The organism is Enterobacter sp. JS8-1 (assembly GCF_049187015.1).
GTDB lineage: Bacteria > Pseudomonadota > Gammaproteobacteria > Enterobacterales > Enterobacteriaceae > Enterobacter > Enterobacter mori.
Window position 1 is genome coordinate 456,134 of sequence record NZ_CP185805.1, and the last position, 57,671, is coordinate 513,804.

The window sequence follows — 57,671 nt, forward strand, 5'->3', positions numbered from 1 at the left end:
TCTCAAGACTGATGTGTTCCATCAGGTCGTCGATCATCTCGTTAATGCCGTTGTACATCGCTTTCCAGGTCGTGCACGCTTCTGGCGGCGGCGTGACGTTGTGGGTGGTGTGCTTGATCACGTCCAGCAGTTCGCCCGCGTCATCATGCTCGCTTTCCATCACGCTGATAGGCCCTATCGCCTGGCTCCCCATGCCCTGTTTAATCATCGGGAAGAGGATCTGCTCTTCTTTCATCATGTGGCTGGACAGCTCTTCGTGCAGCATGGTCAGGTATTTTGCCAGACCGCGCGGTACGGAGGGTTTGTCGGCGTGAACGCGCTCAACTTTCGTTGCCTGCAGGATCAGCTCCGGCAGCTGTTCACGGTGACGGTCATGGTAACGCACGATGATGTGGTCGATGATTTCCGCGAGCGGTGCGGTGCGCCAGTCTTTATCGATGGGCTGCTCGGCCAGCTGTGCCAGCTCGGCTTCAATCACTTCGACATCCAGCTCTTTACGCGACGCGGCGCGCGCCAGGGTTTGCTTACCGCCGCAGCAGTAATCCATATCGTATTTACGAAACAGCGCAGAAGCGCGAGGGATGGAGAGCGCCAGCTCGCCCAGGGGTTGGTCGCGGAAGGCCATAGCAGTTACCTCGTCATGAATAATATAAGATGCATATTAGATGCATCTTTAAGGCGAGGCTATAACCCTTTAGAGGGAAGGGAGAGAATGAGATGTGGATCACAAAAAAATGTCTCTTTTAACTCCCTGAATGAACATAAGAAAGTGCTTTAGAAAGTTTTTAAAGGTGTAGAAACAGTAAACAACGCGCCGAGCCTGCCGATAGATACACGTCAGACAATACCTGCATATAAAAAAGGCAACGCATGTTTAAACGTATAAAAGTCATTACCCTTCTGATTTCGGTGCTGCTTGTGCTCGGCATCATGCAGCTGATCTCTGCCGGCATTTTCATCAATGCGCTGAATAACGATAAAGAGAACTTCACCGTTTCTCAGCTTTCCAGCCAGAACGTGGCGGAATTTACCGACGCCTGGATCAGCCTGAACCAGGCGCGCGTGACGCTGAATCGCGGCATGCTGCGCCTGCAAAGCAGCATGGCGTCGCAGATTAACGGCGGTCAGCTGAACGAACTGGTGAACACCGCGAAAAATCTGCTGGCCGATGCCCAGGCGCATTACGATAAATACTACGCGCTGCCGGAAACCCCGGGTCTGGATGAGAAACTGGCCGATCGGCTGGAGGAGCAGTACCGCATATATTCCGCTACGCTGACGCAAATGAACGTTCTGCTGGGCCAGGGCAATCTGGAAGATATGTTTAAACAGAACGCCGAGCAGAAGCAGACGGCGATGCAAAAGGTCTACCGCGAGTGGCGTGAAGCGCAGGCCGCGCTCACTGATAAAGGCATTCAGGATAACGAAAGCGACTATAAGCGCATCCTTTGGATCCTCTCTGCCGTCATGATTCTCGTCATTGCGGTGATTATCTCCAGCTGGATTGCGATGCGTCGCGTGCTGCTGCTGCCTCTGGAGGACGTCATCAACCATATCCGCGCCATTGCTGCAGGGGATTTGACCCAGCCGATTCAGGCAGAGGGTAAAAACGAAATGGCGATCCTGGCCCGCAACGTACAGGAGATGCAAACGTCGCTGGCGAACACCGTGGGCGTGGTGCGTGAAGGCGCAGACACCATTTACACCGGCGCGGGCGAAATCTCTGCGGGCAGCAACGATCTCTCTTCCCGTACCGAGCAGCAGGCCGCGTCTCTGGAAGAGACCGCTGCCAGCATGGAACAGCTGACCGCCACCGTGAAGCAGAACGCCGATAACGCGCGTCAGGCTTCCCGGCTGGCGCTGGATGCCTCCTCAACCGCGAAGAAGGGCGGCAACGTGGTGGAAGGCGTGGTACGTACGATGGACGAGATCGCCACCAGCTCAAGCAAAATTGCGCAAATTACTAACGTGATCGACGGTATTGCCTTCCAGACCAACATTCTGGCGTTGAACGCGGCGGTGGAAGCGGCGCGCGCGGGCGAGCAGGGCCGTGGCTTTGCGGTCGTCGCGGGCGAAGTGCGTACCCTTGCCCAGCGCAGCGCCCAGGCGGCGAAAGAGATTAAGGCGCTGATTGATGATTCCGGCGAGCGCGTGAATGCGGGGTCTCAGTTGGTGAACGAAGCGGGCGCGACGATGGCAGAGATCGTCAATGCGGTCACCCGCGTCACCGACATCATGGGTGAAATTGCCTCAGCCTCTGACGAGCAGAGCCGCGGTATCGATCAGGTCGGTCAGGCGGTGGCGGAGATGGACCGCGTCACCCAACAGAACGCCTCGCTGGTGGAGGAGTCTGCGGCGGCCGCGGCGGCGCTGGAAGATCAGGCTGCACGCCTGAACGAAGCGGTGGCGGTGTTTAAAATTACCCGCAACCAGGCTGTCAAAGCCGCGCCGGTGAAGAGCTATGTACCAAAAGCGCAGCCGGTAGCGACCGCGTCTGAAGCGAACTGGGAAACGTTCTGACATTGTGCCGGGTGGCGCTGACGCTTACCCGGCCTACGTTCCAGGACAATGTAGGCCGGGTAAGGCGCAGCCGCCACCCGGCAAAAATCACATCTCCGACGCCGGAACGACCCTCGGTTTTTCCGGTTTCGCTCTTACCGCAATCACCACCCCAGCCACCAGCAATAAAATTCCACAGGCCGTTAACAGCGGCGGTACGCTTTGGCGCATCAGGAAGGTGTACAGCAGCCCGGCCAGGGTTTCGAAGACAATCAGCGGCCCTAAAATCACCGTCGGCAATTTCTGGCTGGCAATATTCCAGCACAGCGCGCCAACCCACGAGCACAGCACCGCAATCGCCACCATCAAGCCTACAAACAGCCACGGTCTTGGACCGAAGGGCTGGGCAAATTCCGGCTGTTGATGACCTAACCAGATACACGCGCCGACATACCCCACGAGCGAGACGGGCAACGTCACCAGCGCCTGCGCTGTCGCCCACATCATCGGGTGCTTGTCCGGGTTCTCCCGCAGCCAGCGCGCGTTGCGCAGGGCATACCACGCCCAACACACCACGGAAATAAAGGCCAGCATGATGCCGGAACCGTAACGCCACAGGTCGACGTCATCCAGCCCGTGGCTCAGCTCGGCAACGTTCACACATACCAGCCCTACGGCGATGCATACCAGTGCAGGGGCCATCTTTGACCAGGCCAGCTTGCCATCGCGGTGGCTGTAGAGCAGATTCGCGAACACAGGAATAACGACCGGCAGCGTGCCGATGATCATGGTCGACACCGGTGCACCGGTGCGCTGTATCGCGCTTGCCAGGCAAACGTAATAGATGAGATTGCCCATCATGGTCAGCGCCAGCGCGGTCAGCCAGTCCTGGCGGCTAAGCTGGCGCAAGCGCGCCCGCCCCAGCCAGGCCAGAGGAAGGGCAATCAGCCCCAGCGCCAGATAACGTCCCGTGGACTGCAGTATCGCCGGGTATTCTGGCACTATCAGCGGGCCGACAAAAATCAGCCCCCACATCAAACCTGCAAGCAGGGCATACAACACGCCGCTAATCATTTTTCCATCCACATTGATTTACTTTGCACTCAGTGTAGGAGGGCGAAATAGGTGCGTATTGTATGAGATTGCGCATTAGCGCTGCGCAACCTGCTTTTGATAGCGCACCGGCGTAATGCCGTAGCGGCGGGTAAAGGCGCGGGTCAGATGCGACTGGTCGGTCAGCCCGGTTGCGGCAGCCACTTCGGCGGCGGGCATGCCGTGAGTGAGAAACGCTTTGGCGCGCCAAAGGCGGATCGCCATCAGCATTTGATGCGGCGTGATGTGAAAATGGGCTTTGAACTGGCGCTGGAAATGGTACGGGCTGAGCGAGACAACGTTTGCCAGCTCGTCCAGCGTCAGAGGGTGCATATAGTTATCGTGCAGATACTCGCGAACACGTTCGAACCGGTGTGCGCCTTCCTGAATCACCGGCGCGTGATGGGCTAACGGTCGGAACGTCTCAATCAGATCCAGCAGCATTCCTTTTTGTGCCAGCGGGTCGTTCGTATGCCACAGGCCGTAAATCAGCTGGCCGATTTGCAGCGAGCGCTGCGGGTCGTAGCGGGTGACGTCGCTAAACCACCAGTGACGCAGGCCGGTCACCTCTTCCAGCAGGTCGGGTTCGATATAGACCATCCGGTAGCGCCAGCCGTCTTCAGTGGCGGATTCCCCGGTGTGGATCTCGTCTGGGTTCATGGTGACAACGGATTTCTCGGAGGCGAGGTGCTGGGTACCGCGATAGCGGAAGCGTTCGGCGCCGGTTTCAATGGTGCCAATGCCGAAGGCTTCGTGTGTGTGAGGCTCAAAGGCGTAATCAGAGATATGTGCGTGATAGAGTTCCAGGCCAGGCAGTTGCGCCAGATGGCGAAAGCGCGCGCTGTCTCTCTCATCAATGAACTGTTCCGGTACGCCTTGCACGGTGAGCCTCCTCGTGGGTTATCGCTTCATTATCAGAGATGACCCGAGGGGATGCCACAAAAAATAACCAATCCGTAACATTTACAGGATGGATTTGACGCTCTCCGCCAGCGTCGTCGTTGGGCGACCGATAAGCTTGCTCAGGGTACGGCTGTCGTCGAACAGGCCGCCTTTGGATGCGCCGGTGTCTGAATCCGCCAGCATATCCGCCAGCCCGGCAGGCAGGCCAACGCCCTTCAGCGCGGCGGCAAAATCGGCTTCGCTCAGGTTCTGATACGCCACTGGCTTACCGCTCTGCTTGCTCAGTTCAGCCGCCAGTTCGCTCAGCGTCCACGCGCTGTCGCCCGCCAGTTCATACACGTTACCTGCGTGACCGTCCTCAGAAACGACTTTGGCTGCAGCCGCCGCGTAATCTGCACGGGTCGCAGAGGCGATTTTGCCTTCGCCTGCAGCACCAATAAACACGCCATGCTCCAGCGCCGGCGGTGCGCTCGCCAGATAGTTTTCGGTGTACCAGCCGTTGCGCAGCAGGGTATATGGTACGCCAGACTCTGCCAGCGCTTTTTCGGTTTCGACGTGTTCAACGTGAAGGCCGAGCGGCGATGTGTCCGCATGCAGCAGGCTGGTGTAGGCGATAAACTTCACGCCTGCCGCTTTGGCGGCGTTAATGACGTTCTGGTGCTGCGTGGCGCGCTGGCCCACTTCGCTGGAGGAGATCAGCAGCAGTATATCCACGCCGTTCAGCGCAGTCGTGAACGCCGCCTGGTCGGTGTAATCCCCCTGACGAACCACAATACCCTGGTTGCTCAACGCTTCAGCTTTCGCGGGGTTACGCACAATAGCCACGATCTGGCTGGCTGGAACGGTTTTCAGCAGTTCTTCAATAACGAGCTGGCCAAGCTGGCCGGTAGCGCCGGTAATCGCGATCATGATGAATCTCCTTCGTGTTTGTCTGGTGTTGTGGCACACTAACATTGAAGCTAACTTTTAGTAAGTACGTACAAAAAGGTAAGTATGAAAAAGACCATTCCGACACTCAGCGAGCAAATGCGCGATGGCAATCTCTTCGCGGAACAGTGCCCTTCAAGAGACGTGCTTAAGCACGTCACCAGCCGCTGGGGCGTGCTGATCCTGGTGGCGTTACGCGAGGGTACGCATCGCTTTAGCGACCTGCGCCGCAAGATGGGCGGCGTGAGCGAGAAGATGCTGGCCCAGTCGCTTCAGGCGCTGGAGCAGGACGGATTTGTCGATCGCGTGTCATATCCGGTTGTGCCGCCGCACGTAGAGTATAGTCTGACGCCGCTGGGCGTTGAGGTGAGCGAGAAAGTGGCCGCGCTGGCGGACTGGATTGAACTGAATACGCCGCAGGTGTTGGCGAACCGGGACGAGCGTGCGGCGTAAAAGCCGGGTAAGCGAAGCGCCACCCGGCACAATCACCGCTACTTGCTCAAATCCACCTGATAAATCGCGAACCCGATATCATCCGTTGCGACCTTCTTCATCGGATACTGCGCCTTGTCCTTAATGAACGCGGCAGCTTTATCGGACGGCGAGGTTTCAAAGCGGATATCCAGTTTCGTATCGCTGTGGATCGGCGCCAGACGCCAGTTGTTATCCACTGCAGGATGAATTTCGCCCGCCTTCTTCGATTCCGCACTGATCCACGCCGCCAGCACCGAGCGGTTCTCGTCCGGTGAAGCAAAAGCGATGTGGCTGTCACCCGTTCCGGCAAACTTACCGCCGTAGGCGCGGTAGTTATTGGTCACCACCAGGAAGGTGGCATTCGGGTCGATTGCTTTGCCGTTGAAGGTCAGGTTTTTGATACGTTCAGCCTGCGGATTAAGGGTCTGGCACTCGCCGTCGTATCTGGCTGGCTGAGTAACATCAATCTGATACTCCACGCCGTCGATCACGTCGAAGTTGTAGGTGCGGAACCCGTCCCAGTTAATCAGCGACTGCGGCTTGCTACTGTTCGGGTCAATCTGGTTAAACTGCCCGGCGGAGCATTCCAGCCACTCTTTCACCTCTTTCCCCGTCGCTTTGACGACGACCAGCGTATTCGGATAAAGATAGAGATCGGCGGCGTTACGGAACGTCAGTTGGCCTTTTTCGACTTCCACGTAGCTTGCCGGATCGTTCTTGCGTCCGCCCACCTTGAACGGTGCAGCGGCTGAAAGCACCGGCAGTTTTGCCAGATCCGGATCGCCCTGAACAAAGTGTTCGGCATAGGCTTTTTGCGCCATATTGACCACCTGAACGGTTGGGTCATCCTGCACCAGCGCCAGGAAGCTGTACATGTTGTCGGCGGATTTCCCAATCGGCTTGCCGACGAATTCACGGGTCGCATCGTGGTCATGCTTCAGCACGTCGACCAGCTTTTTATCTTCACCTGCCAGCGATTTTTTAGCCGCAGCGTCGTAAATCGGGCGCGCTTCGGCTTTTGATTGCGTCACCTTCCAACTGCCGCCGTCGTTATTTAGCACCAGATCCACCACGCCGAGATGATCGCCCCACATCCCCGGCATCACCGACGGCACGCCGTTGAGCGTCCCTTTCTCGATATCCGCGCCTTTGATGCTGGCGAAATCTTTGCCCGGGAAGACCGCGTGAGCGTGGCCGAACAGGATCGCGTCAACGCCTGGCACTTCACTCAGGTAGTAAACGGAGTTCTCCGCCATTGCCTGATACGGGTCAGCGGAGAGACCCGAGTGGGCGACAACCACCACCAGGTCAGCGCCTTTCTCGCGCATTTCCGGCACATACTTGCGCGCAGTTTCGGTGATGTCGTTAACGGTCACTTTCCCGTCGAGGTTGGCTTTATCCCACGTCATGATCTGCGGTGGCACAAAGCCGATGTAGCCAATCTTCAGCGTCTGCTTATGACCTTCGCTGTCGACAACCTCGGTATCTTTAATCAGGTAAGGAGTGAACAGCGGCTTTTGGGTCTTAACGTCGATGATATTGGCGTTAACGTACGGGAATTTCGCACCGGCCAGCGCATCGTGCAGGTATGTCAGACCGTAGTTAAATTCGTGGTTACCGAGGTTGCCGACGGTATAGTCCAGGGTATTCATCGCTTTATAAACCGGATGGATTTCGCCCTTTTTCAGCCCTTTCGCGGCCATGTAATCGCCCAATGGGCTACCCTGAATTAAATCCCCGTTATCGACCAGCACGCTGTTTTTCACTTCACCGCGGGCGGCGTTAATCAAACTTGCTGTGCGTACCAGTCCGAATTTTTCGGTAGGCGTATCTTTGTAGTAATCGAAGTCCATCATGTTACTGTGAAGATCGGTCGTTTCCAGAATACGAAGATCCACCGTTGCCGCCTGAACGCTGGCGGCCACCAACGTCGCCAGGAGCGTTGCGCTAAACTTAATCATCAGAAGAGTCCTTTTTTCGATCCAAGCCACAAAAGATTATGTATGTATATCGCGTTGCTTACAGAAGTGTGAATCCTGCCAGAAATAAGGGTAGTGAAACCGGAATTGCTTCACAGATAGCAGAATTGTTCACATTACGATATAAATAAAACAACGAGTTATGACCACTGCGTTAACGAAGAGGTGGAGAATGTTAGAGAAAATTTGTCAGCTCGCACGGGATGCGGGTGATGCCATTATGCAAGTGTACGACGGCGAGAAGCCGATGAACGTTGTCAGCAAAGCGGATGACTCCCCGGTCACGGCGGCGGATATCGCGGCGCATGGCGTTATCCTGAAAGGTTTGCAGGCGTTAACGCCGGATATTCCCGTCTTGTCAGAAGAAGCGCCGCAGGGCTGGGACGAGCGCCAGCACTGGCAGCGTTACTGGCTGGTGGATCCGCTGGACGGAACGAAAGAGTTCATCAAGCGCAACGGTGAGTTTACCGTCAACATCGCCCTGATTGAGAAGGGAAAAGCGGTGCTCGGCGTGGTCTACGCGCCGGTAATGAAAGTCATGTACAGCGCTGCGGAAGGTAAAGCCTGGAAGGAAGAGTGCGGCGTGCGTAAGCAGATTCAGGTGCGTGATGCGCGTCCACCGCTGGTGGTGATCAGCCGTTCCCACAGCGACAGCGAACTGCAGGAGTATTTGCAGCAGCTGGGTGAACACCAGACGACGTCGATTGGTTCATCGCTCAAGTTCTGCCTGGTGGCGGAAGGACACGCGCAGCTCTACCCGCGATTTGGGCCAACCAACGTCTGGGACACGGCGGCAGGGCACGCGGTAGCGGCGGCGGCCGGTGCGCATGTTCATGACTGGCAGGGTAAGCCGCTGGACTATACCCCGCGAGAATCATTCCTCAACCCTGGCTTCCGGGTTTCAATTTACTGAGCCAGCAGCTTGTGCAGCAGAGCAACCACCTGCTGCACTTCGTCTTGTGTTAATCCGCCGTCCTTCACCCACTGCACGCGTCCCTCTTTATCGAGCACCACAATCGCAGAGCTCTCTTCGTCAAGCTGCCACGCCTTACGCGTCACGCCATTGCTGTCGACGATAAATTGCGACCACGGGTAGAGTTTTTTGTTGCTCTCCAGGCTCGAGCGCACGAACATGCCGGAGCCGGGGATGGCATCGTCGGTGTTCACAATGGTGGTGGTCTGGTAGCGATCGTGCGGGAATTTTGCGGCCTTGATCGCTTCCACCAGGGTAGCGTTTTTCTCTTTCGCGGATGTACGACCGGCAATATGTTGTACAACTCTCACTTTGCCCGCAAGCTGCGCGCTATTCCAGGCTTTGTAGCTAAACTTATCATTGTCGAGAATCAATTCTCCCCGGTCAGCAATGCCGACTGGCGGTACGCGTTGTCCTTTTTCAATCGTGTGAGCGCAAGCCCACAGGGGCAGCAGCAGGCAGGCTGCTGCAAGGATATTACGTAGGGTCATGGTGTTTCCTTTTTTGTTAGCAGGTGATCCGACCACTTGGTCTTACGCTTTTAATCATAAGTGCGATCAATGGGGTTTTCCCGCAATCCCGATGCCAGTTTGCGGGTGAACGCACATATCCATGAAAAAACGACGGCTTATACTGCCCTGAGTCACGGTTTGCAAAGATTATTCTGAATAATTGTAATCAAACGGTAAATAAACTTATGCACACTGGGTAACAACGTAGTTCTGGTCTATAGTCATTGGGCAATAAAATTTGCGCTCAGGACAGTCGGGCCGATTGTGGCACCGCAAGAGCGTATGATTCGCAGGAGATACAAGAATGAAAATTTTCCAACGCTACAACCCGCTTCAGGTGGCGAAGTACGTGAAGATCCTGTTCCGTGGACGGTTGTATATCAAGGATGTTGGCGCTTTTGAATTTGATAAGGGCAAAATCCTTATCCCAAAAGTGAAGGACAAACAGCACCTGTCTGTGATGTCCGAAGTCAACCGTCAGGTTATGCGTCTGCAGACTGAGATGGCTTAACCAACGTGCTATGCAGTAGTTAAAAAGACGGCTCCCAATGGGAGCCGTTGATGTTTATACCCGTCATACTTCAAGTTGCCTGTGCGTTGGCTTCCTCGCTCACCCCAGTCACGTACTAATGTACGCTCCTGGGGATTCGCTGCGTCGCCGCCTTCATGCAACGTGAATTATTTAGGGTATATGGGGCATTACGCCGACACCTTCTCTTCCGCGTCCGGCAGCTTCGGCACCAGCACGGTCGGTTTGTTATCGATGCGCGTCACCAGCAGCTGGTCGATGCGGTAGTTATCAATATCCACCACTTCAAACTTGTAGCCGGAAAACTTCACCGAGTCGGTACGTTTCGGGATTTTACGCAGCATAAACATCATAAAGCCGCCGATGGTCTCGTAGTTGCCCGACTGCGGGAACTCATCAATATCCAGCACGCGCATCACGTCCTCAATCGGCGTACCGCCGTCGATCAGCCATGAGTTTTCGTCACGCTGAACAATCTGCTCTTCCAGCCCCTGGCCCACCAGATCGCCCATCAGCGTGGTCATCACGTCGTTCAGGGTGATGATACCCACCACCAGCGCGTATTCGTTCATGATCACCGCGAAGTCTTCCCCGGCGGTTTTGAAACTTTCAAGCGCTTCTGAGAGCGTCAGAGTGTCCGGCACAATCAGCGTATTGCGGATCTGCACACCGCTGTTCAGCGCCAGACTCTGGTTGGCCAGCACGCGGTTCAGCAGGTCTTTGGAGTCGACGTAACCGATGATGTGGTCAATATCTTCATTACAGACCAGGAACTTAGAGTGCGGATGCTGCGCCACTTTGTTCTTCAGGCTCTGCTCATCTTCGTGTAAATCGAACCAGATAATGTTCTCACGGCCCGTCATGGAAGACGGCACGGTACGGGATTCGAGTTCGAAAACGTTCTCAATCAGCTCGTGCTCCTGCTTGCGCAGCACCCCGGCCAGCGCCCCGGCTTCTACAACCGCATAAATGTCGTCGGAGGTGATGTCATCTTTACGCACCATCGGCAGCTTAAAGATGCGGAAAATCACGTTTGCCAGGCCGTTGAAGAACCACACCAGCGGGCGGAACACGTACAGGCAGAAGCGCATCGGGTTGATGATACGCAAAGCCACGGCTTCTGGCGCAATCATACCGATGCGTTTCGGGGTCAGGTCTGCGAAGAGGATGAACAGGCCAGTCACCAGCGAGAAGGAGAGGATAAAGCTCAGCTGTTCGGCCAGTTCAACGGACATGTACTGCACAAACAGGCTATAAAACGCCGGGGAAAACGCCGCATCACCCACGATACCGCCGAGAATGGCGACCGCGTTTAGGCCAATCTGCACCACGGTGAAGAACATGCCGGGGTTTTCCTGCATTTTCAGGATGCGCGTGGCGTTGATGTTGCCTTCATCGGCAAGCAGCTTAAGTTTGATTTTACGGGACGCGGCCAGCGAGATCTCGGATATCGAGAAAAATGCACTGACGGCAATAAGGCAAAGTATTACTAAAATACTGTTTAACATAGTTTATCCGGCTTCTCGCCAGATCCTCAGAAGGGGAGTTGATACCATTTGTGTGAAGACACATTGAACGTCAGCTCGTAGCGTTGAGCCGATTATTTCAGCGGGTAGTATAGCGTAAAGAGATGTAAATCTGCCAGAGGTCACATTTTGGGCAAAAAAAGGCCGGGCAGGTGGGGAGCCTGCCCGGCATATGTCGCTATTTGACGGTCGACAGCGGGACGTTACCTACTGCACGGCGCGTTGCATCGCCTCCCCACACCTGGTCATACTCGTAGCCCGTCAGCTGCTTGATCACCACGCGGGTTTTCTCGTCGCAGTCGCGATAATCGCCGCCCAGCTTGCGGCGGGCAATTTCTTTGAGCAGTACCTTGTGTGTCTCACGGGTCAGCTTGAATTTGTATGTCGTGAAGAAGCTGACGGTCAGCAGGGCTGCCGTGGCGAAAATCATCAGCCCGATAATGGCACCCAGCGCGCTTTCAGGCTGCGCACCGCTGCCCTTCACGAAACCGGACTCCTGCAGCACCAGGCCGATAATCATGATGGCAATCGCCACGGTGCTTTTGCGGGTCAGAACCATCACCCCGGCAAAAATCCCTTCGCGGCGCTGCTGCGTGACCATCTCGTCAATGTCCGGAATAAAGCTGTAAATATTCCAGGGGATGTAATACAGGCCGGAACGTGCCGCACCGAGCAGGATAAAGACCGCTGAGAAGAGCAGCGTCGGCACCTGCGTTTTGGTGAGGTAGACCGTAAACAGAAACGCCAACACTAGGAAGATACAGCCGTACGAGAGCCGCAGGGCGGCAGAAGGCGTCATGTTCAGCCGGTTCAACAGCAGCATAAACCCATACGTGCCCGGTACCGAGGCAAAGGCCGCAATGCTTAGCCAGCCGGAAACCGCAGAGGCATCCTGGCTCAGGCAATAAACCACGTAATAGGTAAAGACTGAACCGAATACATCCATCGCGGTAAAAGAAAAAATATAGATGAGTATATGCAGACGGAACGCACGGATACGGAATGACGAAAAGAGATCGAGCACCAGATATTTCAAGTGATTCCCCAGGCCGCCTTTACGCTGATTATCCACCTTGAAGTTCGATTCCTGATGGACATCTTTTGCTTCCCAGGTGGTGTACCAGGTAATAAATACCGCCAGGCAGAACACGCAGGAAAATATCAGTCCGGTGAGGGTATAGGTAAACGGATTATCTTTGCCGGTGAATTGCATAATCACACCGGGGACCGATACCGCAAGAAAACCGCCCAGCTGTGAGCAGATCATCCGCACGCCCGAAAGGCGGCTGCGCTCTTCGTAGCGGTTGGTCATTTCTGCCGCCAGCGTTTCCCAGGGGACTAACACCATTGCCGACAGCAGTTCGATAGACAGATAGGTGCCCAGGTAGTACCAGTATCCCATGTCCGTCATCCACAGCAGGGCGTACAGAAACATTAACGGGGAGCTGAGTAATAAAAAGAAGCGGCGACGACCAAATTTTCGTCCAAGCCAGGTATCCCCGAAATTATCAGTGATATAACCCATAATCGGACTTAATAACGCATCAATGACGCGGGCAATGGCAAATATTGATCCCGCTTCAATCACAGAGAGTCCGCAATAGGTGGTGTAAAAAAATAACAGCCAGGTGCCGATAATGGCGAAAGCGCCTCCGCCAAACAGATCGGTTATGCCGTAGCCAAGCGCTACGCCATAACCAACTCTACGTTCAGTTGGTTTGACCATAATAATATCCAGTGTAGGGTAATGTTTAACCTGTATGTCAGGTCGTGTTTTTATTAACGTCTGGATTGCACATTACGTTCTAGTTATTGATCCCTATCCATTGTCGTAATTGAGATGAGCGATAAATGGCCTCCACAAGGGTGAGTGATTTTCCGGCTTCATGGATATCGGTGTAATCCCTGTTTTCCGGATGAATAAGGGCGTGATAAAAGCGACGGATCGCCTGTTGATGACCCAGACCCCAGTAGCTTTTGACCGAGCCGTCGGGTGAATCGTCGGTTGTCAGTTTGAGGCGTTCACCGGGCGTGATGCGCCAGAGAACGTTGTGTTCCAGCAGCAGTGAACCGTGTTCACAGTGGATCTCCATCAGGAGAGGGGAATCGGTGGTGTGGCAATTAGTGGCATAAAACAGGCCGCGCGCGCCGTTGGCGAAATGCAGCGTCGCCATCGCGCTGTCTTCCCCTTCGGTCACGTCTGCCAGTTCTCCGCTATCGACTACGCCTTTGAGCCGCGTCACACCGCCGCCAAACCACTGCATCAGGTCGAGGGTGTGGATTGCCTGGTTGATCAGCAGGCTGCCGCCTTCGGTCGCCAGTCGCCCACGCCACGGGCTGTCGGTGTAGTAGGTGCCGAAGCGTGACCAGGTTAGCACCGCCTTGATGCTGAGCATCTTACCCAGCCCGCCATGAGCTAACTCCTGACGCACGCGCAGGCTGGTGGGGTTGAGTCGGTTCTGGTAACAGACGCCAAACTGCCCCTTCGCCTGCTCAACGGCGCGGGCGATATCGACAAGCTCGCTGCCGTTCATGCCCACCGGCTTTTCACAGAAAACGTGCTTCCCGGCGGCCAGCGCCGCCAGGATCATACTTTTATGTTCAAAGTGAGGCGTGCAAATATGCACCACGTCGATACTGTCATCCAGCAGCATTTCCCGGTAATCCTGATAAAAGCGGCACTGATAGCCCATCGCCAGCTTCAACCCTTTGACGCTGTCGATATCCACCAGCGCGCGTAGCGCCACGTTAGGAATTTGGCGGAGAGCATTCACATGGCAACGGTGGATCGCGCCGCCGCCAATAATTGCCGTGTTCAGGATCGTCATCGTCGTTCCCCTTATCCGGCTGCGTTGGCCAGCATTTGAGCCTTCACGCACAGTTCGGCAGCCTTGAAAGCGTGTGCCTGCGTCATGGCGTTTTCAGTGCGGTGCAGGCAGTCGAGGATCAGCTCGCCAAAGAACGGGAATCCGACCTGCCCGGCCACCGGATAGCGGAACTCCCCCTCTTTATTGACGAGGTAGACCACGTCCTGCTCGCCGCGGGTGAGGTCGACATACTTGCGGATCTCAATATACCCGTCGGTGCCGAGCAGCGTCAGGCGGCCATCGCCCCAGGTGGAGAGTCCGTCCGGCGTGAACCAGTCGCAGCGGAAATAGCCGCTGGCCCCGTTGTCGCCTTTGATCATCGCATCGCCGAAATCTTCAAACGCCGGATACTGAGGGTGGTTGACATTGCGGGCCTGGCTGGCGACGACGGTGGCATCGCTGTTGCCCGTATAAAACAGGAACTGCTCAATCTGGTGGCTGCCGATATCGCACAGGATCCCACCGAAGTAGCGACGATCGTAGAACCAGTCCGGGCGGCCCGTGCCTTCCCGGTGCGGCCCGGTACCCAGGGTCTGCATGACGCGGCCAATGGCGCCTTGCTGCACCAACTGCCCGGCAAAAACCGCGCTTTCTACGTGCAGGCGTTCGCTGTAGTACACCGCATATTTCTTGCCGGTCTTTTCCACCATCGCTTTGGCGTCCGCCAGCTGTTCAAGGGTGGTGAGCGGCGCTTTGTCGGTGAAGTAATCTTTTCCCGCCGCCATCGCTTTCAGCCCCAGCGCGCAGCGTTCGGAAGGAATGGCTGCTCCCGCAACCAGACGCACCTCGTCGTCGTTGAGGATCACCTCCAGCGACTCTGCCACTTTTGCCTGCGGGTACTGCTGGATAAATTTATCCACTTTGGCCGGATCGGGGTCGTACACCCACTTCAGCGTGGCTCCGGCTTCTATCAGGCCGTTACTCATCCCGTAGATATGGCCGTGGTCGAGTGCGGCGGCGGCGAAGACGAATTCACCCTCGCGGACAACCGGCTGCGGTTTGCCCACCGGGGCGTAGTTCATACCGTCATTCTTGTTCATGGTGTCACTCCTTAATCCAGATCTTTGCCGAGGGGAATCGCACCCACTTCGCTGAAGTTGGCGACGCTTGCGGATTTTTCATAAAAACGGGGGGCGAGGGCGTTGGTCCCGCCGGTACGGTAAAACGGATCGTCGCGGCCAATGGGCAATGAGACGACAGCGCGAGTGATGGCTGATTTATAAATGGCGGTAATCAGCTCCAGCGAGCGTTTGCCCTGCACGCCGTCTACCAGCGGCGCCTTGCCGTGCTCAATGGCATAAAGCAGGTCATTGATCTGCCCGGTGTGCAGCGTCCACTCGAGCTTTGGCGTCTCCTGAAAAACGGCGTTGAGCTGTGCTTCTCGCTGCTGGTCGTGGGTTTCCTGCGGGAAGCCGTTATCGGCGCTGACGCTGGCAAAGGCCTGCCACGGTGCGGAGATGCGCGCCTTATCACCCTGAATGATCATTTTCTGATCTTCGCCGTGGTGCACCACCGAGGCGGTCAACTGCGTGAGCGCGCCGCTGGGGTATTTGAAGATCGCGGCGCTTAGGTCTTCGACTTCAGCGTTGTCGTGCGCTACGTTGGTCATCATCGCCACCACCTCGGACGGGAAGCCAAGCATCCACTGAATGGCGTCGATGTGGTGCACCGCGTGGTTAAGGGTGCAGCCGCCACCCTCTTTTTCCCAGGTGCCGCGCCACCACAGGTCGTAGTAGCAGTGACCGCGCCACCAGAAGGAGTCCACCTGCGCATGGCAGACTTTCCCGGCAAGGCCGGAGTCCAGCGCCGCTTTTAAGCGCCAGAAGGCATCGGTAAAGCGGTTCTGGGCAATGATGGAGAGCGTTTTACCGCTGGCCTGTTGGGCGGCGATCATCGCGTCGCACTCCTCCAGCGAGGCGGCCATCGGTTTTTCACACAGCACGTGGCAACCGGCGTTGAGCGCGTCGATACTGATCTCTGCGTGGACGTAGGGCGGCGTGCAGACGTCAACGATGTCGACATTCGGCTCAGATTCCAGCATCTGCCGGTGGTTTTCATACACGCGGGCATCTTCCAGGCCGTAGCGCGCTTTTTTCTCTTCCGCTTTTTCCGGGTAGATATCCACCAGCGCAACGATCCGGCAGCGCTGACCAAACTGCAAATAGCCCTGAATATGGTTATGCGAGATATTCCCCGTTCCCACAATGGCGACATTTAACATCGTTTCTTCTCCGGAGTTACCAGGTGCCAGAGGCGTCCAGCGTGACGCTGGCTGTCTCTTTAGCCACTGAGGTGCTGATGCGTTGCTGAAGCAGGCGCAGATACTGTTTTTCGTTGAGCGGCAGCTCGACCCAGTCGTCCGTCCAGGTGGAAAGGTGCATGGCGTTAGAGAGCGTGAGCCCATGGATCCCTTCCAGACCCGGCGCAATCAGCGGTTCGCCGCGCAGGATGGCCGCACAGAAGTTGGCGGTAATGACGTGATGTTCGCTGTATTCAGGGGCGACGGGGATTGAGACTTCCCAGCACTCAGGCTCCCCAAAGCCGTTCTCCCAGCGGGCGTTAAAGGCGGTTTCCGATTCGCGCAGTCGCCAGTAGCGCAGTTTCCCCTCCTCGACGACCACTTTGCCGCGATCGCCCGCTATTTCCAGGCGGTTGGTGCCCGGCGTTTCGGCGACGGTAGTGATAAACACGCCGGTGGCGCCGTTGGCATACTCGGCGTAGGCGGTGACTTCGTCTTCCACTTCGATATCGCGATGCTTACCGAACTGGCAGAACGCGCGCAGGCGGACCGGCATGCCGACCAGCCACTGCCAGAGATCGAGCTGATGCGGGTCCTGGTTGAGCAGCACGCCGCCGCCTTCACCTTTCCAGGTGGCGCGCCAGCCGCCGGAGTTGTAGTAGCTCTGCGAGCGATACCAGTTGGTGATGATCCAGTTTGAACGGCGGATTTCACCCAGCTCGCCGCTGTCGATCAGATCTTTCACTTTCTGGTAGAGCGGATTCGGGCGCTGGTTGTACATGATGCCGAACACCACGTCGCACGCCTGGGCACAGGCGTTCATCTCCTGTACCTGCGCCGTGTACACGCCCGCCGGTTTTTCACACAGGGTATGGATGCCGTTGCGCATCGCCAGCATCGACAGGCGCGGGTGCTCATAGTGCGGCGTGGCGACAATGACCGCATCGATAAGCCCGCTCTGGAGCATCTCCTGCGCATCGCTAAACAGTGGGAGGGTGCCGACCATCTGACGAATGGCAGGATGCTTTTCCAGCGCGTTATCGCAAACTGCCGCCAGGCAGGCGTCGCTGACGGTACCTGCCAGTAAATAGCGCGCGTGGACCGTGCCAATATTACCTATACCAATAATGCCAAAACGTACCTTCTCCATGTCTCACCTTAATTTCAGTCGAAAAGAGTGATGACCGGAAAATAGGAAAGCTCAGGCGCAGCGACAATGTGTTTTTGTGAGAATACTCGCAAGGTCAATAAGTAAACTCTAACCATTTTGAAATTTAGTTTTAAAATCAATGCGCTGTTTCTGCAAATATTTGCAAAAACTGATTGGGAGCGAGGTCACACTATGGCGGGTAAGTTAAAAATGGAGGAAATTTCCTCCCTGACGGGCTATTCCGTTAGCACTGTCTCAAGGGTGCTAAGCGGGAAGTCGTATACCAGCGATAAGGCCCGGGAAGCGATTGTTCGCACCGCGCGGGAATTAGGTGTCCTTGAATCCATGGCAAGCGGGCGGCTATTAATTAACGGTATCGCTGTTTTTGCGCCGGAAAGAACCTTTCAGGGCCGCGGCGATATTTTTTATCTCGAAGTGACCAAAGGAATCGCCGAAGCCAGCGCGCCGCATAATGTCTGGGTCAGCTATTGCGGATTAGAAGAACAGCACGCCGATGTAAAACTGTTTCTGGAAAAGGCCAGTCATAAAAATATCAACGCGATAATTATCATTGGCACGGATGATTCCACCATATTTAAACTGGCCAGCACGCTCAATAAACCCTGCGTTTTAATTAATTCCGTCGACAGGGATCGGGTGCTGGATTCCGTTTCGCCCGACCATCGGGCCATTGGTTTTACCGCCATGCAGCACCTTTTTGAGCAGGGACACCGCCGGGTGCTGACCTTAACATGTCTGCGGCGGGATACGCTCTATGCTCGCCTGGATGGTATCAAAGAGGCGTACCGCCATTTTCACATTGCCTTTGAGCCACGACGTGATTTGTTAGTGACGGAGTGGTTTACCGCGGAGGAGGCCGAACAGGCGCTGGATGAGTGGCTGTCGAGTCACGATAAAGCCCAGTGGCCGGAAGTGATTTTCCCCAACAGTACCAGCATGGTGGAGGGGGTGATCAGAGCGTTGACGCGTCACGGGCTTCGTATCCCGGAAGACATTTCACTCATCACCACCGATTTTGCCTGGAATTTAGCGCACCGCCTGGAAAAACCGGTCACCGGCGTCACGGTGCCCTGTCGTGAACTGGGGATAGAAGCGGTGCATTTGCTGCAAACGCGGCTCAACCGACCCCAGGCGCCGGTTTATAATTTGCTGTTGCAGGGGAAAGTGATGGATTTTGGTTCGGTGAGTAATGCGACGCGCCACGCGGCTCGCGTGGCGCTAGACCAGTGATCAGGCCAGCTGTGGCGGCAGGCAGACGCCGATGCCTCCGATTCCGCAGTAGCCATACGGGTTTTTATGCAGATATTGCTGGTGGTCGTCCTCGGCATAATAGAACGGCTTCGCGGTGGTGATTTCCGTGGTCACCTCGCGCGTATCGCCCGCGTCATGCATGGCTTTCTGAAAACGCTCAAGGCTGGCGCGCGCGGCAGCATCCTGCTCGGGTGTGAGCGGATAAATGGCCGAACGGTACTGGGTGCCGTGATCGTTACCCTGACGCATGCCTTGCGCCGGGTCGTGATTTTCCCAGAACACCTGCAGCAGTTGTTCGTAGCTGATGATGGCCGGGTCATACACCACGCGAACCGCTTCCGCGTGACCGGTATCGCCGGAGCACACTTCGCGATAGGTTGGGTTTGGCGTGTAACCGCCGGTATAGCCTGCTGCGGTACTGTAAACGCCGGGCAGTTGCCAGAACAAACGTTCAACTCCCCAGAAGCAGCCCATGGCGAAAAGGGCGATCTCCATTCCATCAGGAACGTTTGTCATTGAATGGTTGTTTACGGCGTGTAAGGTCGCCACAGGCATAGGGGTGTTGCGTCCCGGTAATGCATCTGCTTGTGAAACCAGATGCTTTTTGTCGAATAAACTCACGATGGTGCCTCCCGGGTAGCGATGTTTCGGTTAAGGTTGTCACGAAGCGTTTAATTGAACACAATAAATGCGCTGAATAAGTCTAGATTTAATCATAAGAGATATTTGGGTGTTATACACGTTATCCTTCAAGCTGCCTCTGCGTTGGCTGCGTCTGCTCACCCCAGTCACTTACTTGAGTAAGCTCCTGGGGATTCACAGACTTGCCGCCTTGATCCAACTTGAATGATTGTGTGTATTCACCCATTTTCAACCCACGATTTGGGTTTTTGGCTAACAGGCCGTTTTTTTGCCGCAGAGCGGCATTTCATTTGCTTCCGAGGTGGAAACAGGGATATTCAGGAGAAAACGTGACAAAAATCCGCCAGTTATGTTTGGTCAGTGTATTGCTGACAAGCGGGGTTGCCAGCGCGGCGAATGTCCGTTTGCAGGTTGAGGGGTTATCCGGGGCGCTGGAAAAAAACGTGCGCGCGCAGTTATCGACGATCCAGAGTGACGAAGTGACGCCGGACCGGCGTTTTCGCGCGCGCGTGGATGACGCGATCCGCGAAGGACTGAAAGCGCTGGGGTATTACGAACCCACCATTGATTTCGACCTCCGCCCGCCACCAAAGAAGGGGCGTCAGGTGCTGATTGCCCGCGTCTCAGCGGGTGAGCCGGTATTGATTGGCGGTACCAACGTGGTGCTGCGCGGCGGCGCGCGTACGGATCGGGATTACCTGGATCTGCTGAGTACCCGTCCTAAAGTTGGCACCGTTCTGAATCACGGCGACTACGATCATTTTAAAAAATCCTTAACCAACGTCGCGCTACGTAAAGGCTATTTCGATAGCCAGTTTAATAAAAGCCAGCTTGGCGTAGCGCTGGAGAGGCGTCAGGCCTTCTGGGACATCGACTACGACAGCGGTGAACGCTATCGTTTTGGCGATGTGACGTTCGAAGGATCGCAGATCCGCGAGGAGTACCTGCAAAACCTGATACCGTTTAAAAAAGGCGACTATTACCAGTCGAGCGACCTGGGCGAACTCAACCGCCGTTTGTCGGCAACCGGCTGGTTTAACTCGGTGATTGTCGCGCCGGAATTTGAAAAGTCCCGTAAAACGAAAGTCTTGCCGCTGCATGGCGTGGTCTCTCCGCGCACCGAGAACACCATTGAAACCGGTGTGGGCTATTCGACGGACGTTGGCCCACGCGTGAAAACCTCGTGGAAAAAACCGTGGATGAACTCCTACGGCCACAGCCTGACCACCAGTCTGAGCCTCTCTGCGCCTGAGCAGCAGCTGGATTTCAGCTACAAAATGCCGCTGCTGAAAAATCCGCTTGAGCAGTATTACCTTCTGCAGGGCGGCTTTAAGCGCACCGACCTGAACGACACCGAGCAGGACTCAACGACGCTTGCCGTATCGCGTTTCTGGGATCTTTCAAGCGGCTGGCAGCGCGCCATTAACCTGCGCTGGAGCCTCGACCACTTTACCCAGGCCAACGTCACCAACACCACCATGCTGCTTTATCCGGGCGTGATGATCAGCCGCACCCGCTCGCGCGGGGGCCTGATGCCGACCTGGGGCGACTCACAGCGCTACTCCATCGATTATTCCAACACCGCCTGGGGCTCCGACGTGGACTTCTCCGTCTTTCAGGCGCAAAACGTCTGGATCCGCACGCTGTACGACAAACACCGCTTTGTGATGCGCGGCAACCTGGGCTGGATTGAAACGGGCGATTTCGAACGCGTGCCGCCCGATCTGCGCTTCTTCGCCGGGGGCGACCGCAGCATTCGCGGCTATAAGTTCAAATCGATCTCACCGGAAAACGAAAAAGGCCAGCTGACCGGGGCATCCAAACTGGCGACCGGCTCGCTGGAGTATCAGTACAACGTCAGCGGCAAGTGGTGGGGAGCCATGTTCGTGGACGGCGGTGAAGCGGTGAACGATATCCGCCGCAGCGATTTCAAAACCGGCGCGGGCGTAGGCGTGCGCTGGCAGTCTCCCGTCGGGCCCATTAAGCTCGATTTCGCCGTGCCGGTGGGCGACAAAGATGAACACGGTTTACAGTTTTACATCGGTCTGGGGCCTGAATTATGAGTTTATGGAAGAAGATAAGCCTCGGCGTACTGATTTTTATCGTGCTGCTGCTCGGTACGGTGGCGTTTCTGGTGGGCACCACCACCGGCCTGCATCTGCTGTTTAACGCGGCTAACCGCTGGGTGCCGGGGCTGGAAATTGGCCAGGTGACGGGCGGCTGGCGCGACCTGCGTTTGAAGAACATTCGTTATGAGCAGCCTGGCGTGGCCGTTAATGCAGGCGAATTCCATCTGGCCGTGAAGCTGGGCTGCCTGCGGGACAGTAAGCTCTGCGTGAACGATCTGTCGCTAAAAGATGTGAACGTGGCGATAGATTCAAAAAAAATGCCGAAGTCTGCTCCGGTCGAGGAAGAGGACAGCGGCCCGCTGAATCTGTCCACACCGTACCCGATTGCGCTCTATCGGGTGGCGCTGGATAACGTCAATATTAAAATCGACGACACCACCGTGTCCGTGATGGATTTCACCTCCGGCCTGCGCTGGGAGGAGAAAAACCTTACCCTGACGCCAACGTCCCTGCAGGGGCTGCTGATTGCGCTACCGAAAGTGGCCGACGTGGCGCAGGAAGAGATTGTCGAGCCGAAGATCCAGAACCCGCAGCCGGAAGAAAAGCCGCTGGGTGAAACGCTGAAAGATCTCTTCTCGAAACCGGTTCTGCCGGAGATGACCGACGTGCATCTGCCGCTGAACCTCAACATTGAGGAATTCAAAGGCGAACAGCTGCGTCTGACGGGCGATACCGACCTGACGGTCTATAACATGCTGCTGAAAGTCAGCAGCATTGACGGCAACATGAAGCTTGACGCGCTGGATATCGACACCAATCAGGGCTCTGTCAATGCGTCAGGGAATGCCCTGCTGCGCGACAGCTGGCCGGTGGATATTACGCTGAACAGCGCGCTTAACATCGATCCGCTGAAAGGCGAAAAGGTGAAGGTCAAAGTAGGCGGGGCGCTGCGCGAGAAGCTGGACGTCGGGGTCAATCTCTCCGGCCCGGTGGACATGGTCCTGCGCGCGCAAACGCAGCTGGCGGAGGCCGGTTTACCGCTCAATCTGGAAATTGTCAGCAAGCAGCTTTACTGGCCGTTCACCGGCGAAAAACAGTTCCAGGCCGATGACCTGAAGCTGAAGCTGAGCGGCAAGATGACCGATTACACGCTCTCGTTCCGCACTGCGGTGAAGGGGCAGGGCGTGCCGCCCGCGAACATTACGCTGGATGCAAAAGGCAACGAACAGCAGGTTAACCTCGACAAGCTGACCGTCGCGGCGCTGGAAGGCAAAACCGAGCTGACCGCGCTGCTTGACTGGCAGCAGGCAATCAGCTGGCGCGGCGAGCTGAAGCTGACGGGCATTAACACCGCCAAAGAGGTGCCGGACTGGCCGTCGAAACTGGATGGCCTGATTAAAACCCGCGGCAGCCTGTACGGCGGCACATGGCAGATGGACGTACCGGAAATCAAGCTCACCGGGAACGTGAAGCAGAACAAGGTTAGCGTTGAAGGCTCGTTGAAAGGCAACAGCTATCTGCAGTGGATCATTCCGGGGCTGCACGTGGCGCTGGGCCGCAACACGGCGGATATCAAAGGCGAGCTGGGCGTGAAGGATCTCAATCTGGATGCCACCATCGACGCGCCGAATCTGGATAACGCCCTGCCGGGTCTCGGCGGCACGGCGAAAGGGTTGGTGAAGGTGCGCGGTACGGTGGAGGCGCCGCAGCTGCTGGCGGATATCACCGCCAATAACCTGCGCTGGCAGGAGCTGAGCGTTGCCCGCGTTCGCGTTGAAGGGGATGTAAAATCCACCGATCAGATCGGCGGCAATCTGAACCTGCGCGTGGAGCGTATCTCCCAGCCGGAGGTAAACATCAATCTGGTGACGCTGGAAACCAAAGGCAACGAGAAGCAGCACGACCTCCAGCTGCGCGTGCAGGGCGAACCGGTATCCGGCCAGCTCCATCTGACGGGAAGCTTTGACCGCAAAGCGGAACGCTGGAAGGGGCAACTGGATAACACCCGCTTCAGCACGCCGGTTGGGCCGCTGGCGCTGTCGCGCTCCATTGCGCTGGACTACCGCAACGCCGAGCAGAAGATCAGCATCGGACCGCACTGCTGGACCAACCCTAACGCAGAACTTTGCGTACCGCAGACTATTGATGCGGGGGCAGAAGGGCGCGCGCAGATTAACCTCAACCGCTTCGATCTGGCGATGCTAAAGCCGTTTATGCCGGACACGACCCAGGCCAGCGGCGTCTTTAGCGGTAAAGCGGATGTCGCATGGGACACCACCAAAGAGGGGCTGCCGCAGGGCAGCGTGACGCTCTCCGGGCGTAACGTGAAGGTGACGCAAGAAGTCAACGACGCGCCGCTGCCGGTGGCGTTCGACACCCTGAACCTGAGTGCCGATCTGCATAACAACCGTGCTGAGCTGGGATGGACGATCCGCCTGACCAACAACGGTCAGCTGGACGGGCAGGTGCAGATTACCGATCCGCAAGGGCGGCGTAATCTCGGCGGTAACGTGAATATCCGCAATTTCAACCTGGCGATGGTGAACCCCATTTTCGCGCGCGGGGAAAAAGCCGAGGGACTGCTCAATGCCAATCTGCGTCTGGCTGGCAATGCGGAAAGCCCGCAGCTGTTTGGTCAGATGCGGCTTAGCGGGCTCGATATTGACGGTAACTTTATGCCGTTCGACATGCAGCCGAGCCAGATAGCACTGAACTTCAACGGCATGAGTTCGACGCTGAACGGCTCGGTGTTGACCCAGCAGGGGCAAATTAATCTGAGCGGTGATGCTGACTGGAGCCAGCTTGATAACTGGCGCGCACGCATCGCGGCGAAGGGGAGCCGGGTACGCATCACCGTACCGCCGATGGTGCGTCTGGATGTCTCACCTGACGTCGTCTTTGAGGCGACACCGAGCCTGTTCACTCTGGACGGTCGTGTCGACGTGCCGTGGGCGCGTATCGTGGTTCACGAGGTACCGGAAAGTGCAGTCGGCGTCTCCAGCGATGAAGTTATGCTCAGTGAAAATCTGAAACCTGTTGACCAACAGAGCGCAGGCATACCAATCAATAGTAATCTTATCGTGCACGTGGGGAATAACGTGCGGTTGGATGCGTTTGGGCTGAAGGCGAGACTCACGGGCGATCTGAAAGTGGCGCAGGACAGTCAAGGGCTGGGCCTTAACGGGCAAATCAATATTCCTGATGGGCGTTTCCACGCCTACGGTCAGGATCTGATTGTGCGTAAAGGCGAGCTGTTGTTCTCCGGTCCACCGGATCAGCCGGTGCTCAATATCGAAGCCATTCGTAACCCTGAAGCGACTGAAAATGATGTGATTGCTGGCGTGCGTGTCACCGGCTCAGCCGACGAACCCAAAGCGGAAATCTTCTCCGACCCGGCCATGTCGCAGCAAGAAGCACTTTCTTATCTCCTGCGTGGACAGGGACTGGATAGCGCACAAGGCGATGGTGCTGCGATGACATCAATGTTAGTGGGTCTGGGGGTTGCACAAAGTGGTCAGGTTGTGGGTAAAATCGGCGAGACGTTCGGCGTAAGCAATCTGGCGCTGGACACCCAGGGCGTGGGCGACTCCTCGCAGGTGGTGGTCAGCGGCTATGTACTGCCGGGTCTGCAGGTAAAATATGGTGTGGGGATCTTTGACTCACTGGCAACACTCACGCTACGCTATCGCCTGATGCCTAAGCTATATCTGGAAGCAGTGTCCGGCGTAGACCAGGCACTTGATCTGCTCTATCAGTTTGAGTTTTAGCAATGCGAATATTTGTGTACGGCAGTTTACGAACCAAGCAAGGCAACAGTCACTGGATGACCAATGCCCTGCTGCTGGGGAATTACAATATCGAGAACTACCAGTTGTACAGTCTGGGCCACTATCCAGGCGCGGTTCCGGGGGAAGGAACAGTACAGGGTGAAGTTTATCGTATTGACAATGCTACGCTTGCCGAACTTGATGCCTTGCGCACCAGGGGCGGTGAATACGCTCGCCAGTTGATCCAGACGCCATACGGAAGTGCGTGGATGTACGTTTATCAGCGTCCTGTTGATGGGCTAACGCGGATTGAAAGCGGTAACTGGTTAGACAGAGACCAGTACTGAAAAAAAAGCAACGCCACCGTGAGGTGGCGTTGTTTTTTGTTCCTTCAACTCTCTTCTGTATCCCGGCGCCGGGTTAAAAACAGAGGAACGAACAGCATGATGTAGGGGGCAATAAGCCATAACAAACACAGGGCGCGTGAACGGCCATAGTAGTTTATGCACCGCGTGTTGCTTGAAATCACGGGCAGGAAAAACAGTAAAAACAGCAGAATCGCATAATCGCTTCGATAAGGGATCCATAAGTAAAACAAAAACCAGGCAAGCTGGAATGTCATGATGCAGAGATACTGCCATTTGCTGTCTTTGCCGTAACAGTCAAACGCCTTTATGTAGCCCATCTTTATGCTTTGAAGAAAGAAACTTAGCATGTATAACGCTCACGATCGCGACGGTCAGGAGTGTGCTCGTCAGCAACGCCCCTAAAAAATAGCTGTGGGTGATATCAGTAGCACCCGAGCTTAAAGTATGTAATTTACTATATCCTCTATCTACTGCAACAAAAAGCGTATATAGCCCGATGTTAATACAGAACTGAAGTAGACAAGAAGTGACAATATTCGCTGGAATTCTTTTTAATAGAGTGAGTAACGCATAAATAACACTTGCTGATAGAGCGAAGAAAAGCCCGTTAAATAAACTAGATAGTAAGGAACTGTTTATTTCGCTGAATATTAAATTATCGGTTCCATAGTACCATGACAGATATTCAACATACGTACCTCTGCCAAATATAAAGGAGGCAATAATAAGGACGAATAGGCTCACGGTATGGTTTTTCTTGCTCATAATTTTGCTCCCTTAGATAGCAGTTCCTTCATCGTTTTACTGGCTTCTAGCTGATCTTTGATTATGGCAAGGTCACGAGTATTGTGGTTATATTTTGCAATAGCGGTTGGCGTACCTTTACCACCATTGTCCATAAAGAAGACAATATCCTTACGACCATAAAGAAGTACTTGTGGGATGGGATCTCGCCCATAACTCACCGCCTGCGGCAGGGAGTGGATAGACTCTGTCGTGAGGAACCGAGGAATATTTTCATGCTCAATATTACCTAAAGGTGTTGTGGCAACAAGAGATCCAATAAAATCGGTCGTATACACTAACGCATCTGTATCTTTGGTCGTTACTTTTGAACCCGTAATATATTTTATCTGTTGCCAAAGGGTAATATCTTTAGGGATAACCTTAACGCCATCCATAAACATATCTTGCTTGCGCTTTAGCTGAATGACAGTACGGTGCACCTGTGTCAAAGAGGGGCTGATTTCCCCAATAGAAGGCATAAGACCATCGCGAGAATAAAGCCGTTCAATGATAAAATAAATCCCTGTAGGGCGGGCAACATCAATGTTAATGGATGACATAAGAATCCTATAATGAATGGGAATTAATGTTCATCATGACAGTATGTTGTGAACAGCCGGGCTATTCAACCACTTCCACCATAAATGATAGGGTGTCTTTTCTGTTTTTAATATCCAAATCAAAAAAGAATGGGATTTTTCTTAAATAATCCGTTTATGCCGATTTTAACCAAAGAAATAAAAAAGCCCCGACCAGCGGGGCTTTATAGACAGGCAGTAAGAATTACTTCTTAGCAGCGCGCTCGAAAGAGGCGATGATTTCTGCTTTCGCCGCTTCAGCGTTGTCCCAGCCGTCAACCTTAACCCACTTGCCTTTTTCGAGGTCTTTGTAGTGCTCGAAGAAGTGAGTGATCTGCGCTTTCAGCAGCTCTGGCAGGTCGTTCACATCTTTGATGTGATCGTACTCTTTGCTCAGCTTGGTGTGCGGTACCGCAACCAGTTTCGCATCTTCACCGGATTCGTCGGTCATTTTCAGCACGCCAACTGGACGGCAGCGAATGACGGAGCCTGGCTCCAGTGGGTATGGCGTTGGGACCAGCACGTCAACCGGGTCACCGTCCAGAGACAGGGTGTGGTTGATGTAACCGTAGTTGCACGGATAGAACATCGCAGTAGACATGAAACGGTCTACGAACAGGGCGCCGCTCTCTTTGTCCACTTCGTATTTGATCGGATCTGCGTTAGCCGGGATTTCGATAACTACGTAGATGTCTTCTGGCAGTTCTTTACCCGCTGGGACGTTGAGTAAGCTCATGTCGGTGTCCTTTAAAATGGATGGTAAACAAGTGGCAGGTATTATAGCCAACTCGCGCTGAATGTCTCCGCCTGTTTTCGCCATCTTCCCTCGTTGACCCCACTTTTCAGACCGTTTCCATGACAGGAAAATCCATAAACTCAGCCGCATTTTTAATGGTGAAATGAAAGCGATTACAAACTTGTGATTAACGTTTTATTCACTTTTCTGAAGTGTGATGTAACGCAATTCGTTACATATTTCATTGGCTATAGTCATTTCGCAGAACATCTTTTAACCAACAATAACTCACCCTACGAGGACGTTCATATGTGGAAGCGCTTACTTCTTGTCACAGCAGTTTCGGCAGCCATGTCGTCTATGGCGATGGCCGCACCTTTAACCGTAGGTTTTTCGCAAGTCGGCTCTGAATCCGGCTGGCGCGCGGCAGAAACCAACGTAGCGAAAAGCGAGGCCCAGAAACGCGGGATCACGCTGAAAATCGCCGATGGTCAGCAAAAACAAGAGAACCAGATCAAAGCCGTACGCTCCTTTATCGCCCAGGGCGTAGATGCCATCTTTATTGCGCCCGTCGTGGCGACCGGCTGGGAGCCCGTGCTGAAGGAAGCGAAAGACGCGGAGATCCCGGTCTTCCTGCTCGATCGTTCCATTGATGTAAAAGACAAATCTCTCTATATGACCACCGTGACGGCCAATAACGTGCTTGAAGGACAGTTAATTGGTGACTGGCTGGTGAAACAGGTCGACGGCAAGCCGTGTAACGTCGTTGAGCTGCAGGGCACCGTCGGTGCGAGCGTGGCCATCGACCGTAAGAAGGGGTTTGCTGAGGCCATCGCCAAAGCGCCAAACATTAAAATTATCCGTTCTCAGTCCGGTGACTTTACCCGCAGTAAGGGCAAAGAGGTCATGGAAAGCTTTATCAAGGCTGAAAACAACGGCAAGAATATCTGCATGGTTTACGCCCACAACGATGACATGGTGATCGGTGCGATTCAGGCGATTAAAGAAGCGGGTCTGAAACCGGGCAAAGATATCCTCACCGGCTCTATCGACGGCGTGCCGGACATCTACAAAGCGATGATCGACGGTGAAGCCAACGCCAGCGTGGAGTTGACGCCGAACATGGCGGGCCCGGCATTCGACGCGCTGGAGAAATTCAAGAAAGACGGCACGATGCCTGAGAAAGTGACGGTCACTAAGTCCACGCTCTATCTGCCTGACACGGCAAAAGAAGAGTTAGAGAAGAAGAAAAATATGGGCTACTGATCCAGTGAAATTGCCGGGTGGCGCTGCGCTTACCCGGCCTACGATACGCTCTTTTGTAGGCCGGATAAGCTTAGCGCCATCCGGCTTGATGCAGGGGGAAACCATGACCACTGAACAACACCAGGAAATCCTCCGCACAGAGGGCTTGAGTAAATTTTTCCCCGGCGTAAAAGCGCTGGATAACGTCGATTTCAGCCTGCGTCGCGGTGAGATCATGGCGCTGCTGGGCGAGAACGGCGCGGGGAAATCCACGCTGATTAAAGCGCTGACCGGCGTGTATCACGCCGATCGCGGCACCATCTGGCTGGAAGGTAACGCCATTTCGCCAAAAAATACCGCCCATGCCCAACAGTTGGGGATTGGGACGGTGTATCAGGAAGTCAACCTGCTGCCGAACATGTCGGTGGCGGATAATCTGTTTATTGGCCGTGAGCCACGCCGTTTTGGCCTGCTGCGCCGCAAAGAGATGGAAGCGCGGGCGACAAAACTGATGGAATCGTACGGCTTCTCCCTCGACGTCCGCGAGCCGCTGAACCGCTTTTCCGTGGCGATGCAGCAGATCGTCGCCATCTGCCGGGCTATCGATCTCTCGGCAAAGGTGCTGATCCTCGATGAACCCACCGCCAGCCTGGATACCCAGGAAGTCGAAATGCTCTTCACCCTGATGCGCCAGCTGCGCGATCAGGGCGTGAGCCTGATCTTCGTTACGCACTTCCTCGATCAGGTGTATGAAGTGAGCGATCGCATCACGGTGCTGCGCAACGGCAGCTTTGTCGGCTGCCGCGAAACCCGCGAGCTACCGCAGATTGAGCTGGTGAAAATGATGCTGGGCCGAGAGCTGGAAACCAACGCCCTTCAGCGTGCAGGACGCACGCTGCTGAGCGAGAAGCCGGTCGCCGCATTCAGCGATTACGGCAAAAAAGGGGTGATCTCGCCGTTTAACCTTGAGGTTCGCCCCGGTGAGATTGTTGGCCTGGCGGGCCTGCTAGGCTCAGGCCGAACCGAAACCGCCGAGGTGATCTTTGGGATCAAACCTGCCGACAGCGGCAGGGCGCTGATCAAGGGCAAACCGCAAACCCTGCGATCGCCGCATCAGGCGTCCTGTCTGGGCGTCGGCTTCTGCCCGGAAGACCGGAAAACGGACGGTATTATTGCCGCCGCCTCGGTGCGGGAAAACATCATTCTGGCGCTACAGGCGCAGCGCGGGTGGCTGCGTCCCATTCCGCGTAAAGAACAAAACGCCATTGCCGAGCGCTTTATCCGTCAGCTTGGTATTCGCACCCCGAGCGCGGAACAGCCCATTGAATTTCTCTCCGGCGGTAACCAGCAGAAGGTTCTCCTCTCGCGCTGGCTGCTGACCAAACCGCAGTTCCTGATCCTCGACGAGCCGACGCGCGGCATTGATGTAGGCGCGCACGCCGAAATTATCCGGCTTATCGAAACGTTGTGCGCGGACGGTCTGGCCCTGCTGGTCATTTCGTCCGAGCTTGAGGAGCTGGTGGGTTATGCCGATCGCGTCATTATCATGCGCGATCGCAAGCAGGTGGCAGAGATCCCGCTGGATAAGCTGTCCGTTCCGGCAATCATGAATGCCATCGCGGCGTAAGGAGCTAATCGTGATGCCCCGTTCACTTTCGCAAACCGGTGAGTCAAAGCGCCGCTTCAGCTGGCCAACCGGTACGCCGCAAATCGCGGCGCTGCTGGTGGTGCTGCTGGTGGATAGCCTGGTCGCGCCGCATTTCTTCCAGATCATCGTGCAGGATGGCCGCCTGTTTGGCAGTCCGATCGATATTTTAAACCGCGCCGCACCCGTCGCGCTGCTGGCGATAGGTATGACGCTGGTGATCGCCACCGGCGGGATTGACCTCTCCGTCGGCGCGGTGATGGCTATCGCCGGGGCCACCGCCGCGTCAATGACCGTGGCCGGGCACAGCCTGCCGGTGGTGCTGCTGGCCGCACTGGGCTCCGGGGCATTAGCCGGGCTCTGGAACGGCATTCTGGTGGCGGTGCTGAAAATTCAGCCTTTTGTTGCCACCCTGATACTGATGGTGGCCGGGCGCGGCGTGGCGCAACTGATTACGTCCGGGCAGATCGTCACCTTTAACTCCCCGAGCCTGGCGTGGCTCGGTAGCGGCAACCTTCTGTTCTTCCCGACGCCGGTGATTATTGCCCTCGTGACGCTGCTTATCTTTTGGCTCTTTACCCGCAAAACGGCGCTCGGCATGTTTATTGAAGCGGTGGGGATCAACATCCGCGCCGCGCGCAACGCCGGGGTCAACACCCGCTTGATGGTGATGCTGACCTACGTGCTGAGCGGCGTCTGCGCCGCCATTGCCGGGGTCATCGTCGCGGCGGATATTCGCGGGGCCGATGCCAACAACGCCGGGCTATGGCTGGAGCTGGACGCGATCCTCGCGGTGGTGATCGGCGGCGGGTCGCTGATGGGCGGGCGCTTTAACCTGCTGCTCTCGGTGGTGGGGGCGCTGATCATTCAGGGCATGAACACCGGCATCCTGCTCTCGGGATTCCAGCCGGAACTCAACCAGGTGGTGAAAGCGGTGGTCGTGCTCTGCGTGCTGATCGTCCAGTCGCCGCGCTTTGTCAGCATCATTAAGGGGATCCGTGGCCATGATAAAACGTAATTTGCCGTTGATGATCACGCTGGGCGTGTTTGTGCTGGGGTATCTCTACTGCCTCACCCAGTTTCCCGGTTTCGCCTCCACGCGAGTGATCTGCAATATCCTGACCGATAACGCCTTTTTAGGCATCATCGCCGTCGGGATGACCTTTGTGATCCTCTCCGGCGGGATCGATCTCTCCGTCGGCTCGGTGATCGCCTTTACCGGCGTGTTCCTCGCGAAGGCCATTGGGTTCTGGGGCATCTCTCCGCTGGTGGCATTCCCGCTGGTGCTGGCGATGGGCTGCGCGTTTGGTGCCTTTATGGGGTTGCTGATCGACGCGCTGAAAATTCCTGCCTTTATCATCACCCTCGCCGGGATGTTCTTCCTGCGCGGCGTGAGCTATCTGGTGTCGGAGGAGTCAATCCCGATTAACCACCCCATCTACGACACGCTCTCCAGCCTGGCGTGGAAAATCCCCGGCGGCGGCCGCCTGAGCGCGATGGGGCTGCTGATGCTGGGCGTGGTGGTGATTGGCATCTTCCTCGCCCACCGCACCCGGTTTGGCAATCAGGTCTACGCCATTGGCGGTAACGCCACGTCGGCCAACCTGATGGGGATCTCTACCCGCAGCACCACCATCCGCATCTATATGCTGTCGACCGGGCTGGCGACGCTGGCGGGGATCGTCTTCTCTGTGTATACCCAGGCCGGTTACGCGCTGGCGGGCGTCGGCGTTGAGCTGGATGCGATTGCTTCTGTGGTTATCGGCGGCACGCTGCTCAGCGGCGGGGTAGGCACGGTGCTGGGCACGCTGTTCGGCGTGGCGATCCAGGGGCTGATACAGACCTACATTAACTTCGACGGCACGCTCAGTTCGTGGTGGACGAAGATCGCCATCGGCATTTTGCTGTTTATTTTTATTGCCCTGCAGCGCGGTCTGACTGTGCTCTGGGAGAACCGTCAAAGCTCGCCTGTTACCCGCGTAAACACATCGGTAACAGAGCCATAACACGCTGAAATTGCTTAAAGTCTAAACATTTTCCGGTAGCGGCCGATACTCTTCTTTTACGCCAAGAAATATCTCGCTACCGGAAATAACATCATGCTGAAAACGCTATCGATTCGTACCGGCTTGCTCTCTCTACTGGCCGTTATGACCCTGCTGCTGCTGATTGTCAGCGGCATTGGTATTTATGCCCTCACACAGAGTTCTTCTTCACTCCAGCGCATCAACCACCTTCAGGGTGAGCAAATGGTGCAGCTTAATTCTGGCTATACGCTGATCCTGCGCGCGCGCAATGAGGCGGGCCAGGCCGTCCGAATGATGGAAATTGGTCTGCTGGACGATGCATCCAAATCGGTAAAAAACATCAATCAGGAAATTGCCCAGGCGCAGAAAACGCTGAAAGCCGTGATCGACGGCGGGGTGGCTGACGAGCAGGGGCAAAAGCTGCTGGATAACGTGGCGGCGAGTCTGGCGGCGTATACCCGGCAGGGTATCAACCCGATGCTGAAAGCCCTGAACGACCAGAGTGCGGACGGTTATTACGACCTGATTGAGAACGCGCTGATTCCGGTGGCCAACAAGTTTGATAACGATATGCAGGCTTTCCAGGCGTGGAGCGAAGCGCGTGGCAAAGCGGAAGTCAGTGCCGTGCAGTCGAGCAAAACCCGCGTGCTGATCCTGATCGTTGTCGCCGCGCTGCTGACGGCAGGTATTATCGTCCTCGCCTGGCTGGTGCTGCGCCATATGCTGCTGAAGCCGCTCTCGGCATCGATTGCTCAGCTTGAACATGTCGCGGCAGGCGATTTAACCCATACCCTGGATCCGACGGCCAGCCAGGAATTTAACCGGCTCAACGCGGCCATTGAAGCGATGCGTCAGTCGCTGATGGGGTCGGTTCTGCGGGTGCGCGATGCCAGTTCGCAAATTGATACCGGCAGCCGGGAGCTGACGGCAGGGAACATGAACCTTGCCCAGCGCACGGAATCTACCGCCACCTCACTTGAGCAAACGGCGGCCAGCATGGAAGAGATCACCGCCACGGTGAAACTCAACGCCGACAACGCCGAGCAGGCGCACCAGCTGGCGAAGTCCGTTTCCGACACGGCCGATCACGGCAGCGAAATGGTCTGCTACGTGATTGAAAAAATGCGCGATATCTCCGGCAGCTCGGCGCGGATCGCCGACATCCTGAGCGTGATCGACGGTATTGCCTTCCAGACTAACATTCTGGCGCTGAACGCCTCCGTTGAAGCCGCGCGCGCGGGCGAACAGGGACGGGGTTTTGCCGTTGTCGCGGGCGAAGTGCGAAACCTGGCCAGCCGCAGTGCCGACGCGGCGAAAGAGATCCGATCGCTTATCAGCGATTCACAAACTCATGTGAATGAGGGGAGCGAACTGGCACAGCAGGCCGGTGAAACGATGGATGAGATCGCAACAGAAGTGCTGCGGATGACCAGGCTGATGCGTGAAATTGCGACCGCGTCTCAGGAACAGAGTCGCGGCATTGAGCAGGTGAACATCGCGGTGAACCAGATGGACGAAACGGCGCAGCAAAATGCGGCGCTGGTACAGCAGTCATCCGCCGCGACACGCTCGCTGGAAGAGCAGTCGCGCGAACTGATGGAAGCCATGTCCTCGTTTAAGCTGACGGCCCAGACTGCTGCATAATCATATTCATCCCTGGTACGTGCTGTGCCAGGGTTTTATTTGTCGATGAATTTAACGCATTAATATTATCGTGAATATTCCCCATTAATATTTCCAGCGCGCTGGTTAACGCTAACGCTTTTTCTGTGGGTTCAAGATATAAACCTTTACGGTAAAACAGTGGCTCATCAAAAAGTTGATTAAAGCGCTTCAGTGCCAGGCTTACCGCCGGGCGGGACATGTCCAGGCGCACAGAGGCTTTCGCCATGCTGCCGCAGCGAACAATTTCAATAAAGACAGGAATAAGATTTAAATCAATGCCGGTATTGGCACGAGAATAGTTTTTCATCGCGAATATGCTCCAGGAAATAATTGTCAAACTGTTATGGAAATAATGCAGGAGCAGGGATGAAGATTAAAGCGTCTTTTTTATAAACACTTATACGGTAAAATATATAAATGACTGGGAAGCCGGGCGGCTTCCCAGGAGAAAGGGGTTACGCGTCCGGATACTCACGGATGAAACGTTCAACGTCTTCAACCATGTGGTTGTTGCCGACGAAGAACGAACGGCGCTGGTGCAGGCTTTCCGGCACGATATCCAGAATACGCTCTTTACCGTCGCTCGCCTTGCCGCCCGCCTGTTCGGCGAGGAATGCCATCGGGTTGCATTCGTACAGCAGACGCAGCTTCCCGTCCGGGTGGCTTGCGGTGCTTGGGTAGAGGTAAATGCCGCCTTTCAGCAGGTTGCGGTGGAAGTCAGCGACCAGAGAACCGATATAGCGGGAGGTATACGGGCGCTGGGTGGCTTTATCTTCTTCCTGGCAGAATTTGATGTACTTCTTCACGCCGCTCGGGAATCGGATGTAGTTGCCTTCGTTGATGGAGTAAGTGTTGCCCTTCTCCGGGAAGCGCATACGTTCCTGGCTCAGGCAGAACACGCCCAGCGACGGATCGTAAGTAAAGGCGTGAACGCCGCAGCCGGTGGTGTACACCAGCATGGTGGACGAACCATACACCACATAGCCCGCAGCAACCTGATTGCTGCCCGGCTGGAGGAAATCTTCTTCGGTGACCGGCGTGCCAACAGGCGTGACGCGGCGGTAGATGGAGAAAATGGTACCGACAGAAACGTTAACGTCGATGTTGGAGGAGCCGTCGAGCGGATCCATCAGGACAACGTATTTCGCGTGTTCGCATCCTTCGAAAACAACAATTTCATCTTCTTCTTCGGAGGCGATACCCGCAACGATGTCGCGCGCGCGCAGTGCAGCTTTCAGTTTTTCATTTGCGAACAGATCGAGTTTCTGTTGAACCTCGCCCTGAACGTTCTCGGCACCGCTGGCACCCAGGATATCGACCAGACCGGCCTTGTTGATATCGCGGTGGATGATCTTAGCGCCCAGCTTTATTGCCGACAGCAAAGCAGTGAGTTCACCGGTAGCATGAGAGAACTCGTGCTGCTTTTCGACAATAAATTCACCTAACGTTTTCATAACACTTTCCCTGCATCTTATGTGAGTAGAGCGATTGTATGTTCACCAAAACGACTAAAGCCCAACAATCTTAACAAATATTCAAATAGTAGCGCACTGGTGAATCGCGCCAGCAAATACGGATTTACCTGAAATGCGTTTCACAGCCGCTAACATGTGAGTAAAATGTGCGCCACATTGAAGAAGGATAGTGACGTATGCGCATTCATATATTGGGGATTTGTGGCACTTTCATGGGCGGACTGGCAATGCTGGCGCGCTCACTGGGCCATGAAGTAACAGGTTCGGACGCCAATGTGTATCCGCCGATGAGCACGCTTCTGGAGAAGCAGGGCATCTCGCTGATTCAGGGCTACGAGGCCAGCCAGCTGGATCCTGAACCGGATCTGGTGATCATTGGCAACGCCATGACCCGTGGTAACCCATGTGTTGAAGCGGTGCTGGAACGCAATATTCCGTTTATGTCTGGCCCACAGTGGCTGCATGATTTTGTGCTGCGCGACCGCTGGGTTGTTGCCGTTGCCGGTACCCACGGCAAAACCACCACCGCCGGAATGGCGACCTGGATCCTCGAAGCCTGTGGCTATAAGCCTGGCTTTGTCATTGGCGGCGTTCCGGGCAACTTCGACGTTTCTGCACGTCTGGGTGACAGCCCGTTCTTTGTGATCGAAGCCGACGAATACGACTGTGCATTCTTCGACAAGCGTTCCAAGTTTGTGCATTACTGCCCGCGCACGCTGATCCTCAACAACCTTGAGTTCGATCACGCGGATATCTTTGACGACCTGAAAGCGATCCAGAAACAGTTCCACCACCTGGTGCGCATTGTTCCGGGTCAGGGCCGCATCATCCTGCCGGAGAACGACATCAACCTGAAGCAAACCCTGGCAATGGGCTGCTGGAGCGAGCAGGAGCTGGTGGGCGAACAGGGTCACTGGCAGGCGAAGAAACTCAACGCCGATGCCTCCGAGTGGGAAGTGCTGCTCGACGGTGAAAAAGTGGGTGAGGTGAAGTGGGGCCTGGTGGGCGAGCACAACATGCACAACGGCCTGATGGCCATTGCTGCGGCGCGTCACGTGGGCGTGCTGCCTGCGGATGCAGCCAATGCGCTGGGCTCGTTCATTAACGCCCGTCGCCGTCTGGAACTGCGCGGCGAAGCGAATGGCGTGACGGTGTATGACGATTTCGCGCATCACCCAACCGCCATTCTGGCAACGCTTGCAGCGTTACGCGGCAAGGTTGGCGGCACCGCGCGCATTCTGGCCGTGCTGGAACCGCGCTCGAACACCATGAAAATGGGCATCTGCAAAGATGACCTCGCGCCGTCGTTAGGACGCGCCGATGAGGTCTTCCTCTTGCAGCCGCAGCATATTCCGTGGCAGGTGGCGGAAGTGGCCGATGCCTGCATTCAGCCTGCGCACTGGAGTGCGGATGTGGATGTGCTCGCGGATATGGTCGTGAAAGCGGCCCAGCCCGGTGACCATATTCTGGTGATGAGCAACGGCGGTTTTGGTGGGATCCATCAGAAGCTGCTGGATGGTCTGGCGAAGAAAGCGGAAGCGGTCGCAGAGTAAAAAAAAGCCCGGTGGCGCTTGCGCTTACCGGGCCTACATTCTTTTCTCCCTCGCCCCTCCGGGGAGAGGGCCGGGGTGAGGGGAACAGATTACTCGTCGTTCTCAGACAGCTCGCGCAGATACTGGAAAATCAGGCGCGCAGACTTCGGCGGCTTATTCCCTTCTTTCTCTTTCTTCGCGTTGCGGATCAAAGAACGCAGCTGCTGGCGGTCGGCATCCGGCCACAGGTTCAGCACTTCCGGTACGGCGTCATCACCCTGTTCAATCAGACGATCGCGGATCTGCTCAAGCTTATGGAAAAACGCAACCTGCTGGTTGTGGCGGTTTTTCAGCTTGTCCAGTGCCTGGCGGATCGGATCGACGTCGCGCTGACGCAGCATTTTCCCGATAAGCTGAAGCTGGCGACGACGGCCTTCTTTTTTGATTTTCTGTGCCAGTTCAATGGCATCACGCAGATCCTGGTCGAGCGGGATCTTATCCAGCGCGTTTTTACCCAGTTCTACCAATTCTGCGCCAAGCTGTTTTAACTCTTCGGCGTCACGTTTAATTTCACTTTTACTGACCCAGATGATTTCATCATCTTCGTCTTCGATGTCATCACCGGGAACGTCGTCGAGCCAGTCTTCGGGCTGCTTAGTCATGTCAGGCTCCTTAAAAAAAGAGGCTAATGTTACCAGTTAAGATGCGCACTGAAAAACGGTTCTCTGTTAGACTTCAGATAACTCTCTCTTACAGTATGGCATTTGCGATGAAAGTAACCTCACAAGTTGAAGCGCAGCGTAAGATTCTGGAAGAAGCCGTCTCCACCGCGCTGATGCTTGCTTCAGAAAAATCAGATGGCGCCGAAGTGGCGGTCAGCAAAACCACCGGCATCAGCGTGAGCACCCGCTATGGCGAAGTGGAAAATGTCGAATTCAACAGCGATGGCGCGCTTGGGATCACGGTGTATCACCAGAATCGTAAAGGCAGCGCGTCATCCACCGATCTCAGTCCGGATGCCATCGCCCGTACGGTGCAGGCGGCACTGGATATCGCCCGTTATACCTCTCCTGATCCTTACGCAGGCGTGGCGGATAAAGAGCTGCTGGCGTTTGATGCGCCGGATCTCGATCTTTTCCACCCGGCGGAAGTGACCCCGGACGAAGCCATTGAACTGGCCGCGCGCGCCGAGCAGGCTTCCCTGCAGGCCGATAAGCGCATCACCAATACCGAAGGCGGCAGCTTCAATAGCCATTACGGCATCAAAGTCTTTGGCAACAGCCACGGCATGCTGCAGGGCTACTGCTCTACCCGCCACTCGCTCTCCAGCTGCGTCATCGCCGAAGAGAACGGCGACATGGAGCGCGACTACGCCTACACCATTGGCCGCGCGCTGGGGGATTTACAGTCTCCGGAGTGGGTGGGTAAAGAGTGCGCCGAGCGCACGCTGTCTCGCCTGTCGCCGCGCAAACTCTCCACCATGAAGGCTCCGGTCATTTTTGCTAATGAAGTGGCAACCGGCCTGTTTGGCCATCTGGTGGGCGCTATCGCGGGCGGCTCGGTGTACCGTAAATCGACCTTCCTGCTCGACTCGCTGGGCAAGCAGATCCTGCCGGAATGGCTGACCATTGAAGAGCATCCGCACCTGCTGAAAGGGCTGGCCTCCACGCCGTTCGACAGCGAAGGCGTTCGCACCGAACGTCGCGATATTATCAAAGACGGTATTCTGACCCAGTGGCTGCTGACCAATTACTCCGCGCGCAAGCTGGGGCTGAAAAGCACCGGTCATGCGGGCGGGATCCACAACTGGCGCATTGCCGGTCAGGGCCTGAGCTTTGAGCAGATGCTGAAAGAGATGGGCACCGGCCTGGTCGTCACGGAACTGATGGGCCAGGGCGTAAGCGGCATCACCGGCGACTACTCGCGCGGTGCGGCGGGCTTCTGGGTCGAAAACGGCGAAATTCAGTATCCGGTGAGCGAAATCACCATCGCGGGTAACCTGAAGGATATGTGGCGCAACATCGTTACGGTCGGTAACGATATTGAAACACGTAGCAATATACAGTGTGGTTCAGTTCTTCTGCCCGAAATGAAAATTGCGGGTCAATAAAGATAGCGTTTTGTTAATAATAAAAAAGGAAGTGAGCAATGCGTAAACATCTGTTAGCGATCGTCGCGGCTTCAACGCTGGTTCTTGGCTCGTCTGCGTTTGCCGCCGATCTCGAAGACAACATGGACATCCTCAGTGAAAACCTGAAGGTAGTGCAGAAAACGGACAATGCGGCGGACATGAAAGACGCCTTGACCAAAATGCGTGAAGCGGCGCTGGACGCGCAAAAAGCTACCCCGCCGAAGCTGGAAAGCAAAGCGGCAGACAGTGCAGAGATGAAAGACTATCGCCACGGCTTTGACGTGCTGGTCGGCCAGATCGACGGTGCGCTGAAGCTGGCCAACGAAGGTAAAGTGAAGGAAGCCCAGGCGGCGGCCGACCAGTTTGTGGCGACGCGCAACACCTATCATAAAAAGTATCGTTAATTGGGTGCCTGAGCTGTACGTCCTTCCTCCGTATGCGGAGGCGCATTACGCGCCCCCGCATCTTTGCTCCCTACTTGCCGGAGCGACAGTCCATCCGCGCGGTCACTTCAAGCGAGCCGTTTCGAAAACGGATCTCGCACAGTGTTTTCCTCGTCACCAGCGTTAAGATGATTATTGTCAAAGCAACAATCATCAAAACCCGGATAATTGGGGATTGGCGTTTCATGGATGCCTCCTTGCTGTAAAGCGGGCGAGGTAGCGAACTCCACGGTGTGACGTGTCGTTTCGAGCCCCCGCCCTGATTTTCTATCAGGCGGGGCTTTCCACTTTCTGTCCCATGCCTGAGACGGTCAGTCTCAAGCACCCGTCGCCACTCTAGCGAATCCTCATAAGAAAACCTTATCCACATCACATTTCTACGAGCCTGCTCGTAATCTTTTCCACTTCGCTGACCTGTTCATTGCCGCTTAATAGCGTGATATTCATCACGTAAATACAGCGGTTTATCCAGATTCACCGTATTTATGTGGCACAGATCACTGCTGCTGCTCGCCTTTCCACTTCGAAGTGGAAAACAACTCGCTACAAACATTTCCCCTGCAACGTTAGTTTTATTCCAGAGCCATTAACGGGGTAAGACCAGTGATTAACGGAGCGGTAATGAACGACGTTGGGGAACAGGCGCTGCACACAGAGCAGCTCGCTAACACCATGCTGCAGCAGGTTTATGCCCTGCTGGCCCGGCACGACATCATCCCTAACGCAGTGCAGGAGCAGATGCTGACCTCCCACGTTCGCGCGATGGCGCACCGGTCCGTGACCGGCGAGCCGCTGCCGGAGGTTGAAGCGGAGCTGTTCGACGAAATTTCACCAGATTCAATGCAACTTGCCCGTGAAGTGGTAGCGCAGTTTGGCAACCTTCCTGATGAAGAAGCCTGGCTGCTCTCCGTTCACTTCGAAGTCGCGAAAGACAACCTTTAAGGAGCAACACATGGAACAGATTACAGTCGTGATTGGCGATCGCCTGGGCAAAGGTCAGAAAGTGGCCGCTGGTGTGGAAAAAGCAGGTGGACGCGCGGTTGTGGTACCGGGCATGGCCGCGGACATGAAGCTTGGCGACATGATGAAAGCGGAAAACGCCACCTTTGGCATCTCCTTCTGCGGCAGCGGCGGCGCGGGTGCCATCACGGCGCAAACCAAATATGGCTACAAAGCGAAATACGGCATGCGTTCCGTGGAAGAGGGCGTGACCGCCATCAACGAAGGCTGCAACGTGCTGGGCTTTGGCTTTATGGATAAAGAAGAGCTGGGCGAGCGTCTGGTACAGGCGTGGCAGAAAAAATACGGCGCATAAGCATGAAAGAACAGTTCACAACCACGGTGAGAGTGAAGGGGAAAGGCGACGCCAAAGCGCGCGCCTTTGCCGACGCGCTCAACCACGTTCAGGCCGCGGTGATGAAAGCCTCACCGCATATCTTACTGCGTATTGAGCCACAGGATGTGCAGGTTGTTCAGGCGCAAGAAGCGGTGCGTAAAGAAGCGTTTCTGTTCTTCTTTTTGCGCCGGGAAAGACGCACCTACAGCGTGGAGCTGGATGTGACCGTCAACGTGACCGCTATCAATCTTGACCAGGTGGATTTCGTCACGCAACGCTGATTATTCATAAAAGGGCAGACTGATGTTCTTAATTATATTAATAAAATCGCTCATCATTGGCGGCCTGGTTGGCGTCGGTGTGGGGGCCGGGGCTGCACGCATGTTTCATGCGCCTACCACACAGGGTATGGGCGCGTTTCGTACGTTGGGGGAACTGAACTCCTGTGAAGGGGATCCGGCGTCCCACTTCTCCTTTGGGTTAGGTTTCTTCTTTAACGCCTGGGCCTCTTCCGTGGCCGCTGGTGCCTTCACACAGGACGTTGACCACCGCATCATCCCGAACTGGGGTGCTGCTGCACTGATGATCAAAAACCGTAACGTCGGCGAAACGCTGCACGACCCGCGCAAAATGGCGATTGCCTGCGGCGTGATCGGCATGATCGTCGTGACCTTCCTTAACCTGACCGCCTCCTCCGTGCCGGCAGCGCTTCAGGTCACCGCCGTGAAGGTGCTGGTACCCGCGGCAAACCTGCTGGTCAACACCGTGATGCCGGTGATCTTCTGGCTGGCGGCCATTGACGCGGGTAAAAAATCGGGCTTCTGGGCGACCATTTTCGGCGGCGCGGCGCAGCTGATCATGGGGAACGCCGTTCCGGGCCTGGTGCTGGGTATCCTGATCGGTAAAGGCGTGGAAGAGAGCGGCTGGAACCACGTCACCAAAGTGATGATGGCGGCGATCGTCCTGCTCTTCGTGCTTAGCGGCTTCTTCCGCGGCTTCGACATGAAGATGATCGAATCCTTCCATCTGACCGTGCCGAACTGGCTCGACATGATCCACAACTCGCTCAGCGGTAAATAACAGGAGCCTCTACATGGAACAGAATAAAGGTTTTTGGTATGCCGACTGGTCGTTCCCGATCTTCGTTGGCCTGCTCTCCTCCGGCGTCTTCGCCGGAACGCACATGTACTACCTCTACGGCATCGGCGCGTTTAACGAAGTGGCCTTCGTGGCGATGCTGAAAGCGGGGATGGATACCGGCGTCTACGGCGCGGTGGCGGCGTTCGGCGCAAGCTTCCTGTTCGCCCGTATTATCGAAGGCTCGCTGGTCGGTATTCTCGACATCGGCGGCGCCATTCAGACCGGCGTGGGCCTCGGCGTTCCGGCGCTGCTGCTGGGCGCGGGGATCATGTTCCCGGTGACCAACTTCATTGCCGCGCTGATTACCGGCCTGGTGATTGGCCTGGCGATTGGCTACGTCATCATCCTGGCGCGTAAGTTCACCATCAACCAGAGCAACTCCACCTACGGTGCAGACGTGATGATGGGCGCGGGTAACGCCTCCGGCCGCTTCCTCGGGCCGTTGATTATCCTCAGCGCCATGACCGCCTCCATTCCTATCGGCGTCGGTTCCCTGCTGGGTGCGCTGGTGTTCTACATCTGGCAGAAGCCGATCACCGGTGGCGCGATCCTCGGCGCAATGCTGTTGGGCTGGCTGTTCCCGGTCGCCCTTTAATACCCGCGGGCGCTCAGGCGCCCGCCTTATCAGGAGATCCTCATGTTTGATTTACTCCTGCGCCGTGCGCGCCTTGCCGACGATACCCTGACCGATATCGCCATTCAGGACGGGAAGATCGCGGCGCTGGGCGACATTGACGCCCCCGCGCATAAAACGGTTGAGCTGAACGGCGACGTATTCGTCAGCGCAGGCTGGATTGACTCCCACGTTCACTGCTACCCGAACTCCCCGATTTACCACGACGAACCGGACAGCGTCGGCATTGCCACCGGCGTCACCACCGTGGTGGACGCGGGCAGTACCGGTGCCGACGACGTGGACGATTTCTACGACATCACCCGCAAAGCCTCTACCGAGGTCTTTGCCCTGCTGAACATCTCCCGCGTGGGGCTGATTGCCCAAAACGAACTGGCCAACATGGCGAATATCGACGCCGACGCGGTCAAACAGGCGGTTAAACGTCACCCCGACTTTATCGTGGGCCTGAAAGCGCGTATGAGCAGCAGCGTGGTCGGTGAAAACGGCATTACGCCGCTGGAGCGCGCCAAAGCCATTCAGAAAGAGAACGGCGACCTGCCTCTGATGGTGCACATTGGCAACAACCCGCCGAACCTTGACGAAATTGCCGAGCTGCTGAGCTCCGGCGACATCATCACCCACTGCTATAACGGCAAACCCAACCGCATTCTGACGCCCTCCGGCGAGCTGCGCGCCTCTATCACCTCGGCCCTGAAGCGCGGCGTGCGTCTGGACGTGGGGCACGGCACCGCGAGCTTCAGCTTTGAGGTGGCAAAACGCGCCATCGCGATGGGCATTCTGCCGCACACCATCAGCTCGGATATCTACTGCCGCAACCGCATCAACGGTCCGGTCGGCTCGCTGGCAAGCGTGATGTCGAAATTCCTCGCCATCGGCATGTCACTGCCGCAGGTGATTGACTGCGTGACCGCGAACGCCGCCGACGGCCTGCGCCTGGCGCATAAGGGTCGCATTCAGCCGGGTCTCGATGCCGACCTGACGCTGTTCACCCTTAAACGTCAGCCGACGGTGCTGACGGATGCCGAAAACGACAGCCTGCAGGCTGAACACATTCTGGTGCCGCTTGCCGCGATCCGCGCGGGCAAGGGCTACATGACCGAACAAGGGAGCACGGAACATGCCTTCGATTTATGAGAAGTACAACTTAAAGCAGGTTATTAACACCTCCGGCCGCATGACGGCGCTGGGCGTCTCCACGCCGCGCCCGGAAGTGGTGCAGGCGGCAATGGACGGTATGAATGAGTACTTCGAGATGAAGGATCTGGTCAACAAAACCGGGGAATACATCGCGAAGCTGCTGGATGTGGAAGGGGCAACGGTGGTTTCCTGCGCGTCGGCGGGCATTGCCCAGTCCGTGGCGGCGGTGTTGGTAAAAGACAGCGACTGGCTGCTGGAAAACCTGCACGTGACCCCGATTGAGAACAACGAAATCGTCCTGCCGAAAGGCCACAACGTGAACTTTGGCGCGCCGGTGGGCACCATGGTGGCGCTGGGCGGTGGTAAGCTGGTGGAAGCGGGCTACGCCAACGAATGTTCTGCCGATCAGCTGGCGGCGGCGATCACCCCACGCACGGCGGCGATCCTCTACATCAAATCGCACCACTGCGTGCAGAAAAGCATGCTCAGCGTCGAGCAGGCGGCGGTCGTAGCGCGCAAGCACGATCTGCCGCTGATCGTCGATGCAGCGGCAGAAGAAGATCTTCACGCTTACTACCGCTCTGGCGCCGATCTGGTGATCTACAGCGGCGCGAAGGCGATTGAAGGGCCGACCAGCGGGCTGGTGATCGGCAAAACTCAATATGTTGAATGGGTGAAGCGTCAGACCGCGGGCATTGGCCGCGCCATGAAAGTGGGCAAAGAGGGCATTCTCGGCCTGACCTGCGCCATCGAACACTACCTGACGGCCACCAAAGAGAGCGGTGCAGAGATGGTGGCGAAGATGACGCCGTTTATCGACGCGCTTAATACCCTGAACGGCGTCACCGCGCGCGTGGTCTGGGACAGCGCCGGTCGCGATATCGCCCGCACCGAGATTAAGTTTGATGAAGCCACAACGGGCGTCGGTACCGGCGATCTGGTGGCGAAGCTCAAGCAGGGCGAATACGCCATTTACTTCCGTGGCTACAAGGCCAACGAAGGGATTATCGAGGCGGACGTGCGCAGCGTGAATGCTGACCAGCTGAACATAGTGTACCGCCGCATTAGCGAAGTATTAGGACAGGAGAAAAAAGCATGAAACTGATCCCCAACTTTTACCGTGACCGCGTCTGTCTGAACGTGCTGGCAGGCTCGAAAGCCAACGCCAGCGCCATTTACGAGGCGGCGGAAGGTCATGTGCTGGTGGGCGTGCTCTCCAAAAATTACCCGGACGTGGCGAGCGCCGTTGCTGATATGCGTGAATACGCCGAGCTGATTGATAACGCGCTCTCCGTCGGCCTGGGCGCGGGGGATCCGAACCAGTCGGCGATGGTGAGTGAAATCTCCCGTCAGGTGCAGCCGCAGCACGTTAACCAGGTATTCACCGGCGTGGCCACCAGCCGCGCGCTGCTGGGACAGAATGAATCGGTGGTCAACGGTCTGGTCTCTCCGACCGGCACCGTCGGGATGGTCAAAATCTCCACCGGCCCGCTGAGCAGCGCAGCTATGGACGGTATCGTGCCGGTTGAAACCGCGATTGCCCTGCTGAAAGATTTCGGCGGCAGCTCCATCAAATACTTCCCGATGGGCGGCCTCAAGTGCCGTGACGAGTACAAAGCGGTGGCGGAAGCCTGCGCCCGTCACGACTTCTGGCTGGAGCCGACCGGGGGAATCGATCTGGAAAATTATGAAGAGATCCTGCAGATCGCCCTCGACGCGGGCGTGAGCAAAATCATCCCGCATATCTACAGCTCGATTATCGACAAAGCCAGCGGCGATACGCGTCCGGAGGATGTGCGCACGCTGCTGGAAATGACGAAGAAGCTGGTGAAGTAAAACCTGCCCCTCACCCTAACCCTCTCCCAAAGGGAGAGGGAACCTTTACCCCCTCTCCCTTTGGGAGAGGGCCGGGGTGAGGGGAAACACGCCGCACAAACCTGAAGGAGCCACCATGCACACCCGTAACCTGCTTGTCGCTTCACTCTCAATGCTCGCCACCGCCGCTATCGCCCAAACGCAATACGCCTGGGTGGGCACCTACAACCCTAACGGAGAAGGGCTGTACCGCTTTACCGTTGATCCGCAAAGCGGCGCGCTGGCGAATAAAACGCTGGTCAGCACGCTGCCGAACGCTGCGCAGCTTACCGTCTCGCACGACGGCAAAACGCTCTATCTGGCAAGCGAAGTGGAGCAGGGCGTGGTGCAGGCGCTGCGGGTGGGGGATAACGGTGAGCTGAGCGAGCTGAATCAGGTGGCATCCGGCGGTGCGGGGCCGGTGTATCTTTCCCTGACGCCGAACGGTAAGCACCTGCTGGTGGCGAACTACGTCAGCGGATCGATTGCCGTTTTGCCGGTCAAGGCTGACGGCAGCCTGGGTGACGCCACGGATCAACATCAGGATCAAGGCGAACCGGGCGCGGCGAAGCCGGAAGCGGCTGCGGAGGGCAGCTTTGCCATCAGCGATCACAACGGTCCGCATGCGCACATGATCGCCGCCGATCCGAGCGGCAAGTACGTATTTTCCACCGATCTTGGGCTGGATCGTCTCTACCAGTACCGTTTTGACGATCGAACAGGGAAGCTGACGCCGAACGATCCGCCGTTTATCAGCGCCTCCTCAAAAGGTGCCGGACCGCGCCACTTTGTCTTTACGCCAAAAGGCGATGCCCTGTGGCTGATTAACGAAGAGGCGTCTACGCTCACCCACTATGCGGTGGAGACAAACGGCACGCTGAAAGAGGGCAAAACGGTTTCCGCGCTGCCGGAAGGGTACAAAGGCACCAGCTTTGCTGCCGGGCTGGCGTTAAGCGCCGACGGAAAGCAGCTGTATGTGGCTAACCGTTTGCATAACAGCATCGGGCACTTTACCGTAACAGCGGAGGGCACGCTGACGCATCAGGACGACGTGTGGACGCGGGGCGACTATCCGCGCACCCTGACGCTCGATAAACAGGGACGCTGGCTGTACGTCATGAACCAGCGCAGCGACAACATTACCCGTTTCCGCGTGGCGCAGGACGGCAAACTCAGCTTCGAACCGGACTATACCCCGGTCGGCAGTCCATCCCAGATGGTCATTTCACCTTAAGCCGTAAGAGGACAAACCCGTGCGATTTCCGAACCAACGTTTAGCGCAACTTTTCGATCTGTTGCAAAACGAGACGCTGCCGCAGGACGAGCTGGCGCAGCGGCTGTCGGTTTCCACGCGAACCGTCCGTGCCGATATCACCGCCCTGAACGCGCTGCTGGCAAGCCACGGCGCGCAGTTTGTTCTGAGCCGTGGCAATGGCTATCATCTCAAAATTGACGACGCTGAACGTTATCAGCAATTGCAGGCATCCCACCCGCGCGCGCTGCGTATTCCGCGGACCGGACCCGAGCGCGTGCACTATCTGGTGGTACGTTTTCTCACCTCAGCGTTTTCCCTCAAGCTGGAAGATCTGGCCGATGAGTGGTTTGTCAGCCGCGCCACGCTGCAAAGCGACATGGTGGAAGTGCGCGAGTGGTTCCACCGCTACAACCTGACCCTGGAAACGCGTCCGCGCCACGGCATGAAGCTGTTTGGCAGCGAGATGTCCACCCGCGCGTGCCTGACCGACCTGCTCTGGGAGCTGGCGCAGCAGGACAGTCTCAACCCGCTGGTGACCGAAGTTGCTCTCAACGCGGGTGTGCCGGAGCAGATGGTGGCCGTACTGCATGATGCGCTGACGCGACATCACATCCGCCTGACCGACGAAGGCGAGCTGTTCCTGCGTCTGTACTGTGCGGTGTCGGTACGTCGCATCAGCGAGGGCTTTCCGCTGCCGGAATTCCACGCTGAAGACGTAGAAGAGAACGTGCGCGAGGCGGCGAAAGATATCGCGGTCTCTATCCAGCAGCTGGCGGGCAAAGCGCTTTCGCCTTCGGAGGAGAGCTGGCTGTGCGTGCACATTGCGGCGCGGCAGATCCAGGAGATTGCCCCGAGCGCAATTAACGCAGACGACGATGAAGCACTGGTCAACTACATCCTGCGCTACATCAACACTCACTATAACTACAACCTGCTCAGCGACGAGCAGCTTCACGCGGACCTGCTCACGCACATCAAAACCATGATCACCCGCGTGCGGTATCAAATTATGATCCCCAATCCGTTGCTGGATAACATCAAGCAGCACTACCCGATGGCGTGGGATATGACCCTCGCAGCGGTATCGAACTGGGGCAAATACACGCCGTATGTGATCAGCGAAAACGAGATTGGCTTCCTGGTGCTGCATATCGGCGTCGGGCTGGAGCGTCACTACAACATTGGCTACCAGCGCCAGCCGCGCGTGCTGCTGGTGTGCGACGCCGGTAATGCTATGGTCCGCATGATTGAGGCGGTGCTGCAGCGTAAATACCCGCAAATTGAGGTTACGCGCACGCTCACCCTGCGCGAGTACGAGCTGGCGGAAACGATTGGCGAAGATTTTGTGATCGCCACCGCCCGCGTCAGCGAAAAGTCGAAACCGGTGGTAACGATCGCCCCGTTCCCGACCGACTATCAGTTAGAGCAGATCGGCAAGCTGGTGCTGGTGGACCGTACCCGCCCGTGGATGCTGGATAAATACTTCGATGCGGCCCATTTCCGCATTATCGACACGCCCGTTGATCAGCAAACGCTGTTCCGGGAACTGTGCGCGCAGCTTGAAGGCGAGGGATTTGTCGGCGCGGAGTTCCTGGATTCCGTCGTCGAGCGTGAAGCCATCGTCAGCACCATGCTCGGCGACGGCATTGCGCTGCCGCACTCACTCGGCCTGCTGGCGCAGAAAACGGTAGTCTATACCGTGCTGGCCCCGCACGGCGTCCAGTGGGGCGACGAAACCGCACACGTCATCTTCCTGCTCGCCATCAGCAAAAGCGAGTACGAAGAGGCGATGGCGATATACGATATCTTCGTCACCTTCCTGCGTGAACGGGCGATGGCACGGCTCTGTAGCTGCGGAGATTTTGCCGAGTTTAAGGCGGTGGCGATGGAGAGTTTGAGCCGATTTTGAGGTAAGGGCGGACGGATAACATCCGCCTTTGATCAACGCAGATGATGCACAACCTGGTTACTGCTGCCGCGCCAGATAAGCGACGGGTCTTTTAAATCTTGCATAAACTTGCCGTCGACCAGGACGTTAATCAGATCCACTATTTCCATTTGCTGCGCGTTCAACTCTTCCAGCTTGTAGCCTGTCCAGACCCAGATATCTTTTCCCGTACACTCTGACCGAATGCGCTTCACTAGCTTCAGGATATCCGGCACGTTTTGCGGGTGCAGGGGGTCGCCACCGGAAAGTGAGATCCCCTGACGTTTGATGCGGGTGTCGTTCAGGTCGTTGACGATCTTGTCTTCCATCTCAGCGGTAAACGGCATACCGGAATTTAAACGCCAGGTGCTTTTGTTGTAGCAGCCGGGGCATTCGTGCACGCAGCCTGAAACAAACAGGGTGCAGCGGGTGCCGGGGCCGTTAACGATGTCGACGGGGTAGTACTGGTGATATCGCATAGAAAATGTCCAGAGAATGTGTGCGCGCTGATGCCCTCACCCCGGGCCTCTCCCTCAAGGGTGAAGAGTTCCCTCTCCCTTGAGGGAGAGGGGTAGGGTGAGGGGGAGAACCCGGCGCAAAACTTACCCGATCTGCCCATTCCCCAAATGCTTCACGCGGCGCTTCACCTCTTCCTGCTTCCCGGCGTTAAACGGACGCGCATCCGGGCTGCCGAGATAGCCGCACACGCGGCGGGTGACGGAGACGCGAGCCGCGTCGTGGTTGCCGCATTTCGGGCAGGTAAAGCCTTTGCTGGTGCACTCAAACTCACCGGTAAATCCGCACTCGTAGCACTCGTCGATGGGCGTGTTGGTGCCGTAATACGGCACGTGCTGGTAGCTGTAATCCCACACGTCTTCCAGCGCCTTCAGGTTGTGCTGAATGTTCGGGTACTCGCCGTAGCAGATGAAGCCGCCGCTGGCGATCGGTGGATACGCCGCTTCGAAGTCGATCTTGTCGTATGGGTTCACCTTTTTCTCCACGTCGAGGTGGAAGCTGTTGGTGTAATACCCTTTGTCGGTCACGCCTTCCACAATGCCGAACTCGGCGGTGTCCAGACGGCAGAAGCGGTCGCACAGGTTCTCGCTCGGCGTGCTGTAGAGGCTAAACCCGTAGCCGGTTTCCTCTTTCCACTGGTCAACCGCGTCGCGCAGGCGCTGAACGATAGCGATGCCCTTTTCGCGCAGGGCCTCGCTGTCGTACATATGCGTATCGCCCGCCAATGCATTGATGGTCTCGTGTATACCGATATAGCCCAGCGAAATGGACGCGCGACCGTTTTTGAAGATCTCGGACACGTCATCGTCCGCCTTCAGGCGCACGCCGCAGGCACCTTCCATATAGAGGATGGGCGCGACGCGAGCTTTCACCCCTTCCAGACGCGCGATGCGGGTCATCAGGGCTTTACGCGCCAGCTGCAGGCGCTCGTCCAGCAGCGTCCAGAAGGCGTCTTCGTTACCTTTCGCCTCCAGCGCGATGCGCGGCAGGTTCAGGCTGATGACGCCCAGGTTGTTGCGTCCGTCGTGGATCTGCTCGCCGTTTTCATCTTCGTACACGCCGAGGAAGCTGCGGCAGCCCATTGGCGTTTTAAACGAACCGGTCACTTTGACGACCTGATCGTAGTTCAGGATGTCCGGGTACATACGCTTGCTCGCGCACTCCAGCGCCAGCTGTTTGATGTCGTAGTTCGGATCGCCAAACTTGTGGTTCAGGCCGTCGCGGATGGCGAATACCAGTTTCGGGAACACGGCGGTTTTGCGGTTTTTGCCGAGGCCGGAGATGCGGTTACGCAGAATGGACTGCTGGATCAGACGCGATTCCCAGCTGGTGCCCAGACCGAAGCCGAAGGTCACAAACGGCGTCTGGCCGTTGGCGGTGTGCAGCGTGTTCACTTCATATTCCAGCGACTGGAAGGCGTCGTAGCACTCTTTCTCGGTGCGGGAGTGCGCGTAGCCGTCAGCGTCCGGGATCTGCCACTCTTCGGCGGTTTTACGGTGCTTGTTGAAGCTGGCCGTCACGAACGGGGCCAGCACTTCATCAATGCGGTTAATGGTGGTGCCGCCGTAAATGTGGCTGGCAACCTGAGCGATAATCTGCGCGGTGACGGCGGTGGCCGTGGAGATCGACTTAGGCGGTTCAATCTCGGCGTTGCCCATTTTAAAACCGTGGGTCAGCATGCCCTTCAGGTCGATCAGCATGCAGTTGAACATCGGGAAGAACGGCGAATAGTCGAGGTCGTGGTAGTGAATTTCACCGCGCTCGTGTGCCGACACCACGTCGCGCGGCAGCAGATGCTGACGGGCATAGTGTTTGGCGACGATACCGGCCAGCAGGTCGCGCTGGGTCGGGATCACTTTACTGTCTTTGTTGGCGTTTTCGTTGAGCAGGGCGGAGTTGGTCTGCTCGACCAGGCCACGGATCTCCTGGTTCAGACGGCCGCGCTTCTCGCGCTGTACGTCACGATCGTGACGGTACTCAATGTAGGCGCGCGCCAGCTGCTTGTAAGGCCCCGCCATCAGCTGGTTCTCAACCGCGGTCTGGATCTCGTTGATATCGACCTGGCTGCGTTCATTCATCTGGCTGCTAACGACTTCTGCGACGGTGGCGCAGTAATCTGCGTCATCGACTCCCGCTGCTTTAGCTGCACGCAGAATGGCTTCCTGGATGCGCTCTGATTTAAACGGCACTTTACAGCCATCACGTTTCATCACATGCGGTGTCATGATCACTCCATTTTTGAAAACAGGTTATCCACAGAGGTGGAGAAGTATTCACCGGGCGTATTTCCCGCCGGGCCAAAGACTTCCCGCGTTCCCAGCTCGTGTTATCCACAATTCCGGCCAGCGTAAGCGCCGTCTTGTTGTTGGAATAGTAGACGATAAATACAAGATGTTGGGTCGGCGTGCATTTTAAGTGCTACATATAGTGATTTGCATCAAACATGTTTGCGTTTTATTTGATGCAGAACAAAGTAAAAAGACGAGAGTACAAACGGCGGGCGCTTCAGCGATTGTAAAGGCGGAAAGGAAAAATCTGATTAATTATTCAACAAAAACAAGCGCTCAGCAGAGTCTGTACTGAGCGCGGCGTGTTTAACTCATGCTGCAGACCCAGCTCAATCCCGCCTGTAAAAAGGCGGCGGTAGCAACACTGCCCAACACCACTGGGATGAGAATGGTGCTTTCTGGGGGATCGTCCTGTTTTTGAGGTCCTTCAGCATGCAGAGCGGACATGGCCTCTTCCCGGGAGCGCGCCGTCAGCAGTTGCTCACGCACCCGATCTTCCATCAGTCTGCTGGTTAGCGTCTTCAGCAACTGCATATGCGTACTGCCAGCTTCCGCAGGTGGAATGGCGAGCAGAAAAACCATTCTCACCTCTTCATTACCTTCCAGCCCCGGCCAGCTTATCGGGTCGTCAAAGAGCGCCAGACAAAACGCCGCTTGCTGTACCGACTCGGTTTTACCGTGCGGGACGGCGAGTGCTTCACCCAGCGCGGTAGGACCTTCACTTTCGCGTTGTAACACGCTCTGAATAAACGTTTCTTCATCGCTGATGATTTTTCGCCTGACGAGCGGTTCGGCGAGCCATCGTATTAGCGCTTCAGGCGTACGGTGTGGCGGGTTAATAAACACCAGATCGGGATGCGTCAATGCAAGCAAGTTCATGTTAAGCCTCAATCAAAAAATCGCAGGTCGCGGAAGGGGGGATCGCCGTTACCGGTTGCACCGGCTCTTCCAGATAGTTGATCTGACGTAGCTCTGCCAGACTTTCCGGGACGGGAACCGGCTGCGTCCCGGCGTTAAACAGGCGCACGACGGTGCCTTGCAGCTTCTGAGCATGGGGCAGTGCGGAAAGGATGAGCGGCTCCGGTAGGGTCAATAGCGAGAAGTCTGCCGGAAGTCTGCGCTCGGGCAGACGCAATGAAAAGCGCTCAAGGCGATGATCGAGCGTGTGTAACGTTTGCCGTTGATAGGTGAAAGGCTGTCCAGCAGCCTGATTTTCCAGCTGGCGAAGCGTGAGATGATCGGCGTTGTCGGTCAGCGCGACGGTGAATGAAAAGCGCAACGGTTTCAGCAGCTGGGCATCAGGGGTCTCAACCACCGTATTATTGATGCCCGACGCGCGGCCCGGTCGCCATTCAAGATCGTTGCGCCCGAGCACGCCCGTCGATTTAAACATCGTCAGGGCGATAGCTGCCGGTTCGCTGCCGACGATCTGAAATTCCTTCATGCCACGGCTATTCACCACCAGCGCTTTACCCGCTTCCGCGACGGCAATAATGCCTTCGGTGGTTTCGATATCAACGGGCATCTCGCGATAGCGCTCCTGCCAGTTTTCACCGGCACACCCCGTTTCGCGCTGGATTATCGCGAAGGGTTGGGAGGCGATAGCGTGACGGGTGTGAATATCGCTGCCGATCAGTAAACGTAGCCGGTGATCGCAGTGCCTGTTTTCCAGCGAAGCCTCGACATACAGGTTCGGATCGTCGTGGCGTAATTCGCACACCAGACGAATAGATAACGGCATTAGGGCAGCATCCTGGCGGCTGGTGAGATCCAGCGGAAGATGCAGCGTAGCTTCGACGATCAGCTTTTCGACAAGCGGCGTTTTCAGGCAGTCGATGAGTGTGAAAAGCGAGCAGCACGTTGGCGCGTCGCCCGCAAGGGGTGAGAAATCGTAGCTGTCGCCCGCGTCCGCGCAGTCTTCAAGGGTAAAGAAAGCGGGGATACGTCTGCCGCTGCGTTTGTCATGCAGGGTAAGCGTTCCGGCGTCCAGCACCAGTTGATAGTGCGTATTCTCTATCTCACCGCCCTTAATCTGTTCAGGCTGCCGGAACGGTGCAGGGTTCTCTTCAACACTGACGGTAAGATAGCCGACCGACGGCAAAACCGGGGTTTGCAAAGCAACCTGCCAGCGGAAATAAGGAGGAAGGGGCGTTTCACATTCACCTTCGGCGGTGAGTGAGATCGCCGTTCCACCAGGCAACATGTCTCTTTTCAGGACGTCGAAGCGTATTAGTTGTCCCTGATACGTCAGCGCGATATTTTCAGCGCGGCTATAGAGAGTGGTTTTCACCACGCGTCGCGTTGGGGTGGCCTGCGGGTTGAAAATCAGCAGGTCGCCTTCCTGAACACAGGCGGTGGCCAGGGTTTTCACCACCAGATTCCACAGGCTGTGGCACAGCTGTTCGGTTTGTTCCAGCCGATGCAGAATGTCGCGGTTGGTGGCATCACTGTTACAGCCGCCGATGGAGTCGTGGGCATGGCTTCGTAACAGCTTCTTCCAGAGCGTATCGACCAATGAGAGGTTGACCGGGATGCCCTGATGACGCGCCATTGCGATTGTCGGCTCCAGCTGTCGCAGGATGAACTGCTCAACCTCATTATTTTTCTTTTTGATGTCGTAGCGCACGGAGCCGATCGTTTTATGAATGCGGGTGTAGCGCGGTGATTTCAGCTCTCCTTCCCAGAGTTCAAACTGTTCACGTTGCGCGCGCAGAATGTCGACGTAGCGCTCCAGCGAACTGATGAGGTAATGGTCCTGATCCGGGGACTGTGTGCTGGCGACCTGCAGGATTTTCGGCAGCGCCGGCTCAATGCTGACCTGATCGCCGCCGCAGGGCAAGAGCAGGTCGTTGATACCGGCGCGTGAACGCAGAAGATCGACCACAGGATAGATTTTACTTTGCAGATGGCAGGGCTCTGAACGCATGTTCTTTGCTGCGCCATAACCCAGCGCCATCGCACAGGCGATGACGGTCGCCCCTGACGGTGCACGCCAGAGGAACTGGCTGCTTTTGGCGTGCCTGTCGTGATCGATACCGCGCCAGAAGACGATATTATCAATATTACAGCCCTGCAATATCGTGGGCATTTGCGCATTGTGGCCGAAGGTATCCGGAAGATACCCAACCTGCATGGCATGCCCCAGTGTCCGGGCGGCGAAGATGCCGTACTTCAGGTTGCGGATAATCGATTCACCATGCACGTTATAGGTGTCCGTCTGGGTATACCATGGCCCCACGAAGATCCTTTTGTCTCTGACCAGCGTTTCCAGCCTGGCGCGATAATCGGGATTGATGGCAAGAAAGTCCTCCACCACCGCCATCTGGCCGTCAAGGTGATAGCAGCAATAGGCCGGGTCCTGCTCCAGCGTGTCGATGACCTCCGCAAAGTTATATGACGCCAGCACCATGCTGTCCTGAAGGGTGAAATACCACTCCTGGTCCCAGTGCGTATGGGCAATGACGTGGATCTGATTCATGACGCTTCCCTCACCCGGCGTTCTTTGGGCTGACATAGAGCACGCCCAGGGCGCAAATGAGTGCGCCGATAAAGACGCTCGCCAGATAGCCCGCCACATTGGTTGCCAGCGGCCAGCCCCAGATCGCTGGCAGAGGCAGCGTCTGCTTCACGCCAAGGGCAATCGCGACAAGCGCGCCGGCGACGGCACCGGTCATGAACACCGGAATCAGGCGTGGGTTTTTCAGGATAAACGGGATCGCGCCTTCCGATATCCCGATAACGCCCAGCAATAACGAGGTGCTGCCAACAGTTTTCTCTTCCTGGCTGAAGACATTCGGAAGCCCAAAGCGGCCGTTGAGGAATGCGGCAAAGCCGACGCCAATGGAGGGAATGACGATGGAGAGTTCACGAGCGGTTAAATCAAACGTCTCGCTGATGCCATTCAGACCCAGCGCGACCGAGCCTGCTGCCTTGTTGACCGGGCCGCCCAGGTCGAACGCGGTACCCGCGGCAATCATCGCGGAATAGAACCCGCGTCCGGTGTCACCGGCCGAGGTAAAAAAGACCACCATGAGCTGGTTAAGCGAGCCAAAAATGGGGTTAATGAGATATTCCATGACCATGACCAGCGTAATGCCGGTGATCAGCGGGACGACCAGCATGGTTTTAATGGTGGTGAGTTGCTGTCGGACGTGAATCGAATCATTAAGCCATCGCACCAGATAGCCCACAAAAAAGCCAATGCCAATGGCGCCGAAAAAGCCGGATGGCATAAAGCCTTCGATATCAAAGAAGCGCTTATAAACGTCGTCTGACATGATGCCGCCGATAAGCCCGGGGATCAGCGCCGGTTTACCGGCAATGGAAAATGCCAGATACATGGCGAAGACCGGATACATGAACTTGATGGTCATAAAACCCACCTTATCCAGCACGCTGAATGGCGAATGTTCGATGTTAATAAACTGCCCGGTAATTTTGGCCGTCGCCATCATCAGCCCGCCCATGACCACCACCGGCAGCATATAGCTGATGGCCGCCATGATATGACCAATAAAAATCTGGTAAGCCGAACGTGGGAGATCGTCTTTGTCTGCCACGGAAGTGGAGGTGACCTTTTTTTCCATGGCCAGCGCCTGACGCAGATAGCGATCGGTATGCTTAATCAGCTCTTGTGTACGGGTCTGAAGATGGGGAATGTTTTCAAAACGCTCGGCATCCTGAAGGGGAACGTCGGTTGCCAGAATAATGGCCGTGGCGGAGGCAATATCCTGTTTTGTTAAGCGGTTTTTAACGCCGTCGCTGCCCTGCGTTTCGACTTTTACCTCGATATTGTGCGCTTTAGCCCATGCAATAATTTTATTCGCTGCCATAAAGGTGTGTGCGATGCCTGTCGGGCAGGCCGTTACCGCGACAACTTTTTGTTTCGTCATTGTCATAATTCCCTGGATGTGAAAACAGGTGAAGTATAAAGAGAACCTAAGACACCTTTTAATGTTTGCTAATACTAATTACGTATCGTGATACGCGTAATTGCAATGTGTGAAGCGCCTTCCAGAGACTATTTTCTCGCTGTGCTAATATCATGCCGGGATTAAACAGGGTGTAATAGATGAATTCATTTCAGGGAAGTGAGCGTTTGATATTTGAATACATTCAGCATCACGCATGTAATATTTCTAATATATCGGCAAAAGAGATTGCCCGTGATACCTTTACGACGACAACATCCGTTAATCGTGTCTGTAAAAAAATGGGCTATAAAAGCTATACCGAGCTTCGGTATCGTTTTTTGCGCGATCATTTTACACCTGCGTGGTCCGCGCCCGAGGCCGGGCCGCAGGCCGATGACATTGTGGCAGATGTAACCCGGTTGCTCATCCATTCCAGCCATATCTTCCTCTACGCACGGGGGGCCTCGCTGACCAGCCTTAACTATCTGTCGCGCTTTTTATCACTGGCGAGCCTGCCGCATCTTATTTTGAATGATATGCATCAGCTCACACGCGTATCGAAGGGGACGCTGGTGTTGATCAGTAAATCCGGGGAGACGCAGTCGCTGATTGAAATG

The 57,671-nt window shown here is 56.2% G+C and carries 53 protein-coding genes (2 of these 53 running past the window's edge); 27 read left to right on the forward strand and 26 right to left on the reverse strand.

The annotated features are described in order from the left end of the window. A protein-coding gene (ytfE, locus tag ACOQH0_RS02225; protein ID WP_303569662.1) for an iron-sulfur cluster repair protein YtfE crosses the window boundary here: on the reverse strand, positions 1-625 show its 5' portion. It extends 38 nt beyond the left edge of the window; only the first 625 of its 663 coding nucleotides appear in the window; its start codon is at positions 623-625; its stop codon lies off the left edge, out of view. Between the two features lie 245 nt (positions 626-870). On the opposite strand from ytfE, the gene ACOQH0_RS02230 reads away from it, so the two are divergent. Further along, positions 871-2,520, forward strand: coding sequence for a methyl-accepting chemotaxis protein (locus ACOQH0_RS02230; RefSeq protein ID WP_420986187.1), 1,650 nt, complete (start codon positions 871-873; stop codon positions 2,518-2,520). A gap of 87 nt (positions 2,521-2,607) precedes the next feature. Here the strand turns inward: ACOQH0_RS02230 and ACOQH0_RS02235 are convergent, their stop codons facing one another. The 3 genes from ACOQH0_RS02235 to ACOQH0_RS02245 form a co-directional block, all read right to left on the reverse strand. Beyond that, a complete protein-coding gene (locus tag ACOQH0_RS02235) occupies positions 2,608-3,573 on the reverse strand; it encodes a DMT family transporter (protein WP_420986188.1) in 966 nt (321 codons plus the stop codon). 75 nt (positions 3,574-3,648) lie between these two features. After that, a complete protein-coding gene (locus ACOQH0_RS02240; protein WP_108417880.1) occupies positions 3,649-4,473 on the reverse strand; it encodes an AraC family transcriptional regulator in 825 nt (274 codons plus the stop codon). 81 nt (positions 4,474-4,554) lie between these two features. Further along, the gene (locus tag ACOQH0_RS02245) at positions 4,555-5,403 is read right to left on the reverse strand and encodes an SDR family oxidoreductase (protein ID WP_421511426.1); all 849 of its coding nucleotides are present in this window, start codon (positions 5,401-5,403) and stop codon (positions 4,555-4,557) included. 84 nt (positions 5,404-5,487) lie between these two features. Here ACOQH0_RS02245 and ACOQH0_RS02250 point away from each other — a divergent pair, with 84 nt between their 5' ends. After that, positions 5,488-5,874, forward strand: coding sequence for a winged helix-turn-helix transcriptional regulator (locus tag ACOQH0_RS02250; protein ID WP_172411117.1), 387 nt, complete (start codon positions 5,488-5,490; stop codon positions 5,872-5,874). Between the two features lie 38 nt (positions 5,875-5,912). Here the strand turns inward: ACOQH0_RS02250 and ACOQH0_RS02255 are convergent, their stop codons facing one another. Then, positions 5,913-7,856, reverse strand: coding sequence for a bifunctional 2',3'-cyclic-nucleotide 2'-phosphodiesterase/3'-nucleotidase (locus tag ACOQH0_RS02255; protein WP_421511427.1), 1,944 nt, complete (start codon positions 7,854-7,856; stop codon positions 5,913-5,915). A gap of 190 nt (positions 7,857-8,046) precedes the next feature. Between ACOQH0_RS02255 and cysQ the strand changes: the two genes are divergently transcribed. Beyond that, entirely contained in the window at positions 8,047-8,787 is a 741-nt protein-coding gene (gene cysQ / locus ACOQH0_RS02260; protein WP_421511428.1) for a 3'(2'),5'-bisphosphate nucleotidase CysQ, read from the forward strand. Here the strand turns inward: cysQ and ACOQH0_RS02265 are convergent. Continuing rightward, positions 8,781-9,338, reverse strand: coding sequence for a YtfJ family protein (locus tag ACOQH0_RS02265; protein ID WP_421511429.1), 558 nt, complete (start codon positions 9,336-9,338; stop codon positions 8,781-8,783). The genes cysQ and ACOQH0_RS02265 overlap by 7 nt on opposite strands. A 325-nt stretch (positions 9,339-9,663) precedes the next feature. Between ACOQH0_RS02265 and ACOQH0_RS02270 the strand changes: the two genes are divergently transcribed. Continuing rightward, the gene (locus ACOQH0_RS02270) at positions 9,664-9,870 is read left to right on the forward strand and encodes a DUF1107 domain-containing protein (protein WP_003856054.1); all 207 of its coding nucleotides are present in this window, start codon (positions 9,664-9,666) and stop codon (positions 9,868-9,870) included. A gap of 188 nt (positions 9,871-10,058) precedes the next feature. Here the strand turns inward: ACOQH0_RS02270 and ACOQH0_RS02275 are convergent, their stop codons facing one another. From ACOQH0_RS02275 to ACOQH0_RS02300, 6 genes are all read right to left on the reverse strand, one after another. Next, positions 10,059-11,396, reverse strand: coding sequence for a hemolysin family protein (locus ACOQH0_RS02275; RefSeq protein ID WP_042715770.1), 1,338 nt, complete (start codon positions 11,394-11,396; stop codon positions 10,059-10,061). Between the two features lie 196 nt (positions 11,397-11,592). Beyond that, positions 11,593-13,140 carry an MFS transporter gene (locus ACOQH0_RS02280; RefSeq protein WP_089599724.1) on the reverse strand — a complete coding sequence of 516 codons (1,548 nt, stop codon included), beginning with the start codon at positions 13,138-13,140 and terminating at the stop codon, positions 11,593-11,595. A 79-nt stretch (positions 13,141-13,219) separates the two neighbouring features. Continuing rightward, positions 13,220-14,242 carry a Gfo/Idh/MocA family protein gene (locus tag ACOQH0_RS02285; protein WP_421511430.1) on the reverse strand — a complete coding sequence of 341 codons (1,023 nt, stop codon included), beginning with the start codon at positions 14,240-14,242 and terminating at the stop codon, positions 13,220-13,222. A gap of 11 nt (positions 14,243-14,253) precedes the next feature. Beyond that, entirely contained in the window at positions 14,254-15,321 is a 1,068-nt protein-coding gene (locus ACOQH0_RS02290; protein ID WP_421511431.1) for a Gfo/Idh/MocA family protein, read from the reverse strand. A gap of 11 nt (positions 15,322-15,332) precedes the next feature. After that, on the reverse strand, positions 15,333-16,502 hold the full coding sequence (locus tag ACOQH0_RS02295) for a Gfo/Idh/MocA family protein (protein ID WP_421511432.1): 1,170 nt from the start codon (positions 16,500-16,502) through the stop codon (positions 15,333-15,335). A 16-nt stretch (positions 16,503-16,518) separates the two neighbouring features. Next, the gene (locus tag ACOQH0_RS02300; protein WP_010427410.1) at positions 16,519-17,670 is read right to left on the reverse strand and encodes a Gfo/Idh/MocA family protein; all 1,152 of its coding nucleotides are present in this window, start codon (positions 17,668-17,670) and stop codon (positions 16,519-16,521) included. Positions 17,671-17,862: 192 nt separating this feature from the next. On the opposite strand from ACOQH0_RS02300, the gene ACOQH0_RS02305 reads away from it, so the two are divergent. Then, positions 17,863-18,921, forward strand: coding sequence for a LacI family DNA-binding transcriptional regulator (locus ACOQH0_RS02305; RefSeq protein ID WP_010427408.1), 1,059 nt, complete (start codon positions 17,863-17,865; stop codon positions 18,919-18,921). On the opposite strand, the gene msrA is transcribed toward ACOQH0_RS02305, so the two are convergent. Next, on the reverse strand, positions 18,922-19,563 hold the full coding sequence (msrA, locus tag ACOQH0_RS02310; protein WP_010427407.1) for a peptide-methionine (S)-S-oxide reductase MsrA: 642 nt from the start codon (positions 19,561-19,563) through the stop codon (positions 18,922-18,924). Positions 19,564-19,913: 350 nt separating this feature from the next. Between msrA and tamA the strand changes: the two genes are divergently transcribed. From tamA to ACOQH0_RS02325, 3 genes are read left to right on the forward strand one after another with little or no spacing between them, the layout of a single operon-like run. Beyond that, on the forward strand, positions 19,914-21,647 hold the full coding sequence (tamA, locus tag ACOQH0_RS02315) for an autotransporter assembly complex protein TamA (protein ID WP_010427405.1): 1,734 nt from the start codon (positions 19,914-19,916) through the stop codon (positions 21,645-21,647). Continuing rightward, positions 21,644-25,420 (forward strand): autotransporter assembly complex protein TamB, encoded by a 3,777-nt coding sequence (gene tamB / locus ACOQH0_RS02320; RefSeq protein ID WP_421511433.1) that lies wholly within the window; start codon positions 21,644-21,646, stop codon positions 25,418-25,420. Before tamA ends, tamB begins: the two co-directional genes overlap by 4 nt. A 2-nt stretch (positions 25,421-25,422) precedes the next feature. After that, positions 25,423-25,767 (forward strand): gamma-glutamylcyclotransferase family protein, encoded by a 345-nt coding sequence (locus ACOQH0_RS02325; protein ID WP_010427401.1) that lies wholly within the window; start codon positions 25,423-25,425, stop codon positions 25,765-25,767. Here ACOQH0_RS02325 and ACOQH0_RS02330 read toward each other — a convergent pair. The 4 genes from ACOQH0_RS02330 to ppa form a co-directional block, all read right to left on the reverse strand. Then, positions 25,747-26,061: a hypothetical protein gene (locus ACOQH0_RS02330; protein ID WP_157133703.1), complete on the reverse strand. Its 315-nt coding sequence runs from the start codon at positions 26,059-26,061 to the stop codon at positions 25,747-25,749. The genes ACOQH0_RS02325 and ACOQH0_RS02330 overlap by 21 nt on opposite strands. A 21-nt stretch (positions 26,062-26,082) precedes the next feature. Beyond that, positions 26,083-26,553: a hypothetical protein gene (locus ACOQH0_RS02335; protein ID WP_010427399.1), complete on the reverse strand. Its 471-nt coding sequence runs from the start codon at positions 26,551-26,553 to the stop codon at positions 26,083-26,085. Further along, a complete protein-coding gene (locus tag ACOQH0_RS02340) occupies positions 26,550-27,134 on the reverse strand; it encodes a hypothetical protein (RefSeq protein ID WP_047346161.1) in 585 nt (194 codons plus the stop codon). The genes ACOQH0_RS02335 and ACOQH0_RS02340 overlap by 4 nt, the downstream gene beginning before the upstream one ends. A gap of 223 nt (positions 27,135-27,357) precedes the next feature. Beyond that, a complete protein-coding gene (gene ppa, locus ACOQH0_RS02345) occupies positions 27,358-27,888 on the reverse strand; it encodes an inorganic diphosphatase (protein WP_010427397.1) in 531 nt (176 codons plus the stop codon). A gap of 309 nt (positions 27,889-28,197) precedes the next feature. Between ppa and ytfQ the strand changes: the two genes are divergently transcribed. From ytfQ to ACOQH0_RS02370, 5 genes are all read left to right on the forward strand, one after another. Beyond that, entirely contained in the window at positions 28,198-29,154 is a 957-nt protein-coding gene (gene ytfQ, locus ACOQH0_RS02350; protein ID WP_014882271.1) for a galactofuranose ABC transporter substrate-binding protein YtfQ, read from the forward strand. Positions 29,155-29,257: 103 nt separating this feature from the next. After that, the gene (ytfR, locus tag ACOQH0_RS02355; RefSeq protein WP_042714280.1) at positions 29,258-30,760 is read left to right on the forward strand and encodes a galactofuranose ABC transporter, ATP-binding protein YtfR; all 1,503 of its coding nucleotides are present in this window, start codon (positions 29,258-29,260) and stop codon (positions 30,758-30,760) included. A gap of 10 nt (positions 30,761-30,770) precedes the next feature. Continuing rightward, entirely contained in the window at positions 30,771-31,796 is a 1,026-nt protein-coding gene (gene ytfT / locus ACOQH0_RS02360) for a galactofuranose ABC transporter, ATP-binding protein YtfT (protein ID WP_421511434.1), read from the forward strand. After that, positions 31,783-32,784, forward strand: coding sequence for a galactofuranose ABC transporter, permease protein YjfF (gene yjfF / locus ACOQH0_RS02365; protein ID WP_042714276.1), 1,002 nt, complete (start codon positions 31,783-31,785; stop codon positions 32,782-32,784). Before ytfT ends, yjfF begins: the two co-directional genes overlap by 14 nt. Positions 32,785-32,877: 93 nt before the next feature. Further along, a complete protein-coding gene (locus tag ACOQH0_RS02370; protein ID WP_216358114.1) occupies positions 32,878-34,449 on the forward strand; it encodes a methyl-accepting chemotaxis protein in 1,572 nt (523 codons plus the stop codon). Here the strand turns inward: ACOQH0_RS02370 and ACOQH0_RS02375 are convergent. Beyond that, entirely contained in the window at positions 34,421-34,777 is a 357-nt protein-coding gene (locus ACOQH0_RS02375; protein ID WP_010427388.1) for a helix-turn-helix domain-containing protein, read from the reverse strand. The genes ACOQH0_RS02370 and ACOQH0_RS02375 overlap by 29 nt on opposite strands. A gap of 148 nt (positions 34,778-34,925) precedes the next feature. Next, positions 34,926-35,924: a class 1 fructose-bisphosphatase gene (fbp, locus tag ACOQH0_RS02380; protein WP_010427386.1), complete on the reverse strand. Its 999-nt coding sequence runs from the start codon at positions 35,922-35,924 to the stop codon at positions 34,926-34,928. A gap of 197 nt (positions 35,925-36,121) precedes the next feature. On the opposite strand from fbp, the gene mpl reads away from it, so the two are divergent. Next, complete coding sequence (gene mpl, locus ACOQH0_RS02385; RefSeq protein ID WP_010427384.1) at positions 36,122-37,498, forward strand: UDP-N-acetylmuramate:L-alanyl-gamma-D-glutamyl-meso-diaminopimelate ligase; 1,377 nt, start codon at positions 36,122-36,124, stop codon at positions 37,496-37,498. Between the two features lie 89 nt (positions 37,499-37,587). On the opposite strand, the gene yjgA is transcribed toward mpl, so the two are convergent. Continuing rightward, complete coding sequence (gene yjgA / locus ACOQH0_RS02390; protein WP_010427381.1) at positions 37,588-38,139, reverse strand: ribosome biogenesis factor YjgA; 552 nt, start codon at positions 38,137-38,139, stop codon at positions 37,588-37,590. Between the two features lie 95 nt (positions 38,140-38,234). Here yjgA and pmbA point away from each other — a divergent pair, with 95 nt between their 5' ends. After that, positions 38,235-39,587 (forward strand): metalloprotease PmbA, encoded by a 1,353-nt coding sequence (pmbA, locus tag ACOQH0_RS02395; protein ID WP_041951344.1) that lies wholly within the window; start codon positions 38,235-38,237, stop codon positions 39,585-39,587. 38 nt (positions 39,588-39,625) lie between these two features. Further along, entirely contained in the window at positions 39,626-40,012 is a 387-nt protein-coding gene (gene cybC, locus ACOQH0_RS02400; protein WP_010427378.1) for a cytochrome b562, read from the forward strand. A 70-nt stretch (positions 40,013-40,082) separates the two neighbouring features. Here the strand turns inward: cybC and ACOQH0_RS02405 are convergent, their stop codons facing one another. Continuing rightward, the gene (locus ACOQH0_RS02405) at positions 40,083-40,238 is read right to left on the reverse strand and encodes a Hok/Gef family protein (protein WP_104949538.1); all 156 of its coding nucleotides are present in this window, start codon (positions 40,236-40,238) and stop codon (positions 40,083-40,085) included. A 416-nt stretch (positions 40,239-40,654) separates the two neighbouring features. On the opposite strand from ACOQH0_RS02405, the gene ACOQH0_RS02410 reads away from it, so the two are divergent. From ACOQH0_RS02410 to ACOQH0_RS02455, 10 genes are all read left to right on the forward strand, one after another. Continuing rightward, positions 40,655-40,993: a glycine dehydrogenase gene (locus tag ACOQH0_RS02410; protein WP_029484951.1), complete on the forward strand. Its 339-nt coding sequence runs from the start codon at positions 40,655-40,657 to the stop codon at positions 40,991-40,993. A gap of 10 nt (positions 40,994-41,003) precedes the next feature. Continuing rightward, a complete protein-coding gene (locus ACOQH0_RS02415; RefSeq protein ID WP_010427372.1) occupies positions 41,004-41,366 on the forward strand; it encodes an SFCGS family glycine-rich protein in 363 nt (120 codons plus the stop codon). Positions 41,367-41,368: 2 nt separating this feature from the next. Further along, the gene (locus ACOQH0_RS02420; protein WP_006810338.1) at positions 41,369-41,668 is read left to right on the forward strand and encodes a DUF4312 family protein; all 300 of its coding nucleotides are present in this window, start codon (positions 41,369-41,371) and stop codon (positions 41,666-41,668) included. 22 nt (positions 41,669-41,690) lie between these two features. Next, complete coding sequence (locus ACOQH0_RS02425) at positions 41,691-42,467, forward strand: DUF4311 domain-containing protein (protein WP_008501408.1); 777 nt, start codon at positions 41,691-41,693, stop codon at positions 42,465-42,467. 13 nt (positions 42,468-42,480) lie between these two features. After that, positions 42,481-43,122, forward strand: a complete 642-nt coding sequence (locus ACOQH0_RS02430) for a DUF4310 family protein (protein ID WP_010427370.1) — start codon at positions 42,481-42,483, stop codon at positions 43,120-43,122. 42 nt (positions 43,123-43,164) lie between these two features. Next, positions 43,165-44,298, forward strand: a complete 1,134-nt coding sequence (locus ACOQH0_RS02435) for an amidohydrolase/deacetylase family metallohydrolase (RefSeq protein WP_089599746.1) — start codon at positions 43,165-43,167, stop codon at positions 44,296-44,298. Continuing rightward, positions 44,282-45,400 (forward strand): DgaE family pyridoxal phosphate-dependent ammonia lyase, encoded by a 1,119-nt coding sequence (locus ACOQH0_RS02440; protein ID WP_042713476.1) that lies wholly within the window; start codon positions 44,282-44,284, stop codon positions 45,398-45,400. Before ACOQH0_RS02435 ends, ACOQH0_RS02440 begins: the two co-directional genes overlap by 17 nt. After that, the gene (dagF, locus tag ACOQH0_RS02445) at positions 45,397-46,137 is read left to right on the forward strand and encodes a 2-dehydro-3-deoxy-phosphogluconate aldolase (protein ID WP_421511435.1); all 741 of its coding nucleotides are present in this window, start codon (positions 45,397-45,399) and stop codon (positions 46,135-46,137) included. Before ACOQH0_RS02440 ends, dagF begins: the two co-directional genes overlap by 4 nt. 115 nt (positions 46,138-46,252) lie before the next feature. Further along, positions 46,253-47,389: a lactonase family protein gene (locus tag ACOQH0_RS02450; RefSeq protein ID WP_421511436.1), complete on the forward strand. Its 1,137-nt coding sequence runs from the start codon at positions 46,253-46,255 to the stop codon at positions 47,387-47,389. A gap of 19 nt (positions 47,390-47,408) precedes the next feature. Next, positions 47,409-49,319: a BglG family transcription antiterminator gene (locus tag ACOQH0_RS02455; protein WP_421511437.1), complete on the forward strand. Its 1,911-nt coding sequence runs from the start codon at positions 47,409-47,411 to the stop codon at positions 49,317-49,319. A gap of 32 nt (positions 49,320-49,351) precedes the next feature. On the opposite strand, the gene nrdG is transcribed toward ACOQH0_RS02455, so the two are convergent. From nrdG to ACOQH0_RS02480, 5 genes are all read right to left on the reverse strand, one after another. Further along, positions 49,352-49,816, reverse strand: coding sequence for an anaerobic ribonucleoside-triphosphate reductase-activating protein (nrdG, locus tag ACOQH0_RS02460; protein ID WP_421511438.1), 465 nt, complete (start codon positions 49,814-49,816; stop codon positions 49,352-49,354). A gap of 123 nt (positions 49,817-49,939) precedes the next feature. After that, positions 49,940-52,078: an anaerobic ribonucleoside-triphosphate reductase gene (gene nrdD / locus ACOQH0_RS02465; RefSeq protein ID WP_047646505.1), complete on the reverse strand. Its 2,139-nt coding sequence runs from the start codon at positions 52,076-52,078 to the stop codon at positions 49,940-49,942. A gap of 369 nt (positions 52,079-52,447) precedes the next feature. Next, on the reverse strand, positions 52,448-53,020 hold the full coding sequence (locus ACOQH0_RS02470) for a fructose PTS transporter subunit IIA (protein WP_421511439.1): 573 nt from the start codon (positions 53,018-53,020) through the stop codon (positions 52,448-52,450). Position 53,021: 1 nt separating this feature from the next. Next, the gene (locus tag ACOQH0_RS02475; protein ID WP_421511440.1) at positions 53,022-55,619 is read right to left on the reverse strand and encodes a glycoside hydrolase family 38 C-terminal domain-containing protein; all 2,598 of its coding nucleotides are present in this window, start codon (positions 55,617-55,619) and stop codon (positions 53,022-53,024) included. A gap of 10 nt (positions 55,620-55,629) precedes the next feature. Then, positions 55,630-57,033 carry a PTS fructose transporter subunit IIC gene (locus ACOQH0_RS02480; protein ID WP_421511441.1) on the reverse strand — a complete coding sequence of 468 codons (1,404 nt, stop codon included), beginning with the start codon at positions 57,031-57,033 and terminating at the stop codon, positions 55,630-55,632. 179 nt (positions 57,034-57,212) lie between these two features. Here ACOQH0_RS02480 and ACOQH0_RS02485 point away from each other — a divergent pair, with 179 nt between their 5' ends. Next, positions 57,213-57,671, forward strand: the 5' portion of a protein-coding gene (locus ACOQH0_RS02485) for a MurR/RpiR family transcriptional regulator (protein WP_421511442.1). Its footprint extends 201 nt past the window's final position; the window shows 459 of its 660 coding nt (coding positions 1-459); its start codon is at positions 57,213-57,215; its stop codon lies off the right edge, out of view.

Excerpts from the sequence above, each read along its gene's own strand:
- cysQ (WP_421511428.1), top strand. The coding sequence starts at position 8,047 with ATGTTAGAGAAAATTTGTCAGCTCGCACGGGATGCGGGTGATGCCATT.
- nrdG (WP_421511438.1), bottom strand. The coding sequence starts at position 49,816 with ATGCGATATCACCAGTACTACCCCGTCGACATCGTTAACGGCCCCGGC.
- ACOQH0_RS02475 (WP_421511440.1), bottom strand. The coding sequence starts at position 55,619 with ATGAATCAGATCCACGTCATTGCCCATACGCACTGGGACCAGGAGTGG.
- yjgA (WP_010427381.1), bottom strand. The coding sequence starts at position 38,139 with ATGACTAAGCAGCCCGAAGACTGGCTCGACGACGTTCCCGGTGATGAC.
- ACOQH0_RS02430 (WP_010427370.1), top strand. The coding sequence starts at position 42,481 with ATGGAACAGAATAAAGGTTTTTGGTATGCCGACTGGTCGTTCCCGATC.
- ACOQH0_RS02230 (WP_420986187.1), top strand. The coding sequence starts at position 871 with ATGTTTAAACGTATAAAAGTCATTACCCTTCTGATTTCGGTGCTGCTT.
- ACOQH0_RS02235 (WP_420986188.1), bottom strand. The coding sequence starts at position 3,573 with ATGATTAGCGGCGTGTTGTATGCCCTGCTTGCAGGTTTGATGTGGGGG.
- ACOQH0_RS02280 (WP_089599724.1), bottom strand. The coding sequence starts at position 13,140 with ATGGTCAAACCAACTGAACGTAGAGTTGGTTATGGCGTAGCGCTTGGC.
- ytfR (WP_042714280.1), top strand. The coding sequence starts at position 29,258 with ATGACCACTGAACAACACCAGGAAATCCTCCGCACAGAGGGCTTGAGT.
- ACOQH0_RS02450 (WP_421511436.1), top strand. The coding sequence starts at position 46,253 with ATGCACACCCGTAACCTGCTTGTCGCTTCACTCTCAATGCTCGCCACC.
- ACOQH0_RS02295 (WP_421511432.1), bottom strand. The coding sequence starts at position 16,502 with ATGTTAAATGTCGCCATTGTGGGAACGGGGAATATCTCGCATAACCAT.
- ACOQH0_RS02300 (WP_010427410.1), bottom strand. The coding sequence starts at position 17,670 with ATGGAGAAGGTACGTTTTGGCATTATTGGTATAGGTAATATTGGCACG.
- dagF (WP_421511435.1), top strand. The coding sequence starts at position 45,397 with ATGAAACTGATCCCCAACTTTTACCGTGACCGCGTCTGTCTGAACGTG.
- nrdD (WP_047646505.1), bottom strand. The coding sequence starts at position 52,078 with ATGACACCGCATGTGATGAAACGTGATGGCTGTAAAGTGCCGTTTAAA.
- ACOQH0_RS02285 (WP_421511430.1), bottom strand. The coding sequence starts at position 14,242 with ATGACGATCCTGAACACGGCAATTATTGGCGGCGGCGCGATCCACCGT.
- ACOQH0_RS02325 (WP_010427401.1), top strand. The coding sequence starts at position 25,423 with ATGCGAATATTTGTGTACGGCAGTTTACGAACCAAGCAAGGCAACAGT.
- ACOQH0_RS02405 (WP_104949538.1), bottom strand. The coding sequence starts at position 40,238 with ATGAAACGCCAATCCCCAATTATCCGGGTTTTGATGATTGTTGCTTTG.
- ACOQH0_RS02480 (WP_421511441.1), bottom strand. The coding sequence starts at position 57,033 with ATGACGAAACAAAAAGTTGTCGCGGTAACGGCCTGCCCGACAGGCATC.
- ACOQH0_RS02435 (WP_089599746.1), top strand. The coding sequence starts at position 43,165 with ATGTTTGATTTACTCCTGCGCCGTGCGCGCCTTGCCGACGATACCCTG.
- ACOQH0_RS02290 (WP_421511431.1), bottom strand. The coding sequence starts at position 15,321 with ATGAACAAGAATGACGGTATGAACTACGCCCCGGTGGGCAAACCGCAG.
- ACOQH0_RS02275 (WP_042715770.1), bottom strand. The coding sequence starts at position 11,396 with ATGTTAAACAGTATTTTAGTAATACTTTGCCTTATTGCCGTCAGTGCA.
- ACOQH0_RS02420 (WP_006810338.1), top strand. The coding sequence starts at position 41,369 with ATGAAAGAACAGTTCACAACCACGGTGAGAGTGAAGGGGAAAGGCGAC.
- ACOQH0_RS02305 (WP_010427408.1), top strand. The coding sequence starts at position 17,863 with ATGGCGGGTAAGTTAAAAATGGAGGAAATTTCCTCCCTGACGGGCTAT.
- ACOQH0_RS02415 (WP_010427372.1), top strand. The coding sequence starts at position 41,004 with ATGGAACAGATTACAGTCGTGATTGGCGATCGCCTGGGCAAAGGTCAG.
- ACOQH0_RS02335 (WP_010427399.1), bottom strand. The coding sequence starts at position 26,553 with ATGAGCAAGAAAAACCATACCGTGAGCCTATTCGTCCTTATTATTGCC.
- ACOQH0_RS02270 (WP_003856054.1), top strand. The coding sequence starts at position 9,664 with ATGAAAATTTTCCAACGCTACAACCCGCTTCAGGTGGCGAAGTACGTG.
- ytfQ (WP_014882271.1), top strand. The coding sequence starts at position 28,198 with ATGTGGAAGCGCTTACTTCTTGTCACAGCAGTTTCGGCAGCCATGTCG.
- tamB (WP_421511433.1), top strand. The coding sequence starts at position 21,644 with ATGAGTTTATGGAAGAAGATAAGCCTCGGCGTACTGATTTTTATCGTG.
- ACOQH0_RS02245 (WP_421511426.1), bottom strand. The coding sequence starts at position 5,403 with ATGATCGCGATTACCGGCGCTACCGGCCAGCTTGGCCAGCTCGTTATT.
- ACOQH0_RS02375 (WP_010427388.1), bottom strand. The coding sequence starts at position 34,777 with ATGAAAAACTATTCTCGTGCCAATACCGGCATTGATTTAAATCTTATT.
- ACOQH0_RS02470 (WP_421511439.1), bottom strand. The coding sequence starts at position 53,020 with ATGAACTTGCTTGCATTGACGCATCCCGATCTGGTGTTTATTAACCCG.
- ACOQH0_RS02330 (WP_157133703.1), bottom strand. The coding sequence starts at position 26,061 with ATGGCAGTATCTCTGCATCATGACATTCCAGCTTGCCTGGTTTTTGTT.
- pmbA (WP_041951344.1), top strand. The coding sequence starts at position 38,235 with ATGGCATTTGCGATGAAAGTAACCTCACAAGTTGAAGCGCAGCGTAAG.
- ACOQH0_RS02265 (WP_421511429.1), bottom strand. The coding sequence starts at position 9,338 with ATGACCCTACGTAATATCCTTGCAGCAGCCTGCCTGCTGCTGCCCCTG.
- ACOQH0_RS02440 (WP_042713476.1), top strand. The coding sequence starts at position 44,282 with ATGCCTTCGATTTATGAGAAGTACAACTTAAAGCAGGTTATTAACACC.
- ACOQH0_RS02250 (WP_172411117.1), top strand. The coding sequence starts at position 5,488 with ATGAAAAAGACCATTCCGACACTCAGCGAGCAAATGCGCGATGGCAAT.
- yjfF (WP_042714276.1), top strand. The coding sequence starts at position 31,783 with ATGATAAAACGTAATTTGCCGTTGATGATCACGCTGGGCGTGTTTGTG.
- cybC (WP_010427378.1), top strand. The coding sequence starts at position 39,626 with ATGCGTAAACATCTGTTAGCGATCGTCGCGGCTTCAACGCTGGTTCTT.
- ACOQH0_RS02370 (WP_216358114.1), top strand. The coding sequence starts at position 32,878 with ATGCTGAAAACGCTATCGATTCGTACCGGCTTGCTCTCTCTACTGGCC.
- ACOQH0_RS02255 (WP_421511427.1), bottom strand. The coding sequence starts at position 7,856 with ATGATTAAGTTTAGCGCAACGCTCCTGGCGACGTTGGTGGCCGCCAGC.
- fbp (WP_010427386.1), bottom strand. The coding sequence starts at position 35,924 with ATGAAAACGTTAGGTGAATTTATTGTCGAAAAGCAGCACGAGTTCTCT.
- ACOQH0_RS02340 (WP_047346161.1), bottom strand. The coding sequence starts at position 27,134 with ATGTCATCCATTAACATTGATGTTGCCCGCCCTACAGGGATTTATTTT.
- ACOQH0_RS02425 (WP_008501408.1), top strand. The coding sequence starts at position 41,691 with ATGTTCTTAATTATATTAATAAAATCGCTCATCATTGGCGGCCTGGTT.
- mpl (WP_010427384.1), top strand. The coding sequence starts at position 36,122 with ATGCGCATTCATATATTGGGGATTTGTGGCACTTTCATGGGCGGACTG.
- ppa (WP_010427397.1), bottom strand. The coding sequence starts at position 27,888 with ATGAGCTTACTCAACGTCCCAGCGGGTAAAGAACTGCCAGAAGACATC.